The following is a 57,671-nucleotide window of genomic DNA, read 5'->3' as shown; positions in this document are numbered from 1 at the left end:
AGGCTGATTATGATCAATAAAGTATTGTTTAAATTCATTAACCATAGCAACGCCTTTATCAAATACATGCTTGTTAATACAGCGCTCAAAAAGTATGTGTTCAGCTCCGAACATTTCTGGGACTTCAGTCAGTACGGTGGTGCCTCCTTGTATCACTAAATAATCTGAAATAATGCCTAATAAAGGATTAGCAGTAATACCGGATAAACCATCTGAACCACCACATTCAAGACCAATTTTCAATTTACCAATTGAACAAACGCTTCTCTTATCAGAGGACATTACTTCATAAATTTCTTGGATATGTTTAATACCGACTTCAACTTCATCCATTTCTTGTTGGGTGACCATAAAGTGAATACGTTGATCATCATAATTGCCGAGTAATGTTTTAAAAGGCTCTATTTGATTATTTTCACACCCTAACCCAATAACCAATACTCCTCCTGAATTTGGGTGGAGAGCCATATCAGCTAAAATTTTCTTTGTATTTTCATGATCGTCTCCAAGCTGTGAGCAGCCAAACTGATGTGGAAAAACATATATCCCATCAATTAATAATTGTGGGTTTTCTTTCAGAAAGCGGTTTACTATTTGCTGTGAAATACCATTAACACAGCCAACAGTTGGAATTACCCAGAGCTCATTACGTATGCCGATATCTCCATTAGGTCTTTGATAGGCTTGTATTTTTTTATTCTCCATATTTGTGTCAATAGAGGCTTCTTTAGGCAGGTATTGGTAATCTGAAATAGTAGATAAATTTGTCTTTATATTGTGAGTATGAATAGCCTTTCCTGGTTGTATATCTTCCGTAGCATGCCCGATTGGACTGCCATATTTAATAATAAGCCCTGAGCTATTAATTTGTTGTATAGCCATTTTATGGCCTCGATTTATCGCTTCTAAAGCTTGAATATGGTTATCATTGACTTCAATGGTTTGACCTTTTTCAATGTCTTTCAAGGCAATAATAACATTATCAGCTGGGTGTATATGGATAAATTGTTTCATATTTTAGCTCTTCTATTTAACTTCAATTTTTGAATTTGAGTACTTTATTTAATAAAAGGCAATTAAAATCAGGTTTGATCTCTCTTTTTGTCTGATTTTTATTATAAAAAACCATTAAAAATCCGTTTTAAACGATATAGCTCTCGTTATTATGCTCTCCTTATCTGTGATTTATTTTTATTATTTAAGATGCCTGCAGATTTTAAGACGGCTAGATTTACATTAATTTTAAGGTAATCACTATGATGGAAACACTAAATCGTTCAACTCACATGCTTCCCAATTACCCTACTAAGATCATTCAGTTTGGTGAGGGTAATTTTTTACGTGCTTTTGTTGATTGGCAAGTTGATTTGTTGAATGAATTTGCAGGTTTTAATGCAGGCATAACGATTATTAGACCAATCAAAGCTGAGCATCCTAAATTAGATAATCAAGATGGACTTTATACTGCCTTAATTCAAGGGATCAATGAAGAAGGTAGTGTTGTTTCTGAGCCAAGAATAGTGAGCTCAATAAACAAAGAAATTAAAGTATACGGGGAGTATGATGCTTTTTTATTAGAAGCCGAAAATGAAGCATTAGAGTGGATTATTTCTAATACAACTGAAGCTGGGATTTGTTTTGATGATAACGATCTCTTTTCTCTTCACCCTGCCAATACTTTTCCGGGTAAATTAATTCAGTTTTTACATCATAGATATAACTTTTTTTCTGGGGACCTGAATAAAGGCTTAATTTTTTTACCTTGTGAATTAATTGATTATAACGGTGAAAAATTAAAAGAAACCTTATTACAATATTGTGAACTATGGTCGTTAGAAGAAGCATTTGTGACTTGGTTAGAAAAAGCAAATACATTTTGTTCTACCTTAGTTGATAGAATCGTAACAGGTTACCCTAGCAGCAATATTCAAGAGATTGAGTCTAAATTAGGGTATAAAGATAATTTCTTAGTGTCAGCCGAGTACTTCTATTTATTTGTTATTCAAGGTCCTGATTTTCTTAATAAGAAATTGTGCTTAGATAAATATCCATTAAATATAAAAATTGTCGAGGATATTAAACCTTATAAAGAAAGAAAGGTTGGGATATTAAATGGAGTGCATACTGCATTAGTACCTGTTGCATACTTAGCGGGTGTTAATACTGTTGCAGAAGCAATGAATGATAAGCAAATTTCTATTTTTATTAACCGGTTGCTGCACGATGAAATTATTCCTAGTTTAGATATTGATAAAAAAGATTTAATTAGTTTTAGTCATGAAGTGATCAATCGTTTTAAAAATCCATATATTGAGCATTTCTTGACCTCGATATCACTCAACTCATTTGCCAAATTTAATTCTAGAATTTTACCTCAAATGCTGAACTATCTTGAAAAGAATAAACAAGCCCCTAAATTACTGTCATTTTCTTTAGCATCATTGATCTGCTTTTATTTGGGAAAAAGAGGAAGTGAAGATATTCCTCTAAATGATGATGAGTGGATTATGAAACTTTTCTCAGAATGGCGCATCCTTTACGAAAATGATAATCAGCAGCTAGTAAATAATGTATTGGGGCTCGAAAAACTATGGGGAAGAGACCTCAACCAAGAAGCAAATTTAACAAAAGAAGTTGTCCACTTACTCACCAATATTAAAAATATAGGTATTAGAGAAACACTAAAAAAAGAATTTTTAATTAACTAACCGCAACTAATAAAGGAATATACAATGAAAAATACAATGAAAAAAATGGTTACAATACTTGGGCTCAGTTGTGCACTAACAAGTGGCGCACAGGCTGCGACAGAAGTTATGATTGCATATGGAAATCAATCAGGTGAGCCCATTGATAAAGCAATGCATTTCTGGGCTGATAAGGTAAAAGAAAAATCAGAGGGTGAAATTATATTTCGTTTATTTCCTTCAAGCCAACTAGGTGGTGAAACCGAAGTTTTAGAGCAAGCCAAATTCGGAGCAAATATAATAACTATTAGTTCTTATGGTTATTTAATGGATACTATTCCTGATTTTGGTGTTATCAATGCCCCTTATTTAACGCAATCATTCGATAAAAAATCTCAGCTGCTTCATACCGAATGGTTTGAGGGCTTATCAAGTCAATTAACGGCTAAAGGGTTACAAATTGTTGTTCCTGACGTTGTTTATGGCACTCGTCATTTATTATCTAAAAACAAGGTGACAACGCCAAGCGATTTAAAAGGAGTAAAAATACGAGTACAGCATTCACGTGTTGCTATTTCTACTGTAACAGGGATGGGCGCAGTTCCAACACCAATGTCATTATCCGATGTTTATCCTGCTATTGCACAAGGCGTTATTAGTGGCGTTGAGAACCCACCTGCTGTGTTGTTTGGTGGAAAGTTTTATGAAGTTGCAAAAAACTTAAATCTTACTTCACACTCTAAGCATATGTCTCCTTTTGTTGCGGGTACGAGCTTTTGGAATAAATTGAGTAAAGAAGAAAAAGATATTATTACTAGCACTAGCCGTGAGATGGTTAAATATGGTGCAAAGTTAGTTGAAGCTTCAGATAATGAGGTGATTGAACTTTTAAAGAATGAGGGGGTTACTGTAAATGAAGTTGATATCACTGCATTTGAAGAAGCGGCTCGAATGCAAGTTCCTAAGGATTTTTCCGAGTGGACTCCAAATCTTTACCTTGATACTCAGGCTAAAATGGCTGCAATGAAATAATCAATTGATGGGGCTGTAAAGCCCTATTTATCAAGGGGATAAGAATGAATTCAGTCGTTGAAAGTAGTGTAAGCCTTAAGCATCAAAAAAGCGAAAAACTCATTTTAAAAATCGTAAAGCTATTTAATAAAATAGATCAGTTAATTGCTTCTATATCACTTGCATTAATTGTATTGCTTACAATCTATGGTGTGATCATGCGTTATGTTATTAATGCTCCAAGTGCTTGGGTAGAAGAGGTATGCCTCGCTTTATTTGTGTGGTTTACTTTTATGGGTGCAAGTGTACTAATGAGCCGTCAAGAGCACGTTAATGTTGATTATTTAATTAAAAAGTTACCAACTAAACTGTATCAATTTACTAATGATGTATTAGTACCTCTGATTATATCTATCTCTTTAATGTTTATGTTGTTTTATGGCCTAGTACTTCTCCAAATGTCTGAAAACCGTTTCACTTCTACATTGCAAATACCTTATCTATATATTTATTCAGCGATTCCTGTCAGTGCTTTTTTCATGCTTTATCATCAATTTAGAATTTTTATAATTAACAAATTAATTTGTAAAAACACAGGAGACAAATAATGGACGTTATTATTCCTATCATTGCATTAATGATCTTATTTTCATTGGGAGTCCCTGTCGCATTTTGCCTATTTGCCTCAACGCTTGGTTATTTTTTGTTAAATGGTAGCATTCCATTAGTCATTGTAATTCAGAGGTTAGCAGGGGGATTAGATTCAGTTACTTTATTGGCAATTCCTTTTTTTGTGATGGCTGGCGTCTTCATGAATCAAACTGGAATAAGTAAAAAATTATTGACTTTCTGCGAAGTATTGACGGGACATATGAGTGGCGGATTAGCACAAGTTAATGTTGTATTAAGTACATTAATGGGAGGGTTATCTGGTTCTAATATTGCAGATGCTGCAATGGGGTCAAAATTACTTGTTCCTCAAATGGTAGCTCGCGGTTATAGCCCGGCTTTTTCCTCAGCTGTTACTGCTGCATCATCTTTGATCACTCCTATTATTCCGCCAGGTATTGCACTTATTATTTACGGTTATGTTAATAATGTGTCAATTGGTAAGTTGTTTTTAGGGGGAGTTGTACCAGGCCTCTTACTCTGTATTATGATGATGGTTTTGGTCTCTTTTATTTCCAAGAAGAGAGGTTACCTCCCTATTAGAGATAAAAAACCAACTAAAAAAGAAGTTTTTTTATCGGCAAAAGATGCAATATTAGCTTTGTTTTTACCTGTTATTATTATTGGGGGCATTAGATTTGGTGTATTTACACCAACAGAAGCTGGTGCAATAGCAGTTATTTACGCGTTATTTTTGGGATTATTCATTTACAAAGAAATGACCCTAAAAACGATGTGGGAAGCTACCAATGAATCGGTATTAGCGGCGGCTAATGTATTATTTATAATCTGTGTCGCATTTGGCTTTTCTAAATTCTTAACATGGGAGAGAATACCCCAAGACTTAGCTTCATGGCTAACAGTTGTAGTCGATAGTCCAATTGCTTTCTTATTATTAGTTAATTTGTTTTTATTAATTGTTGGGATGTTTTTGGAAGGAAATGCGGTGATGATTGTCTTAGCACCATTATTAGCACCAGTTGCTAATCAATATGGTATTGATCCCGTTCACTTTGGAATTATTTTCATTTTTAATAGTGCCATAGGAACTATTACTCCTCCGCTTGGTACAGTTATGTTTACTACGTGTTCGATCACTAAAGTTGCTATTGAGGATTTCGTAAAAGAAGTATTGCCATTTTGGTTATTATTAATATGTGCCCTTATGATAATTACGTTTGTTCCTGTTATATCGATTGGATTACCTAATTTTATATTTAATTAATTACTAATTTGTGGGGCTATAATGAGACGAACAATTGTATCCATTATAGCCATCGCAAAGTAAATATTGACCCTGTGATATTCGAACAGTTTTTCTTACCTACTTATTAAGTTATCAGAAATCTTCTGGTAATAATTCCTGATGTAAACTTTTTCCCATTGTTCGTTTAGCTGTCTGTAAATGTCGGGTTAACTCATTTAATGCTCCCATATCATCTCTCATTACTATCTTCCCTAAAATTAACATGTGTTCATCTATTGCTATTTGATTGCGAATACGTAAATCAGCATTATTCCATTGATAATGGCAATGAAATACAAAGGAAATGATATCAAAGAAGCTATCAATAAATGGGTTATCTGCAGCAGACAATATTAACTTATGGAGCTTTCGATCTAGCGCTGCAAAGTCTCGAGGGTTATTAATTAATGTTTTTCTAAAATCTCTGTGTTCATTTAATAATAGTTTTGCTTCTGCCCAACGAGAATCATTTGAAGGTAGATTCATAAATTTGCATAGAGCATGATTTTCAAGCATTTCACGTAATTCAAATAGCTTATTTGCATAATTAGGATCAAATGGTTTCATCATCCATTTTCCTCGATGAATATTTTCAATTAACTCAAATCGTGAGAAGCGAATTAAATACTCGCGTACCACCTGAGTATCAACATTAGCATTTTTGGCTATTTGTGATTCAGTAAAAATATCACCCGGCTTTATTTCTTTGTTATTAATGGCTTGTGTAAAATAATCATCGATTTGATTTATTCTATTAACGGATGATTTCTTCAAATCTTTTATTTCTTTGAATTTATCTTCTTCTTCAGGGGGCCTTATCACTTGTAATTTAGAACCGGTAGATTCAAGAATACCATTTTCAACTAAGTAGTTAATGGAGTATCGAATTGTTGTTCTACTGACATTATAAAGTTCAGCTAGTGAAGCTTGAGAGGGCAAAGGTGACTTGATATATCCAGTGGAGATTCCCTCTAAAACTTGATTAATGACTATCTTTCTTAAATCTTGATTTCTTCCCATGCATCACCTGATTTTTATACATATAAAGTACCGTTATAATTCTAAAAAATGAGACGAATGCCGCACTTTTTGAGCTGTAATGGATATTATGTTATACCGAAGTTGATAATAAATAAACTTATTTACCTAGGAGTATTTATGAAAAGTATCGTATGCACAGAACCTTATAAACTGACTTATCGAGAGGTAGAAAAACCAAAAATAAAAGAAACAGAAGTACTTATAAAAGTAAAAGCGATTGGAATTTGTGGTACAGATATACATGCATTTACAGGGCATCAACCTTTTTTTGATTATCCTAGAGTTTTAGGGCATGAGGTTTGTGGCGAAGTTACAGAACTAGGTAAACAGATAACTAAATTTAAAGTAGGTGAGCAAGTTGCATTAATTCCGTATGTATCTTGTAATTCATGTCCTTCTTGTTTGAGTGGGCGAACCAATTGCTGTGAAAATATTTCAGTTATTGGTGTTCATGAAAATGGTGGCTTTGGAGAGTATTTAGCGATACCTGAATCAAATGTTCTGCCGGTTGGTAATATTGATTCTATTACAGCTTCATTAATAGAACCTTATGCAATCAGTGCTCATGCAGTCCGAAGAGCAGCCGTTCAACCAAGAGAAAATATTCTTGTTGTAGGCGCGGGACCGATTGGTTTAGGGGTAGCTGCAATTGCGAAAGCAGACGGTGCAAATGTAGTGGTGGCTGATACTTCCCCAGAGCGACGCAATCACGTTCAGAACGTATTAGGTCTTGCTACTATTGACCCGTCACATGAAAACACAGAAGCATCTATACGAAGTAACTTTTCAGGATATTTAGCTCAAAAAGTCATTGATGCAACAGGTAGTGCAAGAGCAATGAATAATGCAGTCAATTTAATTTGTAATGGTGGGACGATTGTTTTTGTTGGATTATTCAAGGGAAATTTAGAGTTTAGTGACCCTGACTTTCATAAAAAAGAAACAACTATGATGGGGAGTCGTAACGCAACCCCTGAAGATTTTAGTAAAGTGGTACGTTTAATGAAGTCTGGTGATTTATCATCAGAAATGATGTTGACCCATAAATTTGATTTTTTAGATATTGCTGATAATTTTAATGAGCAAGTCGTTGGTAATAAAGACTTATTAAAAGGTGTGATTGTCCTATAAGTGATTTTTATGAGTTTTTAACGTTTATATATTCTCTTATAATTTAGCGAAATGTATGGTTTTATACCTTCGCTAAATTACAAGCTTAAGCTTGATTTTATTTAGTCAAGCCTAAGTTTTTAGCATGGAACTGTAGGTGTGAATCAATATAACTGCTGATGAAGTAATAACTGTGGTCGTAACCTTCACGCATATTGAGTTGGAACTGGTTTAATTGAGTGTTAGCAATCGCGGCTAAATTTTCTGGTTTTAGCTGTTCTTGTAAAAACGAATCGTTGCTACCTTGGTCAATTAAAATAGGTTGATGTTTTTCTTGCTGTGCTAATAATTCACAACTGTCATAGGTTTTCCACTCTTCAACATTATCACCTAAATAAGCGCTAAATGCTTTTTCTCCCCATGGGCAATTAATAGGGTTACAGATTGGACTAAATGCACTGATTGATTGGTATAACTCGGGATTACGTAAACCAATGGTTAATGCGCCATGACCACCCATAGAGTGACCGCTGATCACACGTTGTTTGGTGACTGGGAAGTTAGCCTCTATTAAAGCTGGCAGCTCATTAACGATATAATCGTACATTTGATAATGCTTATTCCATGGTGCTTGTGTCGCATTCAAATAAAAACCTGCACCTAAACCAAGGTCGTAAGCTTTATCTTTATCGTCGGCTACATTATCACCACGTGGGCTGGTATCCGGTGCAACAATCGCAATACCTAACTCTGCTGCTAACTTTTGTGCGCCTGCTTTTTGCATAAAGTTTTCGTCGCTACAGGTTAAACCTGACAACCAATACATGACTGGTACTGGATTATTACTGCTTGCTTGCGGCGGTAAATAGATGGCAAAACGCATTTCACAGTTAAGTACGTTTGATGAGTGAGTATATTGTTTATGCCAACCTTCAAATAGTTTATTACTGCTGATATTTTCAAGGATCATAATATTGCTCGTTTTTAAATGAAGTAGACCAAACAGAGATCCTGCTTGGTCTATCAATGAGGATTTTAGCTATATACGTTAGTTATATGTTAGTTACGTATGTTAGCTAGGTACTTTATTTACGTATGCTATTTATGGTCGAAGTGAATAACAGTACGGATACTTTCACCACTGTGCATTAAATCGAAAGATTTATTGATATCTTCCAATGGCATAGTATGGGTAATAAAGTCACTCAACTTGAACTCTCCAGCCATATAACGTTCAACAATTGCTGGTAATTCAGAGCGACCTTTAACACCACCAAATGCAGTACCACGCCATACACGCCCAGTCACTAACTGGAACGGACGAGTAGAAATTTCTTTACCAGCGCCAGCAACACCAACGATCACTGATTCACCCCAACCTTTATGACAACACTCAAGTGCGCTGCGCATCACGTCAACATTACCGATACACTCGAACGAGTATTCAACACCGCCATCGGTCATTTCAACAATTACATCTTGGATAGGTTTATCGTAGTCTTTAGGGTTAATGCAGTCAGTTGCACCTAGTTGTTTTGCTAGTTCAAATTTACTTTCATTAATATCTACACCAATGATTCTGTTTGCGCCGGCCATTTTTGCACCGATGATAGCCGATAAACCAATACCACCTAAACCAAAGATGGCAACGTTATCGCCTTTTTCAACTTTAGCTGTATTTAATACCGCGCCCATACCTGTGGTAACACCACAACCTAATAAACATACTTCTTCAAGTGGTGCTTCTTTGCTTACTTTTGCTAATGAGATCTCTGGTAATACTGTGTATTCAGAGAATGTTGAACATCCCATGTAGTGGAAAATTGGTTGTCCGTCTTTATAGAAACGGCTAGTGCCATCTGGCATTACGCCGCGGCCTTGCGTTTCACGTACTGCGCTACATAAGTTAGTTTTACCTGATTTACAGAACTTACATTCGCCACATTCAGCAGTATAAAGAGGGATAACATGGTCACCAACGCTAACGCTAGTGACACCTTCACCTATTTGTTCAACAATACCACCACCTTCATGGCCTAAAATAACGGGGAATAAACCTTCAGGATCTTCACCAGATAAAGTAAATGCATCGGTATGGCAAACGCCAGAAGCGATTACTTTAACTAATACTTCACCTTTTCTAGGTAACATTACATCAACTTCTTCAATAACTAGTGGTTGATTTGGGCCCCAAGCGATTGCTGCTTTTGATTTAATAAATTGGTCTGTCATATTTACTCCGGTTATGTGTGTATTGCATTTTAATAGGTCTATTATATTTGTTTCTAGATTAATGATAATCTACCTAAAATGAAAATTACTTTTACTAGGTGGTAACAATGAAGTGGCAAGGTATTAATGAATTTGTAGCGGTAGCTGAAACCCAGAGTTTTTCATTAGCCGCTAAAAACCTCAATATATCAACCGCACAAGTAAGCCGTCAAATCAGTGCGCTGGAAAAACGTTTAAAGGTAAAACTGTTCTACCGTACCACACGTAAAGTGTCACTAACACAGGAAGCACAGCTATTTTATCAGCATTGTCGTCATCTATTAGATAGTCTTGATACCGCAGAACAAGCGATAACCAATCTGCAAAGTAGCCCCCAGGGGAAAATAAAGCTAACGGTGCCAGTTACCTATGGAGAGCAAAAAATATTGCCATTAGTGAATGACTTTGTAGCGTTACATAACGAAATTGAAGTGACTACCGAGTTGACTAACCACCGTGTTGATTTAATTGATGGCGGCTTTGATATTGCTATTCGTTTAGGGCAATTACAAGACTCAACCTTAATCGCCAAACGATTGAGCCAACGTTTTAATTATGTGTGTGCCACGGAAGATTATTTACAAACACACGGCCAACCTCACTCGTTATCGGAGTTAAAACATCACAATTGTTTATTGGGCACGCGAGACTATTGGCGCTTCATTGAACAAGGTAAAGAAAAAGCGGTGAGGGTAAAGGGAAATTTACGCTGTAATAGTGGCTTATCGCTGGTAGATGCTGCATTAAAAAATATTGGTATTGTGCAGTTACCGGATTATTACGTGCAAACGTATATAGAATCAGGCCAGTTAATGACTATTTTGGATCAGTTCAGAGAACCAGCAGAGGGCATTTGGGCAGTCTACCCACAGAATCGTTATATGTCACCTAAGATCCGTTTGTTAATCGATCATCTTGCGAAGCATTTACAATAAAAAAATAAAGCGCGTACCAGTCTCCTAATACACGCTTTATGTTGTCAGCATTGGTTAATTAACTTTAATTCTAGTTTATCAGCTTAAGCATTTTTCCATTGTGTTTTACGATTTTTTTTCCAATTTCTTTGCTGTTTTGACCAGTAGTCATTACTGGTTTCTATGCCATGTGGAAAACAATGATTACATCCCATCTCTTCACCAACACAGATTCTGGAAATAAAAGTGCCTGAAATTTTACGAGGCATTGCTGCTAAGCCAGCTTCATTTACACCGTACGCTGAAATTAATTTATTTTCTTTTTTCATTTTCTCTCTCCTAGGAAATACCTAGAACAGAGAACCTTTTAGAAATTGTATTAACATAATTCCCCCTTAATCACTCCATTGAGCGCACATCACCATTAACTCTATTACAAGTTGGTACAACTTACAGAAGTGCTCAATGGGAAGAATTTACCATAGCATAATATACCTAAAAATCATTATAAAAATGTTGTTTGCTATTGATTTAATTGTCTTTAATCTATTTTAAGAATTTGGAAGTAATGGGCAGGAATCGTCGATGTGTTAAAAAGCTGTACATTGTTCGGATCAAAAAACAATCTGGTGCCAGCTCATCTGATTTCTGTAGGGATAGGTCCTCTTCTGAGCAAGAGAAATAAAGTCGCCGAGAGGACGAAAAAAAAGCTCAAGCAGGATTCCCACGGAGACCATGGGAACGAGAAATCATGCTAATTGATTGCTATTAGCTATGCCATTACACCAAAATTATACCGCACCACCAAAACCACAGCGCTACTAAATAGAAATAGAGTAAAGAAATAAAAACACTCCAAAGTAAACCTTACTTCAGTACCTTTTGTAGCCATGCTGAAATATCTCTCAATTGCTCAGCAACTACCGTATGTGGCATCGGATATGAATACCACTGTACTTGATATCCGGCATTAACTAATAATTGATTAGCCATTTTACCTGCGCTAAAAGGCACCACATCATCTTGCTCACCGTGTTGATGTAAAATCGGTGTTTGCTGATTTTCAACGGTTAAAGATGCAGGTAATTTATCACCATTAGGTAAGTAGCATGACATCGCTAAAATACCCGCTAGTTTTTGCGTATATCTTAATCCAGTAAATAAACTCATCACTCCACCTTGGCTAAAACCTGCCAATACTATTTTGTCACTGGCAATTCCGCTATCAAGTTGCTCTTGTATTAACCCTTGAATGATCTTTTCTGAATCAAGTACATCGGCTAAATTTGCTCGGTTATGTAACTCCATGCTTTTAATGTCATACCATGAACGCATCACTGCGCCTTGATTAATGGTCACCGCTTGCTCTGGAGCATGTGGAAAAACAAAGCGAATTTGATGATCCTGTGGTAATCGCAAGACCGGAACAATCGGTGAAAAACCAGCGCCAGAATCGCCTAATCCATGTAACCAAATTACACAGCGGGTGGCTTTTGATGAAGGTTCGATGGTGATCCTATCTAATTGTGTTACTGACATTTGTGTGTCCTTTTTCGCTTACTTTGATTGTTTCTGTGTGTACTTTAATCTGCACTATGTATAAATTTTTACCAGTTATTGTTTTTATTAATCAAGCGGTAATGCGGTTTTTTTAACAACTTCACGTAATACAAAACTTGAATGCACTCCGGTTACGCCTTCAAGCTTGGTAATGTGCCCCAATAGAAACTTCTCGTAATGCTGCATATCTCGTACTACTACTTTTAATAAAAAGTCTGCTGATTGCCCTGTGACAATTAGGCATTCTAAAACTTCTGGTAATGATGTGACTTCTCTTTCAAAGTTTTCAAATCGTTCTGGGGTATGCCTATCCATACTAATGCCGATCATTGCGGTTAGGTTTAAACCCAAGGCTGCTGGTTTTAATAAAGTAACGTGTTTATCAATAATGCCTGATTCTTCTAGGCGTTTTACACGTCGAGAACAGGGGGTAGGGGATAAGCCAACACTGTCAGCTAACTCTAAATTACTGATCCGTGCATTACTTTGCATTAAGCGCAATATTTGTTTGTCAGTTCGGTCTAATTTGATCACTGAGTGCATGCTTTAACCTCTGTTTAGTTTTAATCACTACTATTGTTGGTTTAAATAGGTTTTTGTTGCGATAATTTGCCATTAAATAAGTGAGTTTGCAATCATTCACTCCATAAAATTGTTTATAGTTTCACTATGGATAGCGAGCGAAGTTTCTAACCGGAAACGGGTGGCAATAACCTTACCATGCTGAGCCAACTCGCTGATTCTTTTGTTTTATCTTAACCAGAGATAAAATAAAAGAGTCGTAACCAACTACTATGCAGACCAAAGACTAAGTAGGACAGAATAAGATAGCAACAAACCGTTAATCGAAGAATAGTTTTAGGGAATCTCTTATGTCAATGAATAGCAATCAGCCATCTAGCTTCAATCATAAAAAGTATCGTGCTTTTACGCCTATTCAAAAAACCGATAGACGTTGGCCAAATCGTACAATTACCCAGGCACCAGAGTGGTGTAGTGTTGATTTAAGAGATGGTAATCAAGCGCTGATCGAGCCAATGAGTCCAAGCCAGAAATTAGAGTTGTTTAAGCTATTAGTTGATGTTGGTTTTAAAGAGATTGAAGTGGGTTTTCCAGCCGCTTCAGCCCCTGACTTTGATTTTGTTCGTCAATTGATTGAGCAAGATTTAATTCCAGATGACGTAACGATTCAAGTATTAACACAGGCTAGAGAGCCTTTAATTGCACGTAGTTTTGAAGCCTTAAAAGGCGCTAAAAAAGCGATTGTACATTTGTATAATTCAACCTCTACGGTGCAACGTGAACAAGTTTTTAAAAAGTCGCGTGAAGAGATTAAGAGTATTGCAGTGCAAGGTGCGAAATGGGTAAAAGAGATGGCGTTACAACAGCCTGATACCTATTGGTCTTTCCAGTATTCTCCTGAAAGCTTTACCGGTACAGAAATGGACTATGCATTAGAAGTCTGTGATGCGGTGATAAATGTGTGGCAACCGACTGTTGATAACAAAGTGATCATCAACTTACCTGCGACAGTAGAAGTATCAACACCTAATGTTTATGCCGACCAAATTGAGTGGATTAACGATAATATTAGTCATCGAGAAGCAGTAAGGATCAGCCTACATACACATAATGACCGTGGCTGTGGTGTTGCTGCCGCTGAGTTAGGTGTGCTAGCAGGTGCAGATCGTATTGAAGGGACTTTATTAGGTAATGGTGAGCGTACTGGTAATATGGATATTGTCACCATGGCGATGAATATTTACAGCCAAGGCATTGACCCTGAATTAAACTTTTCAGATATGGATCGCATTATTTCAACCGTTGAGCGTTGTACGCAATTAGCGGTTCATCCTCGTCATGCTTATGCTGGTGAGCTTGTGTTTGCAGCCTTTTCAGGTAGCCATCAAGATGCGATAAATAAATGTATGAGTATTGATGCTGAGCAGCGAGAGCAAGATCCTGATGCACATTGGCAGGTGGCTTATTTGCCTATTGATCCTCGAGATTTAGGTCGTTCTTATCAACAAGTCATCCGTATTAATAGCCAATCGGGCAAAGGCGGTGTTGCTTATGTACTTGAGCAAGATTACGGCATTCAAATGCCACGTTGGATGCAAGTTGACTTTAGCCCATATATTCAAGAGTTTGCAGAAAAAAGCGAAGCAGAAGTAGGTCCTAAAGCGATTAAAGATATTTTTTCTAGTACTTATTTAAATCCACAACAAGCAGCTAAAATGGCCGATTATCAATTAAACCGTGAGGGTAATGTAGATACTTTACAGGTTGAATTAGAAATCGCAGAGCAAGTTGTTGGTATTAAAGGCGAAGGTAAAGGTGTGTTAGATGCCTTTGTTAAAGGACTAAGCGCCAAGATTGGCCATGACATTGTATTACTTGATTATAATGAGCATGCTATGCCAAGTAAATTAGGCGCTGAAAATGAACAAGCTGAGGCAATGGCTTACGTACAAATTAGCATTAAAGGCCAGCGTTACTGTGCTGCATCACATTGCGAAGATATTGTGACTGCATCAATGCAAGCGGTATTAAATGCATTAGGTCGAAGTGGTGTAGAGATAGAATCGATTGTCTCGTTATCTGCTTAGAGCAAAGAAATGATAATTCGCTAGTGTTATAACGCAGCGATTAAAACGAAGGCTTCAACGATCATTTGATGATTATTGAAGCCTTTATGACATTAGCACTTATTACATTAGTGATAGACCGATTAAGTTAGATTTTTATTAATAGCCTATACTCGATTAATTAAGCATCAGCTACACCAGCCTCCAATTAAGTTAAGCCAACCTTCATCAAGCTATGTCACAAATGACCAGCTCAACAACTTTGAGCTAACTCTTCGAACAATACCTTAACCAAATAATACCCTAACCAAATAATACGCTATTAAAAAATATGCCAATAAAAATATGGCCATGAAACCCTATGGACTCACTAGTAGAATAGATAAAAGTGTCAGTTACGCGTTGCTAGTATGTTGCTGAGAAGAGGTTTTTTCGATTGTTAATAGATCAGTAGGATAAAAACGTATCCGTATCATTGATAAGTTCAACTTTAAAAAGTAGAATGCGAATCATTATCGTTCGTTTTTATTTTTAAAGGTCATTATGTCAAATATAGTGTTATTAAGTGATGATCCACAAAGTACTGTGTCACTCACTGAAGTGCTAAGCAGCAAAAAACACCAAGTCACTTGTTTTAGTGATGGTGAAACAATTTTAAACTTTCTGCAGCAACAAAATGTTGATCTTGTATTAGTTGATAACTACTTGTCCTCAGCGCAGACCTTAAAACTAATTACGACGATATGTAAAAATTTTGCCACCCCCATTTTATTGTTGAGCGAATCAACCGATCCAACTGCTGTACTCGATGGTTTACAAGGAGGCGCAGATCAATACCTGACAAAGCCTTTTTCCGCTAAAACACTATTAGTGCATATTGATGCTTTGTTACGCCGAGTCAGTTTAGATAGGCAACGTTTAACATTTCATCATTGCAGTAAACAGTTTTCACTGAGAGTCGCACGCCTACCTTTAACCGAAACTGAAGTCTCCTTAGTACAATATCTAAGTAAAAATGATGGTAATGTTATCTCTAAAGCAACCTTACAAAAAGAGGTGTTGAAAAAAGATATATCAGCTTTTGATAGAAATTTAGATGTGCATATCAGTAACATACGTAGAAAAATGTTGAGTGCAGGGCTATCAAAATTACATATCAAAACCGTGCACGGTAAAGGTTATACTTTTTGTGAAAAAATCAGCCAACTTTCTCTTGGATTTTTTTATTTTTAACATTTTTATATTTCAATTTAATACTTCTACTGCCATCTCTTCTATTTTTAAACGCTAACCAACTCTAGCGAATGACTGGATTTACTTTGTTGCCCTCAAAAGCAGCATAGTAAATCCAGATTATCTGTGTTTTTATTTTCGAAAATGTAAATAATGTAATTTTGATGTTATTGATAATTATTATCATGTAAGTTTTGCGTTGTTTCCATCAGTGCATGAGATTTATCACTCAAATGGAATTGCGATTATTTCCTAATTGAGGAAATGAAAATTAACACTTTGGAGAAGTGAAACATGTTTAAAAAAAGTCAGTTAGCATTATTCGTAGGGGCGACGATTGCCTCATCAATGGTTTATGTTAACGCTGCTGAAAAAGAGCTAAATCCTGAAGATGTAATGGTTATCACTGCTGAGCGTGCAAACTATAAAGCCGATAATAATACAGGCTCTATGCGTATGGAAATGACGCAACTTGAAACACCGGGGCAAGTTACGGTGATCGATGAGCAATTAATTGATGAGCAGCGTGCGACAACATTAGGACAAGTTTTAAAAAATGACTCAAGTGTTTCAGCGGGCGGTGATAGCCGTAACCGTGAGCGCTTCTCTTTACGTGGTTTTGAATTAGGTAGTAGCAGTGGTTTTTTACGTGATGGCAAACAACATTGGTCTCATTACCGTCAACCTGTTGAATTATTAGAATCTGTTGAAGTATTAAAAGGGCCAGCTGGTTTGTTATACGGACAATCAGCACCTGGCGGCCTTATTAACATGGTCTCTAAAAAACCTACCGCTGAAACGCAAGTTGTATTTAGCCAAGATATTGGTTCAAACAGCGCAACGCGAAGCACGCTCGATGTCAGTGGTGCATTAAATGAAGATAAAACATTACGCAGTCGCTTAGTTTTATCACAACAAAATTATGATTCATGGAGAAGCTATAGTGATGGTTCTACACCTTCTACAGAACGTTTTGTAGGTGGATTATTTGTTGATTATGATATCAATGATGCCGTCACTGTTTCTGCACATTATGACCGTACAACAGATGACGGAAGTGTTGATTCTGGTGCTTATGTTGTTGATGGTAAATCAGTATTAGGCGATAAGTATATTTGGGATACGCAATGGTCAAACATTGATAATGAAGTTGAGAATGTAGGCCTTGGTGTTGATGCACAATTAAACCAAAATTGGTCGTTAAATGTTAGTTATAACTATCAAAATTTTAAGCGTCATGATGTAGAGAGTTACCCCGTTGAAACAACGTTTGATGGAACAACTTATTCACAAGGCGGTAGTGACCGCAGTGACCATTGGATCTTCCAAACTGCAAGTGCTGATTTAGTCGGTGAATTTAACACTGGCAGTATTGAACACCAATTATTAATTGGTAGTAACTGGTTAGGCTACAGCTATGAACGTGAACAGTATTCGTTAAACAGCACTACAACAACAGTTGGTGAACCAAATGGCTCTGCAACTATCAACACTTCTGCAAGTGTAAAAACAAGTGACAGTGAATATAACGCTTATGGTTTTTATGTCCAAGATATGGTTACCTTAAATAAACAGTGGCAAGTCTTAGGTGGACTTCGCTATGACTTAAAAGTTACACCGGGTGAAGATGGTGAATCTGATGAAAGATTAGATGCAATTGTGCCTAAACTAGCATTGATTTATCACCCTGCAAGTAATGGTTCTATCTACTTAACTTATTCTGAAAGTTTTGAGCCATTATCTGATGTTTCAGATAGTAAAGCGACTAACGACGGTGCTTCACTTGATCCAGTGACAGGTAAGCTTTACGAATTAGGGACGAAATGGGAACTGTTTGACGATAGGTTGTTTGCTTCTGCCGCTATTTTTGAAATTACGCAGGAAAACTCAACCATTAATGTGGGTACTTCAGAATCATACGAAGTCACGCAAGCAGGCGAACGAGTTCATCGTGGTGCTGAATTAGCATTCCAAGGTAACTTAACAGAGTCATTATCATTGAGTGGTACGGGTACTTATCTTGATGCAGAATACACTACTGATGCAAATTATCAGGGTAATCGACCTGCTGATGTGCCTAAGTTCTCCGCTAGTGTTTGGTCTCGTTATCAAGTTACCAGTGATACGGATCTTAACTTAGGTGCTACCTACGTGGGGTCTCGTTACAGTGATGCTGCTAATACCTACAAAAAAGATGCTTACACACGCATTGATTTAGGTATTTCTCATACACTTCAATATGACCAAAACCTCGACATGGTTTTCCGTTTAAACGTAGAGAACTTATTTGATACTGATTACTACGCTGGTGGCGGTTCAACAAGTGATGATTACGCGAGTAACGGTGCACAAAACGTAGTGGTTGGCGAAGGACGTAACTTTATGGCAACAGTACAAGTTCGTTATTAATCAAAACCCATCAACTGTTTGAGTAGATGCTCAAACAGTTGATACACCTATTTACAATCTAATCGTCCTGTCATTTATTTACAATCTCACCTTATTGTTTATTTGCATTACATAGAAAATGTAAAGAATGTAAATTTATTTATCTCTTAAATGATAATGAGTTACATTTGCGTTTTTATAATCTAATAAAATAAGACATCAACTTTCATGGTCAATTCGCTCAAAAATAAAAAAGTGCAGTTATGGGCAAGGCGTTTACATATCTACGTTTCAATGGCTTTATTATTAGTTGTTTTATTTTTTGCTGTTACAGGTATCACTTTAAATAGACCTCATTTGTATGTGAGTGAACAACCAAAAGTCGATCAGCAAACATTGGCCATACCTGATTTTTTATTTGCAATAACAGACGATCATTTAGTCGTTGATAAAACAAAGCTATTAGCTTACTTAGCAGATAAAACCAATGTCACCGGAAAGCCTTCATCTGTGCAGTTGTTCAGCGAAGTTGAAGAAGGAGAGTTGGTTGAAGGTGAGGTTTCTTTAGATTACAAAGGCCCTGGTTTTAACAGCACAGTCTTTATTGATTTAGTCACGCAAGAAGCGGAAATAGAAACAACACATTATGGCGTGATTGCAGTCTTAAATGACCTCCATAAAGGTAGGAACAGTGGCCAAGTATGGGCATGGTTTATTGATATTAGTGCCCTATTAATGATTTTTTTTGTGTTAACAGGAGTGTGCTTGTTAGTACCGAAGAAAAAGAGTTTTAGCTTGGGATTAAAATGGACTGCATTTGGCTCCGTTATCAGCCTACTGATTTATCTCTTCGCTGTACCATAAAAAGTCCTGTGAGTTATTTCTGAAATTAACAACATATCAACAAAAAATACCGTTAAGAAAATTTAAACAATGAGAGTGAGAAAATGAAGGGAATTTATTTTAGTTATTGGCTATTGGGTTTAATGATTGCCTTACCGAGTTGGGCAAAAACTATTCCAGCATCAGCTAGCATGGGCGTTGAGTTTGAATTACCTCAAGTGGAAGCAAGTATCTATGCTCGGCCCTATGTTGCAGTGTGGATTGAAGATAAAAAACGACAGCCTGTACGCACTATACAACTTTGGGTTGGTGATGATGAATGGTTAAAAGACTTACGTAGTTGGTGGCGTAAAGTTGGGCGTGATGACCGTTCGGTTGTTGATGCCGTCACTTCTGCTACTAGACCCGTTGGACAACATCGCTTTACCTGGGATGGTTTAGATCAGCAAGGAAACCGCGTTGAACAAGGTGATTACATTTTTTATGTCGAAGTTGTACGTGAGCACGGTGGACGTAATTACATTCGACAAAAAATAACCCTAGGTGAAGAAAGCTTTGATTTGCAAATTGCACCTACTGAAGAGACTGGCAACATTGCTTTACATTATCAGCTTAATTAATGGGTTTTATATTTTCCAGTTATTAAGTCGCAGCCACCCGTTAATAGCCACCTATTAATAGTTACTAATTAATAATCACTAATCAACAATTACTTAAGAGAGAGAACAATGCTAAATAAAAAATTCAATGCCGTTGTTGTAATGGCGTCAATGTTAGTCGGATTAACACTATCAAGTGTTGCTAGTGCACATCCACGTTGGGTATTACCCTCTCATTTTACTATTTCTAAAGAAGGTGGCGATTGGCTAACTTTTGATGTGACAGCGTCTCATGGCACCTTTGTGATGGATAAACCTGCGGGCAGTGAAACAGCACAAGTGGTTATGCCCGATGGCCGTAAAGAACGTCCTGACTTTGTATTGCGTGGTAAACGCCGCTCTGTATTTGATTTCCACTTTACAGAAGAAGGGACACACCGAGTACAAATTAATGGTACGCCAAGCTACGTAACAAGCTATAAAGCTGGTAAACGTGATACTCAGAAAAGATTACGTGCGAACAAGGTTGAGCGAGTTGCATTATTACCAGAAGGTGCGCGTGATGTAAGCAGTACATTAAACTACACGCGAGCAGAAACCTACATTACTGTTGGCAAGCCAAGTGAAAAGCCTTTCCCATTAGAAGGTAAGTACTTAGAGCTTCAGCCTACTACTAAGCCGGCTGATATTGTGGCGACTGAGCCTGTACGTTTTCAATTATTCTTTAACGGTAAAGCACAATCGGGTGTAAAAGCAGAAATTACACGTGATGGTACTTTATACCGTAACCAGCAAGACCAAATTGACGTTGTTAGTGATGAGCAAGGTTTTATTGAGTTTACGCCAGAGATTGCTGGCCGTTATATTTTAAAAGCGTCGCATCGTGCAGCGATTATGAATAACCCACTAGCAGAAAAAATGAATGCTAGTGTGCACCTTACTTTTGAAGCGATATTACCGTAGTGGTTGCCCGAGTGAGTGCAGTTACCCTGCTTAAAAAAAGCCTAATCGGTATCGGTCTTCTTTCTGTTAGTCAGATTGCTTTTGCGCATTATCCACTAATGCATTGTTCAATTGTTGGCGACAATATTGAATGTGAAGCGGGTTATAGTGATGGCAGTAAAGCGGTCGATTATCAGGTCAATATGTACGATTACGACGATAACTTAATTGCTAAAGTGAAGACGGATAAACGCTCTATTGCTACTTTTAATGATGCGCCCGATGAATACTATTTGGTATTCGATTCTGGGCACGAGTATCCCGTTGAAGTGGATAGTGTCGAGATAACTGAGAAATGACCATACAAGCAGTTGTCAGCGAGAATAAAGGGCATGAAGGTTACTGGATAGCGACATTATGCCTTTTAATTTTGCTAATAGGTGCATTGTTATTACCCTATAACAGTGCACATCATCAACATCAGTCTTTAGCTGATCATCAAGTGCTGATAACTGATCTGCCTTCTCCTCCTTTAGCTATGATTGCTGAGCTGCGGTTAGCCCATGAAGAGATCCGTTATTTTTATCAGATGCAACAAGATTGGTTAGCGGTAACGCAGTTGGAGCAAGATTGGATTGCTCCCTTTGTAAAAGATAAAAGCTGGGCGCATCAAGGTGAGCATGATTGGTCTTTAGTTGCTGCTGGAATATATCAAAGTACACCAGCTAAAGGTGGCATACGTTATCTTTTAAATAGCCGTAGTGATCAAGTTGATATTTGGTTGCAGGAAAAACCGCAAGCAAGTGTAGCTACCGCTTTTGATCTAAATGCTTTAGCTACATCAGGTTGGACTCAAGTGGTGTTTAGTGAGTCACAACTTACAGAGCAACATACTGAACATTAAAGTATTACTGAACAGTAAAACGACGCTGGACATCAGCATTAGGAAATTTCCATGGCGACATTATTAATTATGCTTAAACGCTTCTCATTGCTTTTATTGTTAACGCTGACGAGTTTGCAAAGCTATGCACAAGTTGATCTAAAAAATGAGCAAAAGATTCAACCTAAGCAACTTAAACAACTTAAACAACTTAAACAACTTAAACAACTTAAACAACAAAGCAGCGAACAGAATCGACAAGAAAAAAAACTAACGGTTGGCATTACGTTACAACCTTATTATAGCTACGTGAAAGCAGTGGTTGGTGACCAAGTGAATGTATTGCCCCTTGTTGATGAAGGATTTAACCCACACAACTACCAACCTCAAGCCAATGATTTACGTCGTTTAAATTTAATGGATGTCATTGTTGTTAATGCTATTGGGCACGATGATTTTGCATTAAAAGTGATTAAAGCTGCTGACCGCGATGATCTTATTATTATCAAAGCGAATAAAGATGTACCTCTGTTACCTGCCATGGGGCAATCTGTCGGCAATGGAGTTGTTAATCCACATACCTTTGTAGGTGTGGCAACAACCATTCAAAAGGTTTATAGCATTGCCAATGAAATGTCTAAAATAGACCCTGACAACGCTAAGTTATACCGTGCAAACGCACGAGCTTATGCTTTGAAATTTAGAAAGATGAAACATAAAGCAATGATGAACTTAAGCGATATTAATACCGCAGGTATGAAAGTTGCGACTACACATAATGCCTATGGTTATATTCTGCAGGAGTTTGGTGTACAAGTCAGTGCTGTTATCGAACCTGCGCACGGTGTTGAGCCAAGTGCAAGCCAACTGCAAGAAACCATCGAAAAGATTAAAGAATCTGGTATCGATGTATTGTTTTATGAGCTAAATATGCCAAACCGTTATGTTGATACCATCGAAAAAGAAACAGGAATTAAGTTATACCGTTTCTCACACATGACCCACGGAGCTTATCGAGCGGACAAAGTTGAAGTGGAAATGCGTCAAAATTTAAATACGCTAGTGGAAGCGATGAAGTTTACTGCAGCACAAAAAGGTGGTGTGTAGTGGGCCCCTCTATTTCATTAAGTCATGTTAGTTTACGCTATGAAAATAACATTGTGTTACAGGATATTTCAGCCACATTAGGTTCCGGTGAATGCCATGTCATCATGGGCCCTAATGGAGGAGGAAAAACGTCACTATTACGTTCGATATTAGGATTAACTCCTTTTAAAGGAGAGGTGAATATCCATTGGCCTAAGGGTAAAGGTAAAATAGGGTATGTGCCACAAAAAGCGACCTTTGAGCCTAGCTTGCCGTTAACAGTATTAGACTTTATTTTACTTAATCAAAGTCGCTCCCCTTTATTTTTTAACTTTAATAAAAAACACAAGGTCAAAGCGCTGCAACAGTTGGCACGTTTGGGAATGGAAGATCGCGCCATGTTTAGAATGGGGCAATTGTCCGGGGGCGAGCAGCAACGAGTTTTATTTGCACAAGCCTTGTTAGATGATCCTGATTTATTGATTTTGGATGAGCCTACCAATGGTATGGATGACCAAGGTGTACGTTATTTTGAGTCATTGATTGCTGACCTTGTGAAAGAAAACAAAACCATTTTGGTTGTACATCATGATATTAGTGCAGTACGCCGTTTACAGGCCGTGGTGCATGTAGTGAATGGAACTTTATTGGAAAGTGGATTGGCAGAAGACGTGTTAAAGGCAAATAAAATAGAACGATTATTTAATCATTATCGTAGCCACTCAAACCATCAAAACGAGGAAGTCGCTTAATGGATTGGTTACGTTTATTAGCAAACCAAGGCGCGGAAGCTGGCTGGTTAAGTGAAAGCTTTGCCTATGGTTTTATGGTCAATGCTTTAGTGGCTGCCTTGTTCGTTGGACCACTGTTGGGTGGATTAGGTACATTAGTGATTGCTAAACGTCTTGCATTCTTTTCAGAGGCGGTAGGGCATGCCGCATTAACGGGTATTGCTATTGGCGTATTATTAGGGGAACCCCCTGAAAATCCAATCATTGGCTTGTTCTGTTTCTGCATGATCTTTGCATTGTTATTACATTTTGTACGTAACCGCACAGCAGTACCTTACGATACTTTAGTCGGGGTGTTCCTTGCTGTTGCGTTGGCCGGTGGTGCCGCATTATTAATGTATGTTGCACGTAAAATTAATATTCACATGTTAGAGAATGTATTATTTGGTTCAATATTAACTATCACTGACTTTGATTTATTAGTATTAGGTGTCAGTTGCCTACTTATTATTGTTGGGTTGATGTTCACTTTTAATCGTATTTTATTAGCTTCAATTAGTCCTGATATCGCTAAAGTTCGTGGTTATAACACGCACTTTTATGATTACTTATTTGTAATGATGATCACCTTAGTGACTATTGCTGCGGTGAAAATTGTTGGTGCAGTGTTAGTGGGGGCGTTGCTATTAATACCCGGTGCAACGGCACGTTTAATGACTAGAAGCATGGGCAGTTTTGTTCTGTTGTCTTCATTATTAGCTACGTTAAGCTGTTTAATTGGTACTTTGTTACCAATGGAATTAAAGCTTCCTATTCCCTCTGGCGCGTCAATTATTTTAGTGGCAGCTAGCTTCTTTTTAATCGCAACGGTTTATCGAATTGTGGCGAGGAAATAATAATGAATCTCTTAAATAAATTAAAAAATTCACCTCTGTTTAGCCGAATTTTATTATCTATATTGTTCTTATTGCCTAGTCAGTTAATGGCCAAGGATATAGTAACCACTACACCAGTGACTTACATGTTGGCGACCCAGTTAATGAAAGGTACAACAATTAGCACAACCTACTTAGCACCTAAGCGTTACGGTATTGATCGTTTAAATAATTGGTATGCAAATAAAGGTGAGCAAAAAGCATATCAAGCAGGAGAGCAAGCCACTGTTGCTATTACATTAAGCGCACTATGGCAGCAGGATCCTTTGTTCATTTATGCGCGTCAGGGGAATATCAAACTAATTGAGATAGATGCTTCACAATCACTCTCTCCTCGCAGCCGAGGCATCGCATCGGTTACATTACCGAACGGAGAGAGTTCAATTTATGCGTGGTTAAATCCAAACAATTTGAGCACCATGCTAAGTATTGTGAGTGAAGATTTAAAGAAAATTTGGCCAGAAAAAGCGCCTGTAATTGAAAAAAATCAACAACAGTTATTGATTGATATTCGCTCGCTGATTAACCAACAACAGCAAACTTTATTTGATAAAGAGATTGATTCCGTTGTATTACTTTCGGATCAATTAGAAGACTTTGCTTCGGCAAATCAGTTGTTTGTAGTGGATCGATTATTTAAAGATGAGTTGGAATGGACAGCACAGGATAAAGCGAGTTTAACAACGTTATTAACAGAATCGCCTGAGTTGTGGTTAGTCACAACGCGTAAGGTATCAGCTCAACTAAAAGCATTGTTACCTGATTTTCATCAGATATTGGTTGTCGATAGTATCGACCGCTGGGGAAGGGCTGGGATCACTGAAGAGAAACCATTGCAGCGCTGGTTGTTTTAAAAGCTTTCGTGTTTTAAATGCAGTCTGTTTTTACAATATTGTCGTTATGCATTGAAAGTTGAATCTGCCAGGCGCTAATGACTGCAGCTAATATTAGCTGCGGTCATTACTTTGAATAAACGTTCATTTACGTCTTTTAATATGCAATAAAGAGTACAGTTTTGACTGCAGTTTTTTATCCGCTCGGTCTTTAATTTTGGCTTCACCGGCTTTCTCTATTTCAATAATCCCTGAACGATTCAAGGTAATTCTATAACGTTCAAACTGTGCATCATATTGGCCTTGGTCTAAGGCTACAATGACGTTAATTTGGTAGCGTCGTTCAATAGAAGTAGTTTGGATCTTTTCTTTATTTGAGGTGCTTTCTAAGCGTTCAAATACTTTGCCTGTTCCACCTTCCACAAAGCGAGTTAATGGGCGTAGACTAAAGAATATATTTTCTTCAATGGTATCGTAACCAGCCTGAAAACCTTGCCTGCTTATACGTGATTCAATACGGTAATGCAAAAGCTGCGCACTCTGTTTATTTTGACTATGGCGCTCAGCTAACAAGTCCCTACTCTGTTGTGGCAGTTTCTTACTGATGCTGTAATCTAGCCAAACTTTTTGTCTGGCTATTTCCTGTTGATTAGTCGAATCGAATAATGTGCGAGACCATTTAGGTTTACCACGCCGTATCCAACGCCAAAGCATATTTTTAAACTCGTCTTTAAATACTTCACGCACACCGTAAATGATCGCCAATATAAATATCATTAACGTGGTTAACTGGCTAAACGCACCTTGCGTTTTAATAATCAACACTAACACCACACTCATCAATAGCGCGGTCGCAACGCCCGTTACTAATTTTCGAGTGTGATTACCTAATATTAACGTTCTACTTTTAAAGATTACCCCGTATTCAATTAAGCGACGTAATAGGCGCATTTTATTAGCAATACGGTTTGGATCTTTTAAAGTGGCTTCAGAGTTATAGCCCTTTTTTTTGCGATACTGATTTTCTTCATCGCAAATAGCCAACAACGCTAAACGTGTTTCACTAAACTCGCTGTTACGTGGTTTTTTGACCAACATTCGCATGATGGTTTGTTCAGTATGCCAAGATAGGTAATTGTCTACGTTTTCATAGATAGAAGTGAGTTTGGCACTGGTTGGTTGATGGCTTCGGTGCTTCTTTAAAATATCTAAACAATGCTCTGTTAAATCAACAGCAGCATGATAAAAGTCAGCTAAACCTTCACTATCGTTAATCGCCAATACTTCATTTGCATCGGTATCTAACGCTGAAATATATTGGTATGCGAAAAGGTTTAAATTACTTTTATATTCAGCGGTCGAGCGTTTCATACGACTGGCAAAGCGACGGTGTAATAGAGGTAAATGCAAGCCATTGGTGTGGTAAGCGCGTCGTCCGTTAATGCCCGCATTAAAATAATCGACTTCGCTTAAGGTGTCTTTATTGATGCCCATCTCTTTTGGAAGTGAAAAATATAAGTCAATACGTCTAAACGTCCCTTGTTTCATATGATGGGTTAGTTTAATCGATAATTTCTCATCTTGTTTTAAAGTGAAGTTGGGCAATGGTTCCTCCTTAGTTGTTGGGAAGTATATCCCATAATAATTAATTATAATGAGTAAATATTTAAAAATTATTACCTTAATTGAGCCAGCAAATTGTGTTTTTAAAGCGCATTACAAAACACTAAAGCTAGGCTTCAAATGGTAAAATATGATGCTTCATTTTTATATGGGTATTGGTAATGCGAGGTCTGTTATTTGTAATGATAATAGTCCAATTTTATGACCGTTTAGTTCATTTATTTATCTTATAGGCCATTAATGCAGCCATATTCTACCACAATTTGAGTAAAAAACGTGCAGATAAGTGAGGTGTAAAGTTAGTCATTTATTTAAGTTAGTTATTAAATAAAGCAAAATAGAGCGATAGATATTGATAATGAGAACAAGTCTATTCATTCACATTACAGAGGGCAGGTAAATTAATACTTTAAGCTTGGCTGAATTTTGGTTATATTAAGTAAGCTTTTAGTGATTTTCGGTTGTTAATAATAAACGCTTGAAACAAGGGCTCGGTATTGTCGAGTCAAAAATCATAGTTTTCATTTAACTAAATTCAACTGAATTTTACCTAATATCACTATGGGCAATATGCTATGCAAAAAAATCTAAATACTAATCCAAGTGCGAATCCAAGTGCTAATTTAAATACTACAGCACCAACTCCTTCATCAAACTCTGAACAATCAGCGATTAACGCGATTCGTGCCAGTTTTTTACATTTTATTGAAGATCCTGCTCAGCTCGATAATGCACAAGAAGCTTATCAATATATTGAAGATGGTTTGATGGTGATCGAAAATGGCAAAATAAAATCATTACAAGCTTTCGAACAAAAAAATGCAGACTTATACGATTCGGTTGAAGATAAGCGTGGCAAATTAATTATGCCTGGTTTTATCGATACACATATCCATTACCCACAAACTGAGATGATCGCCGCTTACGGTGCACAATTATTAGAATGGTTAGAAACCTATACTTTCCCTACCGAAAAACAATTTTCTGATAAAGAGTACGCGCAAAAAATATCTGAATTTTTTATTCATGAGCTTCTAAAAAATGGCACAACTAGCGCATTAGTATTTGGCACTGTACACCCTGAATCAGTTGATGCTTTGTTTGAAGAAGCGCAAAAAATAGATATGCGATTGATAGCAGGCAAAGTAATGATGGATCGCAATGCACCAGACTATTTATTGGATACCGCACAATCGAGCTATGACCAATCTAAAGCATTAATTGAAAAGTGGCATAATAAAGGGCGTTTACAATATGCGATTACTCCGCGTTTTGCGCCTACTTCAACCGCTGAACAATTACAGTTTGCAGGACAGTTAAAAGCCGAATACCCAGATGTTTATGTGCAAACGCATTTATCAGAAAATATAGATGAAATTAATTGGGTTAAATCACTTTTCCCAGAGCGAGCAGGGTACTTTGATGTTTACCAGCATTACGGACTCACTGGCAATAAATCTATCTTTGCACATTCTATCCACCTTACTGAAAACGAGTGGCAAGCAATGGCTGAAACGGATTCAGTAATCGCATTCTGTCCGACTTCAAATTTATTTTTAGGCAGTGGGTTATTTGATCTAGAAAAAGCCGATAAAAATAATATTCGTGTTGGCTTAGCAACAGATGTAGGCGGAGGCACTAGCTTTTCACAGTTGCAGTCACTTAGTGAAGCTTACAAAATTATGCAGTTGCAAGGCAAAAAATTGTCGGTCTTTAAAGGCCTGTATTTAGCAACCTTAGGCAGTGCAAGATCTCTCAGTTTAGATCATAAAATAGGAAATTTTGTGACAGGTAAAGAAGCAGATTTTGTGGCATTAAACTGGGCAGCGACGGATTTACAAAAGTTACGATTAAAGAACTCTAACAACCTACAGGATAAGTTATTCGCTTTGATGATGTTAGGTGATGAGCGTAATGTTGAAGCAACGTATGTTGCCGGGAAATTAGTTTATAGTGCTGTATAAGGGCGTTTTGAATTGGCATAATAAGGGGATTTAATTATTTTTTGTTTATCCCTATCTATAGGTGAGCAAAAAATTTACACTTTATGCCAATTTAGATGGCCATTAAGACAAAAAATATAATGTTGGTGCTAATTTAATATTTGTGAATTTAGCACCTTTTGTCTGATTGCTCTCATTTAGTCTGTAACAGGAAATACCATGAAACTAACTCAATTAACCGCTGCAATTTACGACAAACTTTACACTGATATTACTCAGTTTAGAGAAACCTTTGACCTGCCTTGTGCTGCACCAGAAACCTTGGATGAAAAAGCAGATGCATTACATAGTTCATTGATTATTGAAGAATTAACAGAGTTGGCAGAAGCGCCATGCAAAGTTGAACAAGCCGATGCAATTGTTGATAGTGTGTATGTTTTAATGGGGCGAGTGGTTCACCTTGGCAATAAAAATGTGGAAGATAATATCGCCATTAGCTACTTAGTTGATCTGTTTTTAAATGTAGCCAAGCAACGTAATATCGATTTTATGGCGTGTTGGAATGAAGTGCATTCAAGCAACATGAGTAAAGTGTGTCGTAACCAACAAGAGTATCTTGAAACGGAAGCTTTTTATGCTGAGCAAGGTGTGAAGTTAGTGGATAGTGTGAAAGGTGAATTTATCATTGCTAAGTGTGCTGAAGATGTACAATTAGAAGGTAAATTAGTTCGCCAAGGTAAAGTTCTTAAATCGGTATTTTATCGCCCTGCGGATCTTGCTCCCCTAGTTAATGGTTAATAGCTAAGTGGTAGCTGGCTAAGTCGTTGTGACTAAGCAGTTGTTAATAACTAACTGTGAATAAGTAGCAGTGAATTAGAAATTCAATAAAAATTCACTGAATAAATTTTAAACCGCAGTTAGTAAATTACTCACTGCGGTTTTTTAGATCATCTAAAGTTAATTTCTACATGACGCCCATTAGCGGTTGCAACATTTTCATATTGCCAGCCATAGTGCTGAACTAGTTTCTCGGTTAACTCTAACCCTAAGCCAAAACCCAGCTCATCCTCATGTTTATCATCACGAATATTTTGATTATTGATCACGAGGTGGCTCTTAGATTGCTTGATCGTTATAGTGCCTTCTTGAGTATGCTGTAAAGCATTTCTAATGATATTAGTGATCACAATTTGACACAGCGCCTCAGGTAAAGAATGGATACTGATATCAGTTTCAATCGTGACATCTACATTTTTACCATTCAATAAATAAGTAAGTTGTTCTAATAATTGCTGTGTCATTAAACCCAATGAAATTGATTTAACTGGAATAGATTTATCGGGTTGGCGGTTTAACCACAATAGTGTTTCGGTTAAATCTGTCATGGTAATACTTGCTCGCTCAATACGATCTAATACAAGCAGTTGTTTTTCACTACTAATACCTTTCGATATCATTTTTCGCAGTAATTCAGCATTTGTGCGTGTAACGGCTATAGGCGTGCGTAATTCATGGCTAGCATAACCTAAAAAGCGTTTTTCTCGTTTTAAACTTGTTTGTACTGATTGTAAACTCGATTGCACAATCTTCGCTAAGCTATTCAGTTCACTATAATGAAAATCAGGTGCAGGAAGAGACAATTGTTTTTTATTTAATTGCTTAGCCCAAAGCATTAGCTTTTCTACTGGGTTAGCTACTTTATGTAAAATCAGATAAGGCGTTAAAGTAAATAGTGCCATGACAGACAATGCAATTATTAATAGGTTTATGAAAGGAGGGGGGCCATCAAACCCTGTGTTAGGTTGATCCTTCGTTGTAAAAATTGTTGAGATAAAACGCACTTGGCCATCAACATTCAATTTTATAACAAAGTAAACCGCTATAGGAGGCGTAAAAGGAGGCATGCCATCCATCGCTTTCAATAGCTCATTTTCTTTTATATCGTTCGGATCTAATTTTTCTTGAATAATACTAGGCAAATCTTGCCATCTATTAGCGACCACAAAGTCATTAATACTGATTGGATTTCCTTCGGAAACATTTTCAATATTAGCAATTGATCGCATCGAGTCACTCATCGCAATATTAACACCGTAAACAAAGTATTTATAACTAACAAAAGACATAATTGAAATTGTCGTAACACCGGCCACTAGCATCATGGCGAAAAAATATAACTTGAGGCTCGGGATTATTTTCATTACGACTGCTCACTTTTTAAAACAAAACCATGGCCAACAAGCGTATGGATTAATTTTGTTTTGTTTGTATTGGTATTGTCATTATCGCTTTTACCATCCACCGATTTTCTTAAATTATACATATGCACTTTTAAGCTATTACTATCAGGCTGATGGTCACCCCAAACACTTTGTACTAACTTTTCTCTACTTACTGGGTTGGGACTAGCAAGCATTAATGTTTCTAAAATTTTAAAGCTGATAGGGGATAATTTTAAGGGTATGCCGTCACGTGAGGCGGTTTGTTGTTTGGCATTTAATTCTAAACCACAAACATTGAGCATTTTAACTTGCCCACTACGTCGACGAGATAATACCTGTACTCTTACAATTAACTCTTCCATCGCAAAAGGTTTCACCAAATAATCATCGGCTCCTTTGGAGAAACCTTGCAATTTATCATCCAATGTATCTTTTGCTGTGAGCATTAATATAGGCACATCAATGCCCTGTGTTCTGAGTTTTTCACAAACTTCTAAACCATTCATTTTAGGCATATTTAAGTCTAAAATAACGACATCGTAATTGTTTGTTGTGATCAGATTAAAACCTGACAAGCCATTGGTGGCATGGTCACATTGAATATTTTCTAATTCAAAGTAATCAATCACAGCGGTTGCCAAGTCAATATCATCTTCTACTAATAATAATTGCAACTTATCTGAATCCATGATTATTCCTTCATTTGTGTAATCGGTAGAACTTTACTTGAGGTAAATACGATAACAATTGTAAGGTTAATAGATGGTTAAGACCAAACAATTAGTTTTTATGATGATTGACGTTGTGATGTTGTGACGTTGTGACGTTGTGAAGTAGTGTGGCTTGGTAGGTGATGACACAAAAAAAGCGACTCATTGAGTCGCTTGTAAATATATGCAGATTTTTTAGAGATTAATTACTATTTAAAACTTAAGCTTGTTATTAACGTACACCAACTAAAATTAAGCCGGGTAAGATAAAGAAGGTGCCAATAACATACCCAAAGGCGAGGAGTTTATTTTCTGTGCCCACTTGAGCCAGCTTCTCTGCACCTTTTAACGGTAGTTCACGTAGGAATGGGATTCCGTAGATGACCACGACTGCTAAGAAGTTAAATAGGAAATGCACTAGGGCAATAGTTAACGCAGCTTCGGCCATTGGGCCTGAGATAGCTGTGGCTGCTAATAATGCGGTGATTGTTGTACCGATATTTGCACCTAATGTGAAAGGGTATATTTGACGGGTGGTGAACATGCCGCTACCTGCTAATGGGATCATTAAGCTAGTAGTCGTTGATGATGATTGCACCATCACTGTCATTAAGGCACCTGAACTGATACCCGCAATAGGACCTTTACCTAAAGCATTATGCAAGATGGATTTTGCTCTACCCACTAATACTTTTTTCAGTACTTTACCTAAGAAAGCGACTGAGAATAAGATAAGTGCAACGCCAGCAATGACCATTGCAATACCGGCCATTTTCCCTGGAATAATAGAAGCCATATCTGAAATTAGGTTCACGCCTGGTTTTGTTAAAGGTTTCATAAAGTTAAAACCTTTAAGCGACATATCCGCGCTACCAACCAATAAATGTGATGCGGCACCGGCCATTTTTTCTAATAAACCAAACATCAATTCAAGCGGTAAGAATATAAGCACTGCAATTAAGTTAAAAAAGTCATGTACTGTTGCTGCACTAAAAGCACGTTTGAAGTCTTCCTTATCACGCACGTGTCCGATGGATACAATAGAGTTAGTGATCGTGGTGCCGATGTTAGCGCCCATGATTAATGGGATTGCAATTGAAACGGGTAAACCACCGGCCACTAAACCAACGGTTACAGCTGTGACGGTAGAAGATGATTGTACTAATGCTGTTGCTAGTGTGCCTAGAATCAAGGCAACGAGTGGGTTACTTGCAAATTGAAATATCTCTTCAGCCCCTGCAGCACCCCCTGAAAATAATTTAAACCCGCTGCTAACCGTGCTCACGGCAACTAACATGCAATAGACTAAAAAGATCACCGTAGACCAATTAATTAGTTGTTTTAACGTACTGTTGTTATTTTCATTATTCATTTTATTAAGCCTATTATTAGGAAGCTATTTAGTGCACAAAGGTTATGTATTTTGTTAATGCGCCGATTAGAACAGAGTTTTGTTACAGAAATATTTCAGTTGTCATAAAAAATTCGTTAATTTTAAAATAATGATGATTATTGATTTGAAAATCATAATAGATAGAGGTTTTATTCGGGTTTTAAAAAGGGCTGGATGATTGGTGCGAGCTGATAAACGATAAGTAATAAGTGAAAAGGGACAAATAATAAAGAAAAAGCAGAGTGTGATTAAACACCCCGCTATATTTTAATGGTTAGCTGTTTAACATTTTTTATTAAGCACCTGTTCTCTATCATCTGTTATTAAGTACTTGTTCTTTAACTGCAATAAAACAACGATAAAAATAATGATAAAAATTAAAGCTGCTCTTTCAGCTGATAAAGCATTGCCAACGCTTGTTTTGGGGTTAAATCATCCGGATCTAAGCTGGTCAATAAAGTGATAGCTTGATGAGGCTCTGGCTGTGAAAAGTCTAAACTACATTGCACCGACGCTTGCTCTGCATTACTTTCGACTAACGCCTGAGAGTTAAGTTGTGCTTGTTGTTGCGATTGTAGTGAAGAGGCTTCTAACTGCTGTAACTTTTTCTTCGCATTATCTAATACTGATTTAGGTACACCTGCTAATGCGGCAACTTGTAATCCATAACTTTTATTCGCAGCGCCTTCCTGTAAAGCATGTAAAAACGCAATACTATCACCATGCTCAACAGCATCTAGATGCACATTAACTAATTCAGGAATAGTTTCAGGTAAGCGTGTTAACTCAAAATAGTGCGTTGCGAATAAGGTATAGGCCTGGATTTTTTGTGCTAATTGTTCAGCACAAGCCCAAGCTAAAGACAAACCATCAAAGGTACTCGTACCACGACCAATTTCATCCATTAACACTAATGAATTTGGCGTTGCATTATGTAAGATATTAGCTGTCTCGGTCATTTCTACCATAAAGGTTGAGCGACCACTTGCGAGGTCATCGGAAGCGCCAATACGTGTAAAAATACGATCAATCGGACCAATCGTTGCACTTTGTGCAGGAATGAAACTACCAATGTGTGCCATTAACACCATTAACGCAACTTGACGCATATAGGTTGATTTACCACCCATATTAGGACCGGTAATGATCAACATACGTCGTTGTTGATGCAAGTTAACAGGGTTGGCTATAAATGGCGTTTTACTCACTTGCTCAACCACTGGGTGACGGCCTTCTTCTATTTCAATTCCACTTTGTTGCTGCAAAACAGGGCGCACATAATTTAACGTTAATGCACGCTCAGTTAAGGTGTTTAATACATCCAACTCGGCTAAAGATTTAGCGGTAAATTGCAGACTTTTTAAATGTGGTAGTAATAGATCAATCAGTTGCTCATAAAGTTGTTTTTCTAGCGCTAGCGCTTTACCTTGGCTTGATAACACTTTTTCTTCATGTTCTTTTAGTTCGGCGATAATGTAACGTTCTGCCCCTTTAAGGGTTTGGCGGCGTACATAATGTTCAGGCACATGTGCCGATTGGCTGCGACTTATTTCAATAAAATAGCCGTGGACACGATTATAGCCAACTTTTAAAGTGCTGATACCGGTGCTTTCTCGTTCACGTTTTTCTAGTGCTTCTAAATAGTCCGTTGCACCTTTAGATAAGTTGCGCCAATGATCTAGCTCACTGTTGTAACCTTCCTTGATCACGCCCCCATCTCGAATCAATACCGGTGGATTATCAATAACAGCCGTTTCTAATAGATTCAATAACTCAGGGTAGTTACCCATCTCTTCGCTAAGGTCAGCTACTAGATCTTGAGGTAATTGCGTGATTAAGTGTTGTAACTCAGGCAGTAAAGAGAAAGCACAGCGTAAACGTGTCAAATCGCGCGGACGAGCAGAACGTAACGCAAGGCGAGCAATCACTCGTTCAATATCACCAATTTGTTTAAGTGGTATTGAAAGTGCGTCGGTTAAGTCGAAATCCATTAGTGTTTGGATCATGGTTTGACGGTAGTTAAGCACCGTTAAATTACGAATCGGCTGGTGGATCCAACGTTTTAATAAACGGCTACCCATCGGGGTTACTGTGGTATCTAGTACTTGCGCCAGGGTATTATCAGTACCGCCAGCTAGGTTAAAGGTCAGTTCTAAATTACGACGTGTCGCCGCATCTAAAATAACCGTATCTGTGCTTTGCTCTAATGTGATCGACTGAATATGTGTCAATACAGTACGTTGTGTATCTTTTAAGTACTGTAATAATGCACCTGCAGCACAAATAGCAAAATGTGCTTTTTCAATACCAAAACCCACTAAGTCCTTGGTGCCGAGTTGTTGAGTTAAGATATTTTTACAGGTACCTAATTCAAACTCCCATTCAGGGCGACGGCGGATAGTTGGTAAGTGCTCAATTAAATCAACACATTCAAAATTATCTGGGTACAGTAGCTCTGCTGGGTTGAGGCGCTGTATTTCAGCTTGTAGTGATTCAGTTTTATTAACTTCATTAACAATAAAACGGCCACTACCAATATCTAAGGAAGCAATACCAAAGGTGTCGCCTTGCTGATAAACTGAACATAATAAATTATCTTGTTTATCATCCAATAATGCTTCATCGGTGATCGTACCAGGGGTGATGATACGTACAATCTTACGTTCAACAGGTCCTTTACTGGTTGCTGGATCGCCAATTTGTTCACAAATTGCAATCGATTCACCGAGCGCAATTAGCTTTGCTAAATAACCTTCCACACTATGGTAGGGAACGCCGGCCATAGGGATCGCATTACCACCGGTTTTACCGCGTTGAGTGAGGGAAATACCTAATAACTGAGAGGCTTTACGAGCGTCATCGAAAAACAGTTCGTAGAAATCACCCATGCGATAAAAGAGTAAGGTGTCTGGCACTTCACTTTTTAAGGTTAAAAACTGTTGCATCATCGGAGTATGTTGTTTTAATTCTTGCGCTGTTGGCTTCATAATGAATACACTTAATAACTATTTCTAAAAAAGGCGGAAAATTATGTTTACTGAAAAAACCGTTAAAGAATTGGCGCAAGTATTAGGAGAAAAACTCACTAATGCAGGTTTAATTGCGACCACTGCAGAATCCTGTACCGGTGGTGGCGTAGCATACGCTATTACAGAAATTTCTGGAAGTTCGCTGTGGTTTGATCGTAGTTTTGTGACTTACAGTAATGGTGCTAAAACACAAATGCTGGGCGTAGATGCCGGTCTGATTGATGAGTTTGGCGCCGTTTCAAAAGAAGTCGTTAATGCGATGGCGATTGGTGCCGTGAAAAATTCTGATGCTGATATTGCCGTTGCGATAAGTGGTATTGCTGGGCCTGATGGTGGAAGCGATGAAAAACCAGTTGGTACTGTGTGCATTGCTTGGTATAACGCACACAGTGGTCACAAAACGGAAACCTATTTATTTGTGGGTGATCGTTCAGAGGTCAGAACCCAAGCCATTCGTTTAGCTTTATTAGGGTTAATCGATAATATAGAAACAAATTTTTAATAAAAACACTTGATACTGTATAAATGAGCAGTATACTGCATAAATATACAGTAAATTATAGAACATCACTGGAGAGAATATGAGTCAGGACGCGAATAAAGATAAAGCATTAGCGGCGGCATTAGGCCAAATTGAGAAACAATTTGGTAAAGGTTCAATCATGCGTCTGGGAGACGGTGCAGCAGCAATGGAAATCGAATCTGTTTCAACTGGCTCATTAGGTTTAGATGTTGCGCTAGGCATAGGCGGCTTACCTTACGGACGTGTTGTTGAAATTTACGGACCAGAAAGTTCTGGTAAAACGACGTTAACATTGCAAGTTATTGCTGAAGCACAAAAACAAGGTAAAACTTGTGCATTTATTGATGCAGAGCATGCACTTGACCCAAGCTATGCAAGAAAATTAGGCGTTAATGTAGATGACCTTCTTATCTCACAGCCAGATACGGGTGAGCAAGCATTAGAAATATGCGACATGTTAGTTCGCTCTGGCGCAGTGGGTGTTGTGATTGTCGATTCTGTTGCAGCCTTAACACCAAAAGCTGAAATTGAAGGAGACATGGGTGATTCACACATGGGTCTTCAAGCACGTTTAATGTCTCAAGCATTACGTAAATTAACGGGTAATATCAAGCAAACTAATACTATGGTTATCTTTATTAACCAAATTCGTATGAAAATTGGTGTAATGTTTGGTAACCCAGAAACAACTACCGGTGGTAACGCTTTAAAATTCTATGCTTCAGTTCGTTTAGATATCCGTCGTATTGGTGCGGTTAAAAATGGCGATGAGATAACGGGTAATGAAACACGCGTTAAAGTAGTTAAAAACAAAGTATCACCTCCGTTTAAACAAGCTGAGTTCCAAATTTTATATGGACAAGGTATTAATAATTACGGTGAGTTGATTGATCTAGGCGTTAAGCAAGAACTAGTCGAAAAATCAGGATCTTGGTATTCATATAATGGTAATAAAATTGGCCAAGGTAAAACTAATGCATGTAAATTCTTAGATGAAAATCCAGCTGCTGCTAAAGAGTTAGATGCTAAGTTACGTGAAATATTATTAGCAAAACCTGACTTGAAACCAGAATCAAAAGAAGTTGAAACAGAAGCACCTGAGTAACTAGCTTAATGATTTAATAAGTTACTGGTTAACAGCGACTAACTCGCGATAAATAAAAACCGATGCCCACAAAGCATCGGTTTTTTTGTTACAGCAATTTTTAAACCATCAAAATCTTTAATAACAAAAATACTAGCATGCCAAAGAAGATGGTTTTTAATAGGCTCTTTGTCACTAAGCTAATAATGACACTAATAATAGCGGCTAATAAATAAACATTACTGAAGCTGAAGTCCATTTCTCCAAAAGGCATCACCACTGCGGGAACTATGATTGCTGTTAAGACAGCAGGAGGAACAAATTTTAATGATTGTTGCATCCAGACAGGGAAAGTGATTTTTCCTGCAAAAGCAAACATCACAAAGCGAATGCCAAAAGTGATCACAAACATTCCCAATATTAACCAAAACTCATTCATGCTTGCTCTCCTTGATTAATCGACATTTTCTGAAAATGAACAACAGATAAACCTGCGGCAACCCCGATTAATGCACTGATAATTAATCCTAATTTATTAGGTAAATAAGCAAAGTATAGTGAAGCGATAGCTGCACAGAACATTGCACTAAACATTGCCTTCGTATTTAAATAAGGGATCACCATGCCAATGAAAGTGACAGACATCGCAAACTCTAATCCCCAACTTGTCATATCTGGAATGATATTACCCAGTACTAAACCGATTGCCGTAGCTGAACTCCAAGTGATATAAAAACTAAACATAGAGCCTAGATAAAAGAAGTGTGCAAATTGATGGTCATCGCCTAATGGAGAGCCAGGTTGGTAACGTTGGCTCATATTAGCAAAGGTTTCATCGGTTAAACCAAAGGCTAATAGTGTGCGTAATGCAAATGGTAAATGGCTTACACGAGGCACTAATGCTGTGGCGTATAATAGATGGCGTAAATTGACCACAAAGGTGGTTAATAAAATAATCTCTAGCGGTGCTTGCACTGCAATTAATGCCAATACAATAAATTGAGCGGACCCTGCAAATACAATGAGTGACATTGCCATGGTTGCCCAAACAGAAAGGCCACTGGTTGGCGCTAATGTGCCAAATAAAACACCAAAAGGAATTGCGCCTATGATCAATGGAATGGCAGCTTTGCAACCTGCTTTCATTTCGGCTTTTTTAAGCTGTTGGTGATTGATAGCACTCTCCTTGTGTAAATGGGTAGAATATTTGTAAGTGGTAAAATTACTGTATCACTACAATAGAATATTGCCCGTATTTGACCACAACAGAATGATTAATAAAACCTTCTTATTCATCTCAATAAATTATTTAATGATAAGTAGTTAACGAATTTGATTTTAAAATGTTTTAAGATGAATAATCCCTTTTTTGTATTGATAGCATTAAATGAAGGGGAGGATTGAACATCGTGGTGGTTATGCTTTACCAAAGATAATCGACTAATAAACCCAATTATTGAAAGGATTGTAAATGACAAATTTGACTATCGTTGCGAGTATTATTGTTAAACAAGGGCAGCGTGACTTTGTAAAAAGTGAAATGATTAAACTAATTGACCCAACACTCGTTGAAGCTGGCTGTGTAGAATATCGTTTACACCAGAATAATAATAACCCTGAGCACTTTCTTTTTTATGAATGTTGGCAATCTCGAGAAGCGTGGCAAAAACATAGGGAAAATACGCATATGTCAGAATACCGCGCCGTGGTTGAAGGAGCTATCGAATCATTTGATGTCAGTGAAATGACTGAATTAAAATGATATTTAACCCGTTATAGCTTTAATATTAAACCTGCTCACTGCTAGGTTTATTGTTTTTACATCTTAGAATGATTACGGGTAATAGCGGATCTTATTAGTGATCATTTCCACTGTTTTCAATGTTTTATTTTAGGTCATGCCAAATAGGTTTCTGTGCAAATTTATCACTGATGAAATCAATTAATAAACGGCAACGGTGAGATAAAAAACGTGTTTGTGGATAAACAGCATAGGCATGTAAATTGGGCAATTGATGATCCGTTAATATCGCGACTAATTCCCCGCTAGCGATAGCTTGATGAACAATAAAGAGTGGTAACGCTACAATTCCCTGCCCATTAATGGCGGACATTTTTAAAAAATCACCGTTATTAGCTTTAATTTTTGCACTGATATCAAGTTGATGTTGTTTATGCTGCGGGTCTTGGATGTGCAATTTATTGTGACCATTTTGGGTATATTGCAATAAACGATGTTGACTTAATTGTGCGAGATTTTTAGGTTGCCCATATTGCTTTAAATATTCAGGGCTTGCACATAAACAATGTCGGATCGTCGTTAGCCGTTTTGCTTTTAACGTTGAATCTTTTAAGTCTGAAATACGAATAGCAAGCTCGTAGCCTTCTTCCACTAAGTCAACATGGCGATCAGAGAAGTCGATATCGATACAAAGGTTATCGTGCAATTGACTAAATTCATCAAGAATAGGCGCAAGGTGTGTTAAACCAAAAGACAAAGGGGCGGTTAAGCGTAATGTGCCTTCAATATTGGTGCTGATACCACTTGTCTGCGCATTTAATTCGGCTACATCATTAAGAATCGTTAATGCTTTCTGATAATAAATTCGCCCTGCATCGGTAAGGTGAGATTGGCGAGTGGTACGTGATAACAATTGCGTATCGAGTTGCTGCTCAAGTTCGACTAAGCGTCGACTTACGGCAGATTTTGCAATATCTAATTGCGCTGCTGCTTTACCAATGCCTCCCGCTTCTACGATACGAACAAACAGTGCCATGTTTTCCATCTGTCCCATTCATTGTTCTCCATATAGCAATTATAAATTCAAATTATTGCTGTTTATTGTTAATACTTCAACAGTTATGATTTGTTCATTGATAATATTTGATCATTAATAAGCTTTATCCATTAACAACCTTTATTCATTAACAGCAACAGGAGGAAACGATGAATGCGATAACCGAATCTAATAGGAATGACGCACTTAATAAGTCAGATAATCGTAGTGAGCGGAGCATTAAAAAAATTGTTTCTGGTGTGAAAACATCCGATGGTGACGGTGTTAAGTTAACGCGTCTTATTGGCTCTTCACAGCTGGATATGTTAGATCCTTTTTTATTATTAGACTGTTTTGAAAGTGATCAGGCTGAAGATTATATTGGAGGCTTTCCTACTCATCCTCATCGAGGCTTTGAAACGGTGACATACCTGCTAAATGGTAAAATGCGCCATAAGGATAGCGCTGGTAATGAAGGCGTTATTGAACCCGGTGGTGTGCAATGGATGACCGCAGCTAGAGGTATTTTACATTCTGAAATGCCAGAGCAAGAACATGGTTTATTAAAAGGATTCCAGTTGTGGGTGAATCTGCCTAGCCATGCCAAAATGAATAAACCACAGTATCAAGAGTTTTTGCCAAACGCCATGGCACATGAGCAATCAAATAACGGAACAAAAATTAATGTGATAGCAGGAACGACTAATCAAGGAACCACTGGCGCCGTTACTAATGTTTATAGTGAACCTTTGTATTTAGATGTTCATTTACCTGAAGGGCAAGTATTAACACAATCGATTACGTTAAATCACAATGCATTCATTTATGTTATTGAAGGTGAGGTCAGCTTACAAAGTGCGGATCATTTTGATGCTATCGCAGCGACAAAGTTAGCTGTTTTAACTGACGGCGAGCAAGTTTCTATAGTAGGTGGGCAGCAAAATAGCCGATTTTTATTAATCGCCGGTAAGCCTTTTAATGAGCCTGTTGCACGTCATGGACCTTTTGTCATGAATACAAGAGAGCAATTATTACAGGCTTTTGATGATTTTAATCAGGGTAAGTTTGCCTAACTAAGCCAATCTAGCCAATCAAACTAAACTAAACTTAACCAAACTAAACTCAGTGAAGCTTAACTTGGCCAAACTATGCTTAGTCAAAAAATAGAGGAATATGTTATGGGATTATTAGTCGATGGACAGTGGCATAACCAGTGGTACGATACCAAATCAAGCAATGGCAAATTTGTTAGAAGTGAAGCGCAATTTAGAAACTGGATCACCGCCGATGGTCAAGCTGGGCCAACCGGTAAAGCGGGCTTTAAAGCAGAAGCAGGGCGTTATCATTTATATGTTTCGTTAGCCTGTCCATGGGCGCATCGCACCTTGATCTTTAGAGAGCTAAAAGGTTTGCAATCCATGATTGATATCTCCGCAGTGAATTCTCTAATGGCTGAAGAGGGGTGGACCTTTAAGCCGGGACAAGGTGTAATTGAAGATACTGTTAATCATGTTTCACTGGTTCATGAATTATATACCTTGGCAGATGCGAATTATTCTGGGCGAGTGACTGTACCGATTTTATGGGACAAACAACAAAAGACGATTGTGAGCAATGAGTCGGCAGATATTATTCGAATGTTTAATAGTGCCTTTGATGGTATTGGTGCCAGTGAAGGAGATTATTATCCAGCATCTGTACACAATGAAATTAACGAAATAAATGATTGGATTTATAGTGATATTAATAATGGAGTGTATCGCGCAGGTTTTGCTACAACGCAAACGGCCTATGAAGAAGCGGTAAACGGTGTGTTCGAGGCTCTAGATAAATTAGAACTGCGTTTGAGTACACAACGTTATTTACTTGGTAAGCAATTAACCGAAGCAGACTGGCGCTTGTTTACTACTTTAATACGTTTTGATGCTGCCTATGTGGGACACTTTAAATGTAATAAAAAGCGAATTACTGATTATCCGTCACTGTCCCATTATGTTCGTGATTTATACCAGCATCCAGGTATAGCTAAAACAGTGGATATTGATTATATCAAAGCACATTATTACGGTTCACATGAAACCATTAACCCGACGCGAATTATTCCTGTTGGTCCTGATGTTGATTTTATGCAAGCACATGATCGATTACGCTTTGCTTAAACCAATTACTTTATAAAAATCACTTTATAAAAAATACTTTATAAATCAAAGGTAAATATTAAAAGTAATGAAGTGATGTAATACAAGAAGTCATAAATAGCCCTACATTTAACATTCAATATTTTAAATTTAATATAGGGCTATTTTTATTGAGCTCGGTTTAGCGAACGTAGTTGCTAAAACAGATTAGTCCATAAACATCGTCAATAACTCGTTCAAATATCTATGTCCTAATGGTGTTACTTGACAGGTGTCTACTGATACTCGCATTAAGTTTTTATCAGTAGCTTGCTGTAACTGCTTATCTAATACACTACGCGCTAAACCGGTATAATCTTCAAATTCAGCCAATGGAATGTCTTCCATTAAACGTAATCGATTCATCATGTATTCAAAAACCAGCTCCTCTTTAGGGACTGTATTGTAATCATCCATATAAGCACGTTGCGGGTCTAAGTATCCTTTAGGGTGCTTGATCTTCGTGGTGCGAAGTACTTTATTTTCGAGGGGTAATGATATTTTACCGTGTGCACCACAACCAATGCCCAAATAATCACCAAAACGCCAATAATTTAAATTATGCTGACATTGCCAATTGTCTTGGCTGTAGCCCGATATTTCATATTGGTTGTAACCGTGTTCCGCTAATAATTTCACACCTGCTTCTTGAATCTCCCACAGTGTTTCATCATCGGGTAAAGTAGGAGGGTGAGAAAAGTATTGTGTATTAGGTTCAATAGTAAGCTGATACCAAGATAGATGAGTTGGTTTTAAGGCAATCGCCGTTGCTAAGTCACTCATGGCATCTTCTAACGTTTGGTTTGGTAGGCCATGCATTAAATCTAGGTTGAATGTTTTCATTCCTACATTATGTGCCTGTTTAGCTGCGGTTTTTGCTTCCTCTACACCATGAATTCGACCGAGTTTGGTGAGCTTATCTTGTTGGAAGCTTTGCACTCCAAAGGAAAAACGATTAATACCCGCTGTTTTGAAATCAGCAATTTTTTGGTTCTCAATGGCCCCTGGATTAGCTTCTAGGGTGATCTCTATGTTTTCACTAAAGGGAATAAGGTGCTGAATATTTTCTAATAACCATTGAATACCCGGTGCTGAAATTAAACTCGGTGTACCGCCTCCAATAAAAATACTGAATAAGTGACGTCCTTGTACAAAGCTTAAATCTTGTTTGAGATCGTCAATAAGCGCAGTTAAATATTCTTGTTCTGGGATCTCTCCTTTTAACTTGTGAGAGTTAAAGTCGCAGTAAGGGCATTTTTCAATACACCAAGGAATATGCACATATAGGCTGAGCGGGGGAAGTTGTAACATTCATTTTTCCAAGCTAAAAAAAGCGACTGAATCAGTCGCTTTAAAAGTGAGTTTAAACGGTAATAATAAAGCTATCGTTTTATTGCCCATATTAATGGACCTGTAAATTAAAATAGCGATTAAGCAGATAATTGCTTTTGTAATAACGCGACTAATTGCGTTAGCGCTTTACCGCGATGGCTTAATTCACTTTTACGTTGTTTGCTTAATTGTGCAGAAGTTGATTGCTCGCTTTCAACCCAGAACACTGGATCATAACCAAATCCATTTTCACCGTCCACGGCTTCTGTAATGCTACCTTCCCAAGTACCTTGGCAAATAATCGGCGTAGGATCTAACTCATGGCGTAGATAAACTAAAACACACTGAAAGCGCGCTTTACGCTGTTCAGCGTTAATGCCTTCCAGCTTATTTAATAGTTTATCAATGTTATCTTGATCTGTAGCTAATTCACCAGCATAACGAGCGGAATAAATGCCAGGTTGGCCATTTAGAAAATCAACTTCTAAACCTGAGTCATCGGCAATCGCGGGTAAACCTGTTAATTTTGCTGCATGTCTTGCTTTGATAATGGCATTTTCAACAAAGGTTGTACCTGTTTCTGGTACATCCGGCACATTAAACTTGCTTTGTGGTAATACCTCAATAGAAAAGCTATTTAATAATTCGCTCATCTCTTTTACTTTGCCTTGATTGCCGGTGGCAAGTACCCATTTTTGTTTCATGTTCTGTCCTTAATCAACATAGAATTTATGTTGAAACTTAAGTGTGTTCGATTTCTTTTCTGTTTTGACATTGATTTCAAAATTAACAATTTCTTCATTAGTAAAAGGGTATTCGGCTAGATAATAAATCGCTTTACCTTCTTTTATCTGCCTAAACTCAAGCTGATGAGTTTGGCCGATTAAGTTTTTTCCCGTACCTTTTAACGTCGCTTTAACGGCTTCTTTATTCTGTTTACTATCAAGAACAGAAATATTTAATAACCCATTATTCTTACTGCGTTTGATATTGTATTGAGTGGCAATACTTGGCTCAATAAAAGTACTTGGTAGGGCAATGTAGTGCACTTCTAGGTTAGCAAATTGTTTAAACTGGTCTGCTGTTGCCTGCAAGCTTGTAAATAATAATGTAGTGAGTAATAACGTATTAAATACGAAGCCTTTAAACACTGAGCCTTTGGTTATCATTTTTTTAGATAATACTATTGAGTTAAACATATAATCCCTTATTGTGAAAAAATAGAAGGTAGGTTTTTAGGCTGTTTAATACGCACTAATTTATGTCGACTTTGTAAGCCTTTTTCTACATTAATTGCACTTTTTGCTACTTTAAATTGTTTACTTAAAAACTTCACTAAGTGAGCATTCGCTTTGCCATCGACGGGCGGTGCAGTAATGGCTATTTTTAACTCTTCACCATGCTGTCCAACAAATTGATCGCGGCTTGCTTTAGGTTGTAAGTAAAGGCGAAGCACTAAGTCCTCGCCTTGATATGAGTAATAACTTGGTATTTGGCTCATTTATTACTACACCACTTTTTCATTTATAAATTAACCCAATATTTGAGCTAATAGATCGTTGAATAATTTTTCTAAAAATTGTAAACCTAACAATACCACAAGCATTGATAAGTCTAAGCCGCCCATTGCAGGAATAACGCGACGCACTGGGCTTAAAAGTGGCTCAGTTAATTGAATCATTACTGCTTCAATTGGATTTTGCCCTTTACTTACCCAGCTTAAAATAGCACGTATCACTAATATCCAAAAAAGCAGTTTGAATGTGGTGGTGATTACAATTGCCAGAGCTGAAATCAACATTGCTACAACGGTGATATCAAAGTTTATCACTAGGCTCAATACAAATATTTTGGCCACGGCAACTACAAATGCAAAGATAATAGTCGCAACGTCTAAGCCTCCCAATCCTGGAATAACGCGACGCAGAGGGGCAACAACTGGTTGTGTTGCTTTCACAATAAATTGGCTAAATGGATTATAAAAATCTGCGCGTGCGAGTTGTAACCAGACACGCAATAAAACCACCATAAGATACAGGTCAAATAGAGTATCGATTAAAAAATTAACTGCATTCATTTACTTACTACCTCGTTATAGGACTATTAAAATAGTTTTTCCATTTCTTCACCACGGTCGGATGCTGCTTGCATTGCTTTGGCAACAATCTCAGGCAACCCCTGTTCATTAAAAGTACGTACTGCTTCAGCCGTTGTACCACCTTTAGATATTACGTTGTTTCGTAAAGTTGTTAAATCCAAGTGTTGATTTTGTTTTACCATCTCAGCACTACCAATCGCAGATTGTTGCACTAACAGACGCGCATCGGCTTCACTAAATCCCATTTCGATGGCTTTTTTCTGCATCGATTCCATAAATAGGAAAAAATAAGCAGGGGCTGAACCGGCTGCTGCAATTACTGCATTAATTTGTGATTCTTGTTCAACCCATACAATTTCACCGACAGCACTCATCAATTCACCTGCGAAGTGTTTATCCTGTTCAGTTGCTTGTTTTGAAGCAAATAACCCTGTCATGCCTTTTTGCAAAAGAGATGGCGTATTAGGCATAGTACGGATCACAGCCGTTTCTTTACCTAAGATAGATTGAAAACGTGACACTGAAACACCGGCAGCAATAGAGATTATTAATTTATTAGTGAGATCAACACCGTCATCAACAAGCGCTTGGCAAACATCTGCCATCATTTGCGGTTTAACACCTAATACGATCACATCTGCCCATTGCGCTGATTGTTTATTATCTTGGCTGCTTGTAATTGAAAGTTCAGTTACCAATTTTTGGGTGTTGGTTAAGCTGGGGGCCGATGCACAGATTAATTCTGCTGGGTAACCGCCTTTTACTAAGCCGTTAATAATACTACCCGCCATATTACCTGCACCAATGAAGGTGATTTTTTTATGCTGCATTATCTTTTCCTTACTGTTAATTTATCTTGCGCCAAATATATCGGTGCCAATTCTCACCATAGTACTACCACAGGCAATCGCACTTTCCAAGTCACCACTCATGCCCATCGATAATGTATCAATGTCTGGATATTGTTGTTGTAATGTTTGATAAATATCATGTAGCGCAGTGAATTGTTGTTCTATTATTTTCGGGTCATCGCTATTTTGTGGAATAGCCATAATGCCACGCAGTTTTAAACGCGGTAGACCCTGAACTTGTTCTGCTAATTCAATGACCTGTGATAGCGTGGTGCCGGATTTGCTTTCCTCACCACTGATATTAACTTGCAAACAAATATTAAGTCTTGGCATATCAACAGGGCGTTGTTGATTCAAGCGCTCTGCTATTTTCAAGCGATCAACACTTTGTACCCAGTCAAAATTTTCCGCAACTGGGCGAGTTTTATTCGATTGTAGCGGGCCAATAAAATACCAAAAAATAGGCCTGTCAAATTCGCTATCTTGTTTAATTTGTTGAATTTTTTCTATGCTTTCTTGCACATAATTTTCTCCAAAGTGAGATAATCCCTGTGCAAAAGCTTGTTTGATCAACGAAACTGGCTTGGTTTTGCTGACAGCAAGTAACTGAACTTCGCCTTCGCGCATTGCTTTTATGCTAGCTTGAGCTATTTTTTGTTCTACTGCTTCGATATTGTTAGATATATTAGTCATATTATTAGGATTTTAAATTATGGATATAACGGAATTATTAGCCTTTAGTGTAAAGCATAAAGCATCAGATCTACACCTTTCTGCAGGTGTTCCTCCAATGATTCGAGTTGATGGAGAGGTACGCAAAATAAATGTTCCTGCATTAGAGCATAAAGAAGTAAACAATTTAATCTACGACATCATGGATGATAAGCAACGTAAGGACTTTGAAGAACAGCTAGAAACTGACTTTTCCTTTGAAATTCCAGACCTTGCTCGTTTTCGTGTTAATGCTTTTAATCAAAATCGTGGGGCTGGTGCAGTATTTCGTACGATCCCAAGTAAAGTGTTAACGTTAGAAGAAATTAATGCGCCTCCTATTTTTAAGAAAATTTCTGACTTGTCACGTGGTTTAGTTCTAGTGACTGGGGCAACAGGGTCTGGTAAGTCAACGACCTTAGCGGCCATGATTGATTATATTAATGATCATCGCCATGAGCACATTCTAACCATTGAAGACCCTATTGAGTTTGTGCATGAATCTAAAAAAGCATTGATCAATCAACGCGAAGTTCATAAAGATACTCTAAGTTTTGAAAGTGCATTACGTAGTGCATTACGTGAAGATCCCGATGTTATCTTGGTGGGGGAGATGCGTGATTTAGAAACCATTCGTTTGGCTTTAACGGCAGCAGAAACAGGGCACTTAGTATTTGGCACATTACATACCACGTCAGCAGCCAAAACCGTTGACCGTATCGTAGATGTATTCCCCGCCGCAGAAAAAAGCATGGTTCGTTCGATGTTATCAGAGTCTTTACGTGCTGTTATTTCTCAAACATTACTGAAAAAACACGGTGGTGGGCGAGTTGCCGCACATGAAATTATGATGGGGATCCCAGCAATCCGTAACTTAATTCGTGAAGATAAAGTAGCGCAAATGTATTCGGTTATCCAAACGGGTATGGTACATGGTATGCAAACACTGGATCAAAGCTTGCGTAATTTAGTTAGTCAAGGCACTGTTTCTTATGAAGATGCTGCGACCAAAGCGATGGATCCAAAATCTCTCTAGGAAATGCTAATGCTCGATGAGTTATTAAGTGAGTTAGTCAAGAAAAAAGCCTCTGATTTATATATTGCGGTGGGGTTGCCGCCTACGATTAAGGTCAATGGTAAGCTAATATCGTTAAACGATCAGAGTCTAACTGAGGACGGAATATATAATTTACTGGCCGAAGTTGTCGAAACAGAACGTATTACTGAATTCAAAAAGAAAAAAGAAGCGAACTTTGCGCTTAACTTACTGGATATTGGTCGTTTTCGTGTCAGTGCTTTTATGCAAAAAGATACGCCGAGTATGGTGATTCGGCATTTAAAAAGTAAGATCCCAACCTTCGAAGAGTTATTTTTACCTGAGCAATTAAAAAAAACCTGCATGGAAAAGCGAGGCTTGATTTTATTTGTGGGCGCTACCGGTTCCGGTAAATCTACAACTCAAGCAGCTATGATTGGTTATCGTAATCAGCATGCATCAGGCCATATATTAACCGTTGAAGACCCGATCGAATTTGTACATGAACATGGCCGTTCAGTGGTCACGCAACGCGAAGTTGGGCTTGATACGGACTCTTTTGAAGAGGCATTACGTAATTCATTACGCCAAGCGGCTGATGTCATTGTACAAGGTGAAATTCGTACTTATGAGACCTTACACCATGCAATTACATTTGCTGAAACGGGGCATTTATGCATGGGGACTTTACATGCTAATAATGCAAATCAAGCTTTAGATCGTATGCTGCGCATGGTGCCAGAGGAAACTCAACGTCAGTTTTTGTTTGATCTGTCAATCAATTTAACTGCGGTGATTGCGCAGCACCTAATTCCCACTTCAGATGGAAAAGGTAGTATTGCAGCTTTTGAAATTATGCTTAATACACCTACATTAGAAGAAGCGATTCGTAATGGTGACCTGCATTTATTAAAAGATATTATGAAGGTTTCGGGGACCTATGGAATGCAAACCTTTGATCAGGCATTATTACGTTTATATTTAGAGGGGAAAATTGGTTATAATGAAGCTTTAGCTCATGCTGATTCTGCCAATGATTTGCGCTTGAGAATTAAGCTAAAAGCAAAAGAGAATGGAATAACTACTAATTCTGAGACATTAAGTGATCTCCATATCGTCTGATATCTGTTGATTAAATGATACCCCAAACAAAGCGAACTTATTGATCGCTTTGTTTTTATAGATTAGGAAAAAACATGATAGTTGTAATATCTCCAGCCAAAACGTTAGACTTTGAAACTCCTGCTACAACATCAGAGTTTACCACTGCAAATTTATTAGAGCAGAGTCAGTTATTAATAAATCGTTGCCAACAATTATCTATGCAAGATGTAGCTTCATTAATGAAAGTGAGTGATAAAATTGCAGGATTAAATGTTGCTCGCTTTGCAGAGTGGAAAAAACCTTTGAAGTTAGAAAATAACGCCAAGCAATGTTTATTTGCTTTTAAAGGTGATGTTTATACTGGTTTAGAAGCGGAAACATTAAGTGATAACGCGTTACAGTATGCGCAACAGAATTTGCGAATATTATCAGGCTTATACGGGTTATTGCGCCCATTAGATTTAATGTTAGCCTACCGACTTGAAATGGGAACACGTTTAGATAATGAACGAGGTACTAACCTTTATCAGTTTTGGGGTGATTTAATCACTGAGCAGCTGAATGTTAATTTAACGGCACAAGATTCGCCATATCTGGTTAACCTCGCTTCCAATGAATATTTTAAAGCGGTAAAAACAAAGGCATTAAAAGCTACTGTGATCACGCCTATTTTTAAAGATCAAAAAAATGGTCAATATAAAGTAATTAGTTTTTATGCTAAAAAAGCGCGTGGATTAATGGCTCGCTATATTATGGAGAATGAAATTACTGATATTAAACAATTAAAAGAGTTTACTGTCGGCGGGTATTATTTTGTAGCTGCAGCATCCACTGAGACCGATTTAGTCTTTCAACGTGATGAGCAATAATAATTAATTGATGAATAGTAGAAAGCCCAGTTATGGAGTTGAAGTGGCTCCTAAAACGTGGACTTTTTAATTGTTATTGGTTCTCGATTTTAATTGCCAGAAGCTTTAATCTTAAAATAAAAAATATTTTCAGGTTAAAGCTCAGCGTAGTGTTCTTGTAATGACTTATTCCATACTTTTCTATTTTAAATTAACGTTATTCAGTGCTATTCAGAGTAATTTAATAGAGCATCAAGTTTTACTGCAACACCGTGATCTTTAGAAGATACCGTTACTTCAGCATCGGGCAATGCTTTCAATAAATCTTTTTGAGCATTGGCCATCAAGATTGCCTTGCCTGCACTGCGTAACATCTCCACATCATTCATTCCATCACCAAAAGCAATACACTGTTGAGTATTTAAGTTCATAGTTTTTAAGACTGCATCCACCGCAGCACCTTTATTAGTGGTTGCTTCCATGACTTCTAAACATTTATCTAGTGAGAAAGTCAGGTTAACTCTGCCTGCAAATTGTTGCTTCAACTGTTTGTAAATAACATCCAATTTATCTCTTTCTCCCCAGAAGAATATTTTGATGGTATTCGATTTATCTATTGTTTTTAAATCAACAGGCTGACAATAAAAAGCGCTATCAATGGTCATTCCTACTAATTCTTGAAGAGAAAAATTAGCATACCATTGATGGTCAGTGAATAAGTTTATTTGTACCGTTGGGTCAAAGTCTTGCTCGCAAATAGCGGTTGCAACATCAGTCGGTAAATTTTGTTTTAAAATAATATCACCTGTTTTGTTATGCACTCGTGCGCCATTTGAGGTGATCAAATAAATAGGGTCGCCTAACTCCTCTTGTATTTTCTTTGCTTCTATATAATGGCGGCCTGTTGCAATAACAAATTTTCTACCGTCTTGTAACCAACGATCAATACTTTCTTTAGTTTGTGCTGATACTTTATGATCTGGACCGAGTAATGTGCCATCAAGATCTGAAATAGCTATTTTGTACATGTCAGCTTACCTTGTTGAGATTGTTTGAAAAAATCAAGTACTGCAGCGATAGCAGGTATCCTGTATTTATCTTGTTCTAATAATAATTCATGTTTTGCATTAACAACTTCTATAAATTGGTTGTGTTCGCAGCGCTGGTTATTTGCAAAAAATGCTTGTTGTCCTTCTGCCTTCACAATCGAGTCTGCACCTGCTTGAACAATGATCATAGGGATATCGATTTTCGAAGCTTGTTGAATCGCTTTTTCACTGGCGTATAAACTTTCATTCACCCAGCGCATGCTTGGTCCTCCAAGTTGAGTTTTAGTGTTTATTTCAAAAGTGTTCAATGCTGAGTGATAACGTTTTTCACTGCTGGTTAAACTGTTACCTTCAAAAGGGTTACTAAAGTAAGGACCTGAACCTGGGGCATAACATGCTAAATCACTAAACCAAGTGCAGATTAAATCACTCATATAACTGATCAACTTGGCAAGAAAAGTAGGCAGAGCACCTAGGTTGATAGAGAACATAGGACTAAAAAATGCACTTGCTTGAAATGGGTGTGTTTGCTGTTGCAGATACAGCGCACTAATAGTGCCACCCATTGAGTGAGATAATAAAAAACGTGAATGGTATTTTGTGTCTAATTGTAATGTTTCAACAAAAGTCGCTAAATCTACCACGTAATCTTGGAATGCTTGCACATGGCCACGATGCGCATCTCCGCCAAGGCGACTAGATAAACCTTGGCCTCGATGGTCAATTAAAAAAACATCATACCCCTGTTGGTTTAATTCAAAGGCGAGTTCTTTATATTTGAGTGTGGACTCATTTCTACCTTGGCTGATCACCACTGCGTTAGCTTGGCCAGTTTTAATATGAACGGTATGGATAGTGCCACCATTGATACTTTCAAAGGTGTTTACTTTAGCATTCTCATCCCAAAATCGATTAATTGTGGGTGAGAATTGGTCATCAAGCAGCGCTTCTGTATTTAGGAGGTATTTATTATCTAGAAAATTTTCAGTTTTACTTTCTAGTTTTGCTTTATTTTCTAACTGTGTCTTATCTTCTAACTGTGTCTTATTTTCTAACTGTATTTTATCTTCTAACATAGTAGGGCTGGCCTGCATTGTTGGATGAAACAATATGGATAGAATAGGCAGCAACCTTACAATACGAATCAAGCACACCATATAACACCCATTTCTAGTTCAATGATTTTTAATCTTAATGTAATGTAGCACAATCATGAACCCATATTTTAGGCATAAAAAAACCACACTTCAGAAGTGTGGTCTATTAATCAGAGTTGAATAAGGTTTACTTTGCTAATTTTGCTTTAATAAACGCAGTCACTTCTTCAATCTTAACTTCTTGTTTTTCGCCAGAAGCACGATCTTTATATTCGATAACACCGTTATCAATACTACGGTCGCCAATGACTAGTGTATGTGGGATACCAATCAGCTCTGCATCGGCAAACATAATACCAGGGCGTTCTTTACGATCATCTAACAGTACTTCAATACCGGCTGCTTGTAACTCTGCGTAATATTGTTCTGCTAAATCAGCAACACGATGTGATTTTTTCATGTTCATTGGCACAATCACAACGGAGAAAGGCGCGAGTACATCATTCCAGATAATGCCATTTTCATCATTGTTTTGCTCAATCGCTGCTGCCACAATACGTGAAATACCAACACCGTAACAACCCATGGTCATCACTTGGTTTTTGCCTTGTTGATTTAATACTGCTGCATTCATTGCCTGCGCATAAGTATCGCCTAATTGGAAAATATGACCTACTTCAATACCGCGTGCTATTGATAGCGTACCTTGACCACATGGACTTGGATCGCCTTCAACCACGTCACGTAAATCTGCGACTTCATAATCTGTAATATCACGATCCCAGTTAACACCTGTTAAATGCTTACCAGTTTCATTGGCACCACAAACAAAGTCTGCTAGTTTTTCAGCTGCACGGTCAACGATAGTGCGGATAGTCAAGCCTTTAGGTCCAATTGAACCCGCTTCACAATTTGCTGTTTCTAGAATTTGTTGAGCATTGGCAAAACACAGTGGGCTTGCAATGCCTTCAATATGTTCAACTTTGATTTCATTTAAGTTGTGGTCACCACGTAACACTAATGCAATTACTGGAATAGTTTTGCCTTCCTCTGCTTCGCCTTGCACTAATAATGTTTTAATAACTTGTGAAGGAGCAATGTTAAGTAACTGACTAACATCTTCAATTGTATGTGCATTAGGTGTGTCGATAACGTTAATATCTGCGGTGGCTGCTGGGCGATCAAATGCAGGTGCAATAGCCTCTGCTTTTTCAATGTTTGCTGCGTAATCACTTTGATTTGAAAATACGATAGCATCTTCACCACTCTGTGCTAACACATGGAATTCATGCGAAGCACTACCACCGATACTACCTGTATCTGCAATTACTGCGCGGTATTCTAAACCTAAGCGATCAAAGATTCGGCAGTAGGCATCAAACATAGTTTGATAGGTTTTTTCTAAACACTCTTGATCCAAATGGAAAGTGTAAGCGTCTTTCATGGTGAATTCGCGTGTACGCATCACACCAAAGCGTGGGCGAGTTTCGTCACGGAATTTAGTTTGAATTTGAAATAAGTTTAATGGTAACTGTTTGTAGCTATTAACTTCTTTACGTACTAATTCAGTGATCACTTCTTCGTGTGTTGGTCCTAAAACAAAATCACGGTTGTGACGATCTTTTATACGCAACAATTCTCCACCAAATTTATCCCAACGCCCTGACTCTTGCCATAAATCAGCAGGCTGCACAACTGGCATTAATATTTCTACAGAACCAGCACGTTCCATTTCTTCTCGTACAATGTTTTCTACTTTACGTAAAACACGTAAACCAGTTGGTAACCAAGTATACAATCCCGATGCTATCTTGCGGATCATACCTGCACGTAACATCAGCTGGTGGCTGGCAATTACTGCATCACTTGGTGCTTCTTTTTGAGTGGATAATAAATAATTGGTAGTACGCATGGTGATCCTTGTTGATAGTTAGCTATCGTATTGCGAATATAAAAGTTGGCTGATTTTAACAGTCGATTGCTGTGGACTAAAGCATTGTTAATCGATTTATCTAAATAATATTGTTTTTTTAGCTGGAATTTAGTTAGTTTTAGAGACTAACTGAGAGGAACCCCTATGCAACGTTACTTAAAGCCAGCAAAACACAGTTTGATCATCATGTTGATATGCGTTGTTTTACTATTGATTAATGGCATTTTCATCGTTAACCGTTTTGGTATTGTACCTCGAGAAGTAAGTCATTTATCTGGTATTGCATTTGCACCTTTCCTGCACGGTGATTGGGCTCATTTATTAAGCAATTTTTTTCCTTTTGTTATTTTTTCAAGCTTGATTGGTTTACATAGCTTAAAGCGCTTTTGGACGGTATTTATTTTATCGATATTAATGACCGGCAGTTTAGTTTGGTTATTTGCGCGGGGGGAAAGCATTCATATCGGAATGAGTGGCGTGGTGTATGCAATGTGGGGATATTTAATCGTCTATGGTGTTTTGAAAAAGCACTTTAGAGATATCATCGTGTCTATTTTAGTTTTAGTGCTCTACGGTGGTTTAGTGTTTGGCGTGTTACCAAGTGCACCTAATGTTTCCTATGAAAGTCACTTTTTCGGTGCATTGGCTGGTGGAGTTTTAGGTTATTTTTTGTCGAAACGCTAATCATTAAACATAGTCAACGGATAGCACTGTGATCGTTGAGGCTGTACATTGCCATTTGATATTAAAATCAGAAAGAAGCATCCCATAAATCTTATTATCGGCTTTCGACTTTTTATAAGCAGGGCGTGGATCCTGTTGTAACACCTCTTTAATAAATAGCTGTAGGCCCGAGTAATGTGATGGCAGTGATTGAAGCTGTGATACAGCATCTTGACTAAAATCTACCGCTAATAGCTTTTCCGGTGATGTTTGTGCAAAACCTGCTTTAGCATTAGGTATCGAGTCGGCATAGGGAATATATGGCTTTATATCTATAATCGGAGTGCCATCGACCAAGTCGATACTGCTTAACGAAAGAAATATTTTTCCATCTCGTTGTATCACCCCATGATATTCAACTAATGATAAGCCAATATTATTGGGGCGGTTAGGACTGCGAGTTGCAAATATACCAACACGTTTATTCCCCCCTAAGCGTGGTGGGCGTACCGTAGGGCTCCATGTATTATCAACATCAAAACTTGGTGCATTTTTATGAAATTCAAAAACCAACCATAAATGGCTAAACGCTTCCAACCCATTAAAGGCATTAACATCGTCATAGGGTGGCAGCATCTCTAATTCTGCTTTGGCGCTTACTACTAGCCCTGGTTGCCTAGGCACTGCAAATTTTTCTTTATAGGGAGAGTGAGTTATTGCTATCACTTGATGTTGGTAACTAGTCATTAGTAGGCGCTTCAACATTTAAAGCGCGTCCGTAACAAATTACATTACTGACACAGGTTTCATCTTGCTTGAAATTAATACAAGATTGAAAAACAACTCCATTTGCATTCATGTCTGCTGCATTGATTCTAGCTTTTGTTCGAGCTTCTTTTTCACTTGCGGGTAGGTCGATGGTAGCCTCTTGGCAACTACTTCCTTCAACAGCACCCAATACCGTATATTCGAGATCAAGTAGTTCCTTTTTGTCATAAACCGTGACTTGTGAAGGCTTGAAATAAGTATCAAAGTTTTCTTTATCAACATTCGAATTAAATTGGTAATTACTACAACCTGATAGTAGGCCAATAAAAGCTAGAGTTATAAGTCTATTCATTGTCGTCACTCTTTATTAATAGTAGGGGATAATAATGGATGGCATAATAACATCATTAAACATCCCAGAACTAGAGAAGTGAAAATGAGTAAATTAAAACCCGCAGTATTTTTAGATAGAGATGGCGTTATTAATAAAGATAGCGGTTATGTTTCAGAGATAGACGACTTTGAGTTTATAGAAGGTGCTATTGAAGCGTGTATCGAATTCAAGAAAAAAGGATATCTGTTAGTTGTGATAACCAATCAATCAGGTATTGCTCGTGGTTTGTTCTCTGAAGATCAATTCCATACATTAACGGAATGGATGGATTGGTCATTAGCGGATCGTGGTGTTGATTTAGATGGTATCTATTATTGCCCTCACCACAATACAGAGGGTAAAGGTGAATTCAAAGTTGATTGTGAATGCCGTAAACCAAAACCTGGCATGTTAATGAATGCGATTGCGGATCTTGATATAGATATAGAAACATCAATTTTGATTGGCGACAAAGTCTCTGACTTACAAGCAGGCATAGCAGCAGGCATTAAAACAAACTATTTAGTGCGTACTGGTAAAGCAATAACAGAAGAAGGTGAAAGTTTAGCATCAGCTATCTTCGATGATTTGACTTCAGTTGTTAAAAACATTTAATAACTCTGTGGATAAGTTACATATATTTGTGTGTAACTTGTGCTCAAGAACAGTATAAAAATTAAATGCAAATAATCGTAATAAAACACTTGCCAATGTGATCTCAATCCCTATAATGCGACCCCACAGACACGGGGTGTAG

General features: G+C 37.6%; 57 protein-coding genes (1 of these 57 running past the window's edge). 30 read left to right on the top strand and 27 right to left on the bottom strand.

Annotated features, from left to right (window positions below; translation table 11 throughout):
- On the bottom strand, positions 1-1,014 hold the 5' portion of the coding sequence (locus MT390_RS00285; protein ID WP_499438941.1) for a UxaA family hydrolase. The gene continues 474 nt to the left of window position 1, outside the view; 1,014 of the gene's 1,488 nt are visible here — the first part of the coding sequence; it begins with the start codon at positions 1,012-1,014; its stop codon lies beyond the left edge, outside the window.
- Between the two features lie 242 nt (positions 1,015-1,256).
- Between MT390_RS00285 and MT390_RS00280 the strand changes: the two genes are divergently transcribed.
- Genes MT390_RS00280 through MT390_RS00265 form a run of 4 tightly spaced genes read left to right on the top strand, consistent with a single transcriptional unit; the run spans position 1,257 to position 5,592 of the window.
- The gene (locus tag MT390_RS00280) at positions 1,257-2,708 is read left to right on the top strand and encodes a tagaturonate reductase (protein ID WP_499438939.1); all 1,452 of its coding nucleotides are present in this window, start codon (positions 1,257-1,259) and stop codon (positions 2,706-2,708) included.
- A 24-nt stretch (positions 2,709-2,732) separates the two neighbouring features.
- Positions 2,733-3,719, top strand: coding sequence for a C4-dicarboxylate TRAP transporter substrate-binding protein (locus MT390_RS00275; RefSeq protein WP_499438937.1), 987 nt, complete (start codon positions 2,733-2,735; stop codon positions 3,717-3,719).
- 44 nt (positions 3,720-3,763) lie between these two features.
- Entirely contained in the window at positions 3,764-4,306 is a 543-nt protein-coding gene (locus MT390_RS00270; RefSeq protein ID WP_499438935.1) for a TRAP transporter small permease, read from the top strand.
- On the top strand, positions 4,306-5,592 hold the full coding sequence (locus MT390_RS00265) for a TRAP transporter large permease (protein ID WP_499438933.1): 1,287 nt from the start codon (positions 4,306-4,308) through the stop codon (positions 5,590-5,592). Before MT390_RS00270 ends, MT390_RS00265 begins: the two co-directional genes overlap by 1 nt.
- Positions 5,593-5,706: 114 nt before the next feature.
- Here the strand turns inward: MT390_RS00265 and MT390_RS00260 are convergent, their stop codons facing one another.
- Positions 5,707-6,633, bottom strand: a complete 927-nt coding sequence (locus MT390_RS00260; RefSeq protein WP_499438931.1) for a GntR family transcriptional regulator — start codon at positions 6,631-6,633, stop codon at positions 5,707-5,709.
- Positions 6,634-6,771: 138 nt separating this feature from the next.
- Here MT390_RS00260 and MT390_RS00255 point away from each other — a divergent pair, with 138 nt between their 5' ends.
- Complete coding sequence (locus MT390_RS00255) at positions 6,772-7,785, top strand: zinc-binding alcohol dehydrogenase family protein (RefSeq protein WP_499438929.1); 1,014 nt, start codon at positions 6,772-6,774, stop codon at positions 7,783-7,785.
- A gap of 97 nt (positions 7,786-7,882) precedes the next feature.
- Here MT390_RS00255 and fghA read toward each other — a convergent pair whose 3' ends face one another.
- Together fghA and MT390_RS00245 are read right to left on the bottom strand one after the other, a co-directional pair.
- A complete protein-coding gene (gene fghA, locus MT390_RS00250; protein ID WP_499438927.1) occupies positions 7,883-8,734 on the bottom strand; it encodes an S-formylglutathione hydrolase in 852 nt (283 codons plus the stop codon).
- Between the two features lie 128 nt (positions 8,735-8,862).
- The gene (locus tag MT390_RS00245) at positions 8,863-9,996 is read right to left on the bottom strand and encodes an S-(hydroxymethyl)glutathione dehydrogenase/class III alcohol dehydrogenase (RefSeq protein ID WP_499438925.1); all 1,134 of its coding nucleotides are present in this window, start codon (positions 9,994-9,996) and stop codon (positions 8,863-8,865) included.
- A 107-nt stretch (positions 9,997-10,103) separates the two neighbouring features.
- Here MT390_RS00245 and MT390_RS00240 point away from each other — a divergent pair, with 107 nt between their 5' ends.
- Entirely contained in the window at positions 10,104-10,970 is an 867-nt protein-coding gene (locus MT390_RS00240) for a LysR family transcriptional regulator (protein WP_166368061.1), read from the top strand.
- A gap of 83 nt (positions 10,971-11,053) precedes the next feature.
- Here MT390_RS00240 and MT390_RS00235 read toward each other — a convergent pair whose 3' ends face one another.
- The 3 genes from MT390_RS00235 to MT390_RS00225 form a co-directional block, all read right to left on the bottom strand.
- On the bottom strand, positions 11,054-11,278 hold the full coding sequence (locus tag MT390_RS00235; RefSeq protein ID WP_166368059.1) for a phosphate ABC transporter substrate-binding protein: 225 nt from the start codon (positions 11,276-11,278) through the stop codon (positions 11,054-11,056).
- A gap of 538 nt (positions 11,279-11,816) precedes the next feature.
- Complete coding sequence (locus tag MT390_RS00230) at positions 11,817-12,488, bottom strand: alpha/beta hydrolase (protein WP_499438922.1); 672 nt, start codon at positions 12,486-12,488, stop codon at positions 11,817-11,819.
- Positions 12,489-12,575: 87 nt separating this feature from the next.
- Positions 12,576-13,052 carry an Lrp/AsnC family transcriptional regulator gene (locus MT390_RS00225; RefSeq protein WP_499438920.1) on the bottom strand — a complete coding sequence of 159 codons (477 nt, stop codon included), beginning with the start codon at positions 13,050-13,052 and terminating at the stop codon, positions 12,576-12,578.
- Between the two features lie 329 nt (positions 13,053-13,381).
- On the opposite strand from MT390_RS00225, the gene leuA reads away from it, so the two are divergent.
- The 12 genes from leuA (at position 13,382) to MT390_RS00165 (ending at position 25,591) form a co-directional block, all read left to right on the top strand.
- The gene (leuA, locus tag MT390_RS00220) at positions 13,382-15,118 is read left to right on the top strand and encodes a 2-isopropylmalate synthase (protein ID WP_499438918.1); all 1,737 of its coding nucleotides are present in this window, start codon (positions 13,382-13,384) and stop codon (positions 15,116-15,118) included.
- Positions 15,119-15,640: 522 nt separating this feature from the next.
- Positions 15,641-16,330 (top strand): response regulator transcription factor, encoded by a 690-nt coding sequence (locus MT390_RS00215; RefSeq protein WP_166368051.1) that lies wholly within the window; start codon positions 15,641-15,643, stop codon positions 16,328-16,330.
- A 294-nt stretch (positions 16,331-16,624) separates the two neighbouring features.
- Positions 16,625-18,739, top strand: a complete 2,115-nt coding sequence (locus MT390_RS00210; protein WP_499438916.1) for a TonB-dependent siderophore receptor — start codon at positions 16,625-16,627, stop codon at positions 18,737-18,739.
- Positions 18,740-18,946: 207 nt separating this feature from the next.
- On the top strand, positions 18,947-19,582 hold the full coding sequence (locus MT390_RS00205) for a PepSY-associated TM helix domain-containing protein (RefSeq protein ID WP_299663095.1): 636 nt from the start codon (positions 18,947-18,949) through the stop codon (positions 19,580-19,582).
- An 83-nt stretch (positions 19,583-19,665) separates the two neighbouring features.
- Complete coding sequence (locus MT390_RS00200; RefSeq protein WP_499438914.1) at positions 19,666-20,181, top strand: DUF2271 domain-containing protein; 516 nt, start codon at positions 19,666-19,668, stop codon at positions 20,179-20,181.
- Positions 20,182-20,289: 108 nt separating this feature from the next.
- Positions 20,290-21,123: a DUF4198 domain-containing protein gene (locus MT390_RS00195; protein ID WP_499438913.1), complete on the top strand. Its 834-nt coding sequence runs from the start codon at positions 20,290-20,292 to the stop codon at positions 21,121-21,123.
- An 11-nt stretch (positions 21,124-21,134) separates the two neighbouring features.
- A complete protein-coding gene (locus MT390_RS00190; protein ID WP_499438911.1) occupies positions 21,135-21,461 on the top strand; it encodes a hypothetical protein in 327 nt (108 codons plus the stop codon).
- Positions 21,458-22,006 (top strand): DUF6162 family protein, encoded by a 549-nt coding sequence (locus tag MT390_RS00185; RefSeq protein ID WP_166368041.1) that lies wholly within the window; start codon positions 21,458-21,460, stop codon positions 22,004-22,006. The genes MT390_RS00190 and MT390_RS00185 overlap by 4 nt, the downstream gene beginning before the upstream one ends.
- 51 nt (positions 22,007-22,057) lie before the next feature.
- On the top strand, positions 22,058-23,092 hold the full coding sequence (locus MT390_RS00180; RefSeq protein WP_499438909.1) for a metal ABC transporter solute-binding protein, Zn/Mn family: 1,035 nt from the start codon (positions 22,058-22,060) through the stop codon (positions 23,090-23,092).
- Entirely contained in the window at positions 23,092-23,823 is a 732-nt protein-coding gene (locus tag MT390_RS00175; RefSeq protein ID WP_499438908.1) for a metal ABC transporter ATP-binding protein, read from the top strand. The genes MT390_RS00180 and MT390_RS00175 overlap by 1 nt, the downstream gene beginning before the upstream one ends.
- Complete coding sequence (locus MT390_RS00170; protein ID WP_166368037.1) at positions 23,823-24,698, top strand: metal ABC transporter permease; 876 nt, start codon at positions 23,823-23,825, stop codon at positions 24,696-24,698. Before MT390_RS00175 ends, MT390_RS00170 begins: the two co-directional genes overlap by 1 nt.
- A gap of 2 nt (positions 24,699-24,700) precedes the next feature.
- Positions 24,701-25,591 (top strand): metal ABC transporter substrate-binding protein, encoded by an 891-nt coding sequence (locus tag MT390_RS00165; RefSeq protein ID WP_499438906.1) that lies wholly within the window; start codon positions 24,701-24,703, stop codon positions 25,589-25,591.
- A gap of 123 nt (positions 25,592-25,714) precedes the next feature.
- Here the strand turns inward: MT390_RS00165 and MT390_RS00160 are convergent, their stop codons facing one another.
- Positions 25,715-27,175 (bottom strand): hypothetical protein, encoded by a 1,461-nt coding sequence (locus MT390_RS00160; RefSeq protein ID WP_299663109.1) that lies wholly within the window; start codon positions 27,173-27,175, stop codon positions 25,715-25,717.
- 593 nt (positions 27,176-27,768) lie between these two features.
- On the opposite strand from MT390_RS00160, the gene guaD reads away from it, so the two are divergent.
- Together guaD and MT390_RS00150 are read left to right on the top strand one after the other, a co-directional pair.
- The gene (guaD, locus tag MT390_RS00155; protein WP_499438904.1) at positions 27,769-29,157 is read left to right on the top strand and encodes a guanine deaminase; all 1,389 of its coding nucleotides are present in this window, start codon (positions 27,769-27,771) and stop codon (positions 29,155-29,157) included.
- 198 nt (positions 29,158-29,355) lie between these two features.
- A complete protein-coding gene (locus MT390_RS00150; RefSeq protein ID WP_166368031.1) occupies positions 29,356-29,934 on the top strand; it encodes a nucleoside triphosphate pyrophosphohydrolase family protein in 579 nt (192 codons plus the stop codon).
- Positions 29,935-30,083: 149 nt separating this feature from the next.
- On the opposite strand, the gene MT390_RS00145 is transcribed toward MT390_RS00150, so the two are convergent.
- The 4 genes from MT390_RS00145 to mutS all read right to left on the bottom strand — a co-directional run bounded on the left by MT390_RS00145 (position 30,084) and on the right by mutS (position 36,448).
- Complete coding sequence (locus MT390_RS00145; RefSeq protein WP_499438902.1) at positions 30,084-31,337, bottom strand: sensor histidine kinase; 1,254 nt, start codon at positions 31,335-31,337, stop codon at positions 30,084-30,086.
- The gene (locus MT390_RS00140) at positions 31,337-32,047 is read right to left on the bottom strand and encodes a response regulator transcription factor (RefSeq protein ID WP_499438901.1); all 711 of its coding nucleotides are present in this window, start codon (positions 32,045-32,047) and stop codon (positions 31,337-31,339) included. The genes MT390_RS00145 and MT390_RS00140 overlap by 1 nt, the downstream gene beginning before the upstream one ends.
- A 253-nt stretch (positions 32,048-32,300) precedes the next feature.
- On the bottom strand, positions 32,301-33,440 hold the full coding sequence (locus tag MT390_RS00135) for a Na/Pi symporter (protein WP_166368025.1): 1,140 nt from the start codon (positions 33,438-33,440) through the stop codon (positions 32,301-32,303).
- A 398-nt stretch (positions 33,441-33,838) separates the two neighbouring features.
- Positions 33,839-36,448: a DNA mismatch repair protein MutS gene (gene mutS, locus MT390_RS00130; RefSeq protein ID WP_166368023.1), complete on the bottom strand. Its 2,610-nt coding sequence runs from the start codon at positions 36,446-36,448 to the stop codon at positions 33,839-33,841.
- Positions 36,449-36,491: 43 nt separating this feature from the next.
- Between mutS and MT390_RS00125 the strand changes: the two genes are divergently transcribed.
- Both MT390_RS00125 and recA read left to right on the top strand, forming a co-directional pair.
- Positions 36,492-36,992: a CinA family protein gene (locus MT390_RS00125; protein WP_166368021.1), complete on the top strand. Its 501-nt coding sequence runs from the start codon at positions 36,492-36,494 to the stop codon at positions 36,990-36,992.
- A 79-nt stretch (positions 36,993-37,071) separates the two neighbouring features.
- On the top strand, positions 37,072-38,118 hold the full coding sequence (gene recA / locus MT390_RS00120; RefSeq protein ID WP_166368011.1) for a recombinase RecA: 1,047 nt from the start codon (positions 37,072-37,074) through the stop codon (positions 38,116-38,118).
- A 100-nt stretch (positions 38,119-38,218) separates the two neighbouring features.
- On the opposite strand, the gene MT390_RS00115 is transcribed toward recA, so the two are convergent.
- Both MT390_RS00115 and MT390_RS00110 read right to left on the bottom strand, forming a co-directional pair.
- The gene (locus tag MT390_RS00115) at positions 38,219-38,536 is read right to left on the bottom strand and encodes an AzlD domain-containing protein (protein WP_499438898.1); all 318 of its coding nucleotides are present in this window, start codon (positions 38,534-38,536) and stop codon (positions 38,219-38,221) included.
- A complete protein-coding gene (locus MT390_RS00110) occupies positions 38,533-39,243 on the bottom strand; it encodes an AzlC family ABC transporter permease (protein WP_499438896.1) in 711 nt (236 codons plus the stop codon). Before MT390_RS00110 ends, MT390_RS00115 begins: the two co-directional genes overlap by 4 nt.
- A 325-nt stretch (positions 39,244-39,568) precedes the next feature.
- Between MT390_RS00110 and MT390_RS00105 the strand changes: the two genes are divergently transcribed.
- Complete coding sequence (locus tag MT390_RS00105) at positions 39,569-39,859, top strand: putative quinol monooxygenase (RefSeq protein WP_299663129.1); 291 nt, start codon at positions 39,569-39,571, stop codon at positions 39,857-39,859.
- Positions 39,860-39,983: 124 nt separating this feature from the next.
- Here MT390_RS00105 and MT390_RS00100 read toward each other — a convergent pair whose 3' ends face one another.
- Positions 39,984-40,892 carry a LysR family transcriptional regulator gene (locus MT390_RS00100; RefSeq protein WP_499438895.1) on the bottom strand — a complete coding sequence of 303 codons (909 nt, stop codon included), beginning with the start codon at positions 40,890-40,892 and terminating at the stop codon, positions 39,984-39,986.
- A gap of 152 nt (positions 40,893-41,044) precedes the next feature.
- Between MT390_RS00100 and MT390_RS00095 the strand changes: the two genes are divergently transcribed.
- Together MT390_RS00095 and MT390_RS00090 are read left to right on the top strand one after the other, a co-directional pair.
- Positions 41,045-41,947, top strand: a complete 903-nt coding sequence (locus tag MT390_RS00095; RefSeq protein WP_499438894.1) for a pirin family protein — start codon at positions 41,045-41,047, stop codon at positions 41,945-41,947.
- A gap of 105 nt (positions 41,948-42,052) precedes the next feature.
- Positions 42,053-43,033, top strand: coding sequence for a glutathione S-transferase family protein (locus MT390_RS00090; RefSeq protein WP_499438892.1), 981 nt, complete (start codon positions 42,053-42,055; stop codon positions 43,031-43,033).
- A 186-nt stretch (positions 43,034-43,219) separates the two neighbouring features.
- Here MT390_RS00090 and hemW read toward each other — a convergent pair whose 3' ends face one another.
- The 7 genes from hemW to MT390_RS00055 form a co-directional block, all read right to left on the bottom strand.
- On the bottom strand, positions 43,220-44,362 hold the full coding sequence (gene hemW, locus MT390_RS00085; protein WP_499438891.1) for a radical SAM family heme chaperone HemW: 1,143 nt from the start codon (positions 44,360-44,362) through the stop codon (positions 43,220-43,222).
- 119 nt (positions 44,363-44,481) lie between these two features.
- The gene (locus MT390_RS00080; RefSeq protein ID WP_499438889.1) at positions 44,482-45,087 is read right to left on the bottom strand and encodes an XTP/dITP diphosphatase; all 606 of its coding nucleotides are present in this window, start codon (positions 45,085-45,087) and stop codon (positions 44,482-44,484) included.
- A 9-nt stretch (positions 45,088-45,096) separates the two neighbouring features.
- Positions 45,097-45,552, bottom strand: a complete 456-nt coding sequence (locus MT390_RS00075; RefSeq protein ID WP_499439483.1) for a DUF4426 domain-containing protein — start codon at positions 45,550-45,552, stop codon at positions 45,097-45,099.
- Between the two features lie 38 nt (positions 45,553-45,590).
- Complete coding sequence (gene yggU, locus MT390_RS00070; RefSeq protein ID WP_166367993.1) at positions 45,591-45,884, bottom strand: DUF167 family protein YggU; 294 nt, start codon at positions 45,882-45,884, stop codon at positions 45,591-45,593.
- A 30-nt stretch (positions 45,885-45,914) separates the two neighbouring features.
- Entirely contained in the window at positions 45,915-46,460 is a 546-nt protein-coding gene (locus tag MT390_RS00065) for a YggT family protein (protein ID WP_499438888.1), read from the bottom strand.
- 26 nt (positions 46,461-46,486) lie between these two features.
- On the bottom strand, positions 46,487-47,311 hold the full coding sequence (gene proC / locus MT390_RS00060; protein WP_166367989.1) for a pyrroline-5-carboxylate reductase: 825 nt from the start codon (positions 47,309-47,311) through the stop codon (positions 46,487-46,489).
- 21 nt (positions 47,312-47,332) lie between these two features.
- The gene (locus tag MT390_RS00055) at positions 47,333-48,025 is read right to left on the bottom strand and encodes a YggS family pyridoxal phosphate-dependent enzyme (protein WP_166367987.1); all 693 of its coding nucleotides are present in this window, start codon (positions 48,023-48,025) and stop codon (positions 47,333-47,335) included.
- 19 nt (positions 48,026-48,044) lie between these two features.
- On the opposite strand from MT390_RS00055, the gene MT390_RS00050 reads away from it, so the two are divergent.
- The 3 genes from MT390_RS00050 (at position 48,045) to yaaA (ending at position 51,052) form a co-directional block, all read left to right on the top strand.
- Positions 48,045-49,079 carry a type IV pilus twitching motility protein PilT gene (locus MT390_RS00050; RefSeq protein WP_166367985.1) on the top strand — a complete coding sequence of 345 codons (1,035 nt, stop codon included), beginning with the start codon at positions 48,045-48,047 and terminating at the stop codon, positions 49,077-49,079.
- A 3-nt stretch (positions 49,080-49,082) separates the two neighbouring features.
- On the top strand, positions 49,083-50,201 hold the full coding sequence (locus tag MT390_RS00045; protein WP_499438886.1) for a PilT/PilU family type 4a pilus ATPase: 1,119 nt from the start codon (positions 49,083-49,085) through the stop codon (positions 50,199-50,201).
- Between the two features lie 74 nt (positions 50,202-50,275).
- On the top strand, positions 50,276-51,052 hold the full coding sequence (gene yaaA, locus MT390_RS00040) for a peroxide stress protein YaaA (RefSeq protein WP_499438885.1): 777 nt from the start codon (positions 50,276-50,278) through the stop codon (positions 51,050-51,052).
- A gap of 206 nt (positions 51,053-51,258) precedes the next feature.
- Here the strand turns inward: yaaA and MT390_RS00035 are convergent, their stop codons facing one another.
- From MT390_RS00035 to MT390_RS00025, 3 genes are all read right to left on the bottom strand, one after another.
- Positions 51,259-52,059, bottom strand: coding sequence for a Cof-type HAD-IIB family hydrolase (locus MT390_RS00035; protein ID WP_499438883.1), 801 nt, complete (start codon positions 52,057-52,059; stop codon positions 51,259-51,261).
- The gene (locus MT390_RS00030; protein ID WP_499438881.1) at positions 52,047-53,156 is read right to left on the bottom strand and encodes an alpha/beta fold hydrolase; all 1,110 of its coding nucleotides are present in this window, start codon (positions 53,154-53,156) and stop codon (positions 52,047-52,049) included. Before MT390_RS00030 ends, MT390_RS00035 begins: the two co-directional genes overlap by 13 nt.
- A 208-nt stretch (positions 53,157-53,364) precedes the next feature.
- The gene (locus MT390_RS00025) at positions 53,365-55,089 is read right to left on the bottom strand and encodes a proline--tRNA ligase (RefSeq protein ID WP_299663159.1); all 1,725 of its coding nucleotides are present in this window, start codon (positions 55,087-55,089) and stop codon (positions 53,365-53,367) included.
- Between the two features lie 165 nt (positions 55,090-55,254).
- Here MT390_RS00025 and MT390_RS00020 point away from each other — a divergent pair, with 165 nt between their 5' ends.
- On the top strand, positions 55,255-55,794 hold the full coding sequence (locus MT390_RS00020) for a rhomboid family intramembrane serine protease (protein ID WP_166367973.1): 540 nt from the start codon (positions 55,255-55,257) through the stop codon (positions 55,792-55,794).
- 3 nt (positions 55,795-55,797) lie between these two features.
- Here the strand turns inward: MT390_RS00020 and tsaA are convergent, their stop codons facing one another.
- Both tsaA and rcsF read right to left on the bottom strand, forming a co-directional pair.
- A complete protein-coding gene (gene tsaA / locus MT390_RS00015) occupies positions 55,798-56,520 on the bottom strand; it encodes a tRNA (N6-threonylcarbamoyladenosine(37)-N6)-methyltransferase TrmO (RefSeq protein WP_499438879.1) in 723 nt (240 codons plus the stop codon).
- Positions 56,513-56,893: an Rcs stress response system protein RcsF gene (gene rcsF / locus MT390_RS00010; protein WP_166367969.1), complete on the bottom strand. Its 381-nt coding sequence runs from the start codon at positions 56,891-56,893 to the stop codon at positions 56,513-56,515. The genes tsaA and rcsF overlap by 8 nt, the downstream gene beginning before the upstream one ends.
- An 84-nt stretch (positions 56,894-56,977) precedes the next feature.
- Between rcsF and gmhB the strand changes: the two genes are divergently transcribed.
- Positions 56,978-57,529 carry a D-glycero-beta-D-manno-heptose 1,7-bisphosphate 7-phosphatase gene (gene gmhB, locus MT390_RS00005; protein WP_499438877.1) on the top strand — a complete coding sequence of 184 codons (552 nt, stop codon included), beginning with the start codon at positions 56,978-56,980 and terminating at the stop codon, positions 57,527-57,529.
- Positions 57,530-57,671 lie beyond the last annotated feature (142 nt).

The organism is Vibrio sp. 2-Bac 85, from assembly GCF_037546705.1.
Classification (GTDB): Bacteria; Pseudomonadota; Gammaproteobacteria; order Enterobacterales; family Psychromonadaceae; genus Psychromonas.
The sequence above is the reverse complement of the archived record's forward strand: the minus strand, read 5'-3'. Positions and strand labels throughout refer to the sequence as shown.

Bases quoted from the DNA above. Each gene is read 5' to 3' on its own strand.
- MT390_RS00135 (WP_166368025.1), bottom strand. From the start codon at position 33,440: ATGAATAATGAAAATAACAACAGTACGTTAAAACAACTAATTAATTGG.
- MT390_RS00265 (WP_499438933.1), top strand. From the start codon at position 4,306: ATGGACGTTATTATTCCTATCATTGCATTAATGATCTTATTTTCATTG.
- MT390_RS00210 (WP_499438916.1), top strand. From the start codon at position 16,625: ATGTTTAAAAAAAGTCAGTTAGCATTATTCGTAGGGGCGACGATTGCC.
- MT390_RS00240 (WP_166368061.1), top strand. From the start codon at position 10,104: ATGAAGTGGCAAGGTATTAATGAATTTGTAGCGGTAGCTGAAACCCAG.
- recA (WP_166368011.1), top strand. From the start codon at position 37,072: ATGAGTCAGGACGCGAATAAAGATAAAGCATTAGCGGCGGCATTAGGC.
- MT390_RS00065 (WP_499438888.1), bottom strand. From the start codon at position 46,460: ATGAATGCAGTTAATTTTTTAATCGATACTCTATTTGACCTGTATCTT.
- MT390_RS00050 (WP_166367985.1), top strand. From the start codon at position 48,045: ATGGATATAACGGAATTATTAGCCTTTAGTGTAAAGCATAAAGCATCA.
- MT390_RS00030 (WP_499438881.1), bottom strand. From the start codon at position 53,156: ATGTTAGAAGATAAAATACAGTTAGAAAATAAGACACAGTTAGAAGAT.
- MT390_RS00205 (WP_299663095.1), top strand. From the start codon at position 18,947: ATGGTCAATTCGCTCAAAAATAAAAAAGTGCAGTTATGGGCAAGGCGT.
- MT390_RS00150 (WP_166368031.1), top strand. From the start codon at position 29,356: ATGAAACTAACTCAATTAACCGCTGCAATTTACGACAAACTTTACACT.
- guaD (WP_499438904.1), top strand. From the start codon at position 27,769: ATGCAAAAAAATCTAAATACTAATCCAAGTGCGAATCCAAGTGCTAAT.
- MT390_RS00045 (WP_499438886.1), top strand. From the start codon at position 49,083: ATGCTAATGCTCGATGAGTTATTAAGTGAGTTAGTCAAGAAAAAAGCC.
- MT390_RS00270 (WP_499438935.1), top strand. From the start codon at position 3,764: ATGAATTCAGTCGTTGAAAGTAGTGTAAGCCTTAAGCATCAAAAAAGC.
- MT390_RS00105 (WP_299663129.1), top strand. From the start codon at position 39,569: ATGACAAATTTGACTATCGTTGCGAGTATTATTGTTAAACAAGGGCAG.
- tsaA (WP_499438879.1), bottom strand. From the start codon at position 56,520: ATGACTAGTTACCAACATCAAGTGATAGCAATAACTCACTCTCCCTAT.
- yggU (WP_166367993.1), bottom strand. From the start codon at position 45,884: ATGAGCCAAATACCAAGTTATTACTCATATCAAGGCGAGGACTTAGTG.
- MT390_RS00200 (WP_499438914.1), top strand. From the start codon at position 19,666: ATGAAGGGAATTTATTTTAGTTATTGGCTATTGGGTTTAATGATTGCC.
- MT390_RS00230 (WP_499438922.1), bottom strand. From the start codon at position 12,488: ATGTCAGTAACACAATTAGATAGGATCACCATCGAACCTTCATCAAAA.
- MT390_RS00185 (WP_166368041.1), top strand. From the start codon at position 21,458: ATGACCATACAAGCAGTTGTCAGCGAGAATAAAGGGCATGAAGGTTAC.
- MT390_RS00195 (WP_499438913.1), top strand. From the start codon at position 20,290: ATGCTAAATAAAAAATTCAATGCCGTTGTTGTAATGGCGTCAATGTTA.
- hemW (WP_499438891.1), bottom strand. From the start codon at position 44,362: ATGTTACAACTTCCCCCGCTCAGCCTATATGTGCATATTCCTTGGTGT.
- leuA (WP_499438918.1), top strand. From the start codon at position 13,382: ATGTCAATGAATAGCAATCAGCCATCTAGCTTCAATCATAAAAAGTAT.
- MT390_RS00075 (WP_499439483.1), bottom strand. From the start codon at position 45,552: ATGATAACCAAAGGCTCAGTGTTTAAAGGCTTCGTATTTAATACGTTA.
- proC (WP_166367989.1), bottom strand. From the start codon at position 47,311: ATGCAGCATAAAAAAATCACCTTCATTGGTGCAGGTAATATGGCGGGT.
- MT390_RS00100 (WP_499438895.1), bottom strand. From the start codon at position 40,892: ATGGGACAGATGGAAAACATGGCACTGTTTGTTCGTATCGTAGAAGCG.
- MT390_RS00020 (WP_166367973.1), top strand. From the start codon at position 55,255: ATGCAACGTTACTTAAAGCCAGCAAAACACAGTTTGATCATCATGTTG.
- MT390_RS00170 (WP_166368037.1), top strand. From the start codon at position 23,823: ATGGATTGGTTACGTTTATTAGCAAACCAAGGCGCGGAAGCTGGCTGG.
- MT390_RS00035 (WP_499438883.1), bottom strand. From the start codon at position 52,059: ATGTACAAAATAGCTATTTCAGATCTTGATGGCACATTACTCGGTCCA.
- MT390_RS00245 (WP_499438925.1), bottom strand. From the start codon at position 9,996: ATGACAGACCAATTTATTAAATCAAAAGCAGCAATCGCTTGGGGCCCA.
- rcsF (WP_166367969.1), bottom strand. From the start codon at position 56,893: ATGAATAGACTTATAACTCTAGCTTTTATTGGCCTACTATCAGGTTGT.
- MT390_RS00095 (WP_499438894.1), top strand. From the start codon at position 41,045: ATGAATGCGATAACCGAATCTAATAGGAATGACGCACTTAATAAGTCA.
- MT390_RS00225 (WP_499438920.1), bottom strand. From the start codon at position 13,052: ATGCACTCAGTGATCAAATTAGACCGAACTGACAAACAAATATTGCGC.
- MT390_RS00125 (WP_166368021.1), top strand. From the start codon at position 36,492: ATGTTTACTGAAAAAACCGTTAAAGAATTGGCGCAAGTATTAGGAGAA.
- MT390_RS00280 (WP_499438939.1), top strand. From the start codon at position 1,257: ATGATGGAAACACTAAATCGTTCAACTCACATGCTTCCCAATTACCCT.
- MT390_RS00235 (WP_166368059.1), bottom strand. From the start codon at position 11,278: ATGAAAAAAGAAAATAAATTAATTTCAGCGTACGGTGTAAATGAAGCT.
- yaaA (WP_499438885.1), top strand. From the start codon at position 50,276: ATGATAGTTGTAATATCTCCAGCCAAAACGTTAGACTTTGAAACTCCT.
- MT390_RS00090 (WP_499438892.1), top strand. From the start codon at position 42,053: ATGGGATTATTAGTCGATGGACAGTGGCATAACCAGTGGTACGATACC.
- mutS (WP_166368023.1), bottom strand. From the start codon at position 36,448: ATGAAGCCAACAGCGCAAGAATTAAAACAACATACTCCGATGATGCAA.
- MT390_RS00140 (WP_499438901.1), bottom strand. From the start codon at position 32,047: ATGGATTCAGATAAGTTGCAATTATTATTAGTAGAAGATGATATTGAC.
- MT390_RS00275 (WP_499438937.1), top strand. From the start codon at position 2,733: ATGAAAAATACAATGAAAAAAATGGTTACAATACTTGGGCTCAGTTGT.
- gmhB (WP_499438877.1), top strand. From the start codon at position 56,978: ATGAGTAAATTAAAACCCGCAGTATTTTTAGATAGAGATGGCGTTATT.
- MT390_RS00080 (WP_499438889.1), bottom strand. From the start codon at position 45,087: ATGAAACAAAAATGGGTACTTGCCACCGGCAATCAAGGCAAAGTAAAA.
- MT390_RS00110 (WP_499438896.1), bottom strand. From the start codon at position 39,243: ATGAAAGCAGGTTGCAAAGCTGCCATTCCATTGATCATAGGCGCAATT.
- MT390_RS00115 (WP_499438898.1), bottom strand. From the start codon at position 38,536: ATGAATGAGTTTTGGTTAATATTGGGAATGTTTGTGATCACTTTTGGC.
- MT390_RS00255 (WP_499438929.1), top strand. From the start codon at position 6,772: ATGAAAAGTATCGTATGCACAGAACCTTATAAACTGACTTATCGAGAG.
- MT390_RS00215 (WP_166368051.1), top strand. From the start codon at position 15,641: ATGTCAAATATAGTGTTATTAAGTGATGATCCACAAAGTACTGTGTCA.
- MT390_RS00055 (WP_166367987.1), bottom strand. From the start codon at position 48,025: ATGACTAATATATCTAACAATATCGAAGCAGTAGAACAAAAAATAGCT.
- fghA (WP_499438927.1), bottom strand. From the start codon at position 8,734: ATGATCCTTGAAAATATCAGCAGTAATAAACTATTTGAAGGTTGGCAT.
- MT390_RS00180 (WP_499438909.1), top strand. From the start codon at position 22,058: ATGGCGACATTATTAATTATGCTTAAACGCTTCTCATTGCTTTTATTG.
- MT390_RS00025 (WP_299663159.1), bottom strand. From the start codon at position 55,089: ATGCGTACTACCAATTATTTATTATCCACTCAAAAAGAAGCACCAAGT.
- MT390_RS00165 (WP_499438906.1), top strand. From the start codon at position 24,701: ATGAATCTCTTAAATAAATTAAAAAATTCACCTCTGTTTAGCCGAATT.
- MT390_RS00145 (WP_499438902.1), bottom strand. From the start codon at position 31,337: ATGAAAATAATCCCGAGCCTCAAGTTATATTTTTTCGCCATGATGCTA.
- MT390_RS00260 (WP_499438931.1), bottom strand. From the start codon at position 6,633: ATGGGAAGAAATCAAGATTTAAGAAAGATAGTCATTAATCAAGTTTTA.